The following is a 57,671-nucleotide window of genomic DNA, read 5'->3' as shown; positions in this document are numbered from 1 at the left end:
CATCTTTGTAGAGTTCTTTAATGCGTTTGTCTACAAATGATTTCAACTCATCTTGACCTTGAGCAAGAAGTGGGTAAACGTACGGTTGTTGGTCGCTTGGAAGTTCGATAACTTTCAAGTTGTCCAAACCTTGGTTCTTGATCACTGTTTCAACACCAATTTTATCAAAAATCTTATAGTCAAATTGGCCATCGCTCAAACGTACCATGATTTGTTGGAAGTCTGCCTTAGTATAGTTAAGGATAGTTGGATTGTCCGGGTGTTCAGCGTTGTATGCTTCTAACTGCTTAGCTGATGTAGTGGCTTGAACGACTTCCGTCGATTTTCCACCAATATCAGCGAGAGACTTGATACTAGAGTCATCTTTCTTCACTACAAGGACATTAGGGTTTTGGGCAATTGGTGCGGCATAGAGGTATTTCTCCGCACGTTCTTTAGTGTAGCTAAGATTGTTGACAGCCATATTGTAACGGTCAGCGTCAAGACCAGCAAATACACCTGACCATTCTGTCTTTTCAAACTTGACATCATATTTGTCAGAATCTTTAAAGATAGCGCGAACGACTTCAATCTCGTAACCAGTCAATTCGCCATTTTCTTCATAAATAAATGGTTTTGGCGAGCCATTGGTTGCAACGATGATTTCTTTCTTGCTAGCTGCTTCTCCTTCTTTCTTAGCACCACCTGAGCAAGCCGCAAGCACACCTGCAGCAACAAGCGCAAGGGCCGCAAGAGATGAGTATTTAACGATTTTTTTCATGTCATTTCCTCCAAAATAGAATACCTTATAATCTTAACAGAAAAAGAGCATTTACGCCATTATATGATATCTATATCTGTGATAGGTTTTCTTTATGGCTAATTTATACTCAATGAAAATCAAAGAGCAAACTAGAAAGCTAGCCGCAGGTTGCTCAAAACACTGTTTTGAGGTTGGAGATAAGACTGACGAAGTCAGTTACATATACCTACGGTAAGGCGACGCTGACGTGGTTTGAAGAGATTTTCGGAGAGTATTAAAAGACCAAACGCAAGACTGCAATTAAGACCACTCCGAAGAGAACTGTTCCGACTAGATTGCGGTAACGAAAGGCTACCCAAGCAGTTGGAAAGACTGCTAAGAAGTCCAGCCATTTGATTTGAGGAAGGTTCCCAACCTTACCTGTCACTACACTTGAAAGAATCAAGGCAAAGATAATAGAAACGGGCAAGAATTTCAAAAAACGCTCAACGATTGCAGGCAAACCCTTATACTTGACCAAGATGAAGGGAATTATACGGGGAATCCAGGTCACAAGACCAGAGAAAATAACTGCTAACAAAAGATACTTACTGACCATCTAAAACCACCCCCATTGTACAACCTAGCAAGGTCGCAAACAGAACAGCTAGCGACTGAGACACCACTGTCAAGAGTAAAAAGAAGGATACCGCAACAACTGCTAGGATAATGAGCAGATTGCGGACAGGAATCCGTCTTTGCATAATCTGGAATTGCGAAGCAAAAATCCCAATGAACATCCCAACCAAGGCAAAATCTAAACCAAAGATTTCTGGATTTGGTAGCAGACCACCTAGAGCCGTTCCGACAACTGTCCCCACAAACCAAGCCATATAGCTGTTGAGATTGTTCCCATGCATCCACATAGGATTGACCTTGTCTGTATGAGCCAATTCGCCCATCAAAACACCATAAGTCTCATCCGTCAAGATACTAGACATACCGATATTGTGCCAGAGACTGGTATGACGGAAATAGGTCGACGCATGCAAACTCAACAAAAAGAGACGCAAATTAATCAAAAAGACCGTCATAGCAATAGCTGCCACAGGAGCTTGAACCGCAATCAGTGCCAACATGGCAAACTGGGCACTCCCAGCATAAACAAAGAGGCTCATCAAGGCCATCTCTACAGGTGTCACATAGGGCGCACCAATAATCCCACAGGCCAGGCCGATACTGACATAACCAAGGGCCGTTGGCATGGCTGCCTGCGCCCCCTCCCAAAATCCTTTTTCTTTCATCTTTCTCCTCGTATTGTCTTAATAAGTGGGCTGAAAAGGCTCCAGCCACAGCATGGACTATTATAACACATTCAGGAAAGAGAAAAAAGTCTGTTGATTGTAATCAGACAGACTCCATTTTATTCCATAGTATCAAAAGCAAGACTTGGTTTGGCATTGAGATTCAAGCTTGCAAAATTTTCTTTGTTCCACTCGCTGACGCTAGCATAGGCAATCATACCTGCATTGTCTCCGCAGAGGCGCAGGGGTGGAATGATAACCTTGACATCTGTGATTTCAGTTGCTAAGCGTTCTCTGAGACCTTTATTGGCTGCCACACCACCTGCCACAACCAGGGTTTTAACAGGGTATTTCTCCAAAGCCTTCTTAGTTTTTGCCATGAGAATATCCATAACTGCTGCTTGGAAGGACGCACACAAGTCCTCTGTTGACAAGCTCTCTCCCTTTTGCTCGGCATTGTGGTGAAGGTTGATAAAGGCAGATTTCAAACCTGAAAATGAAAACTCCAGATTATCTTCCTTAATCATGGCACGAGGGAAATCATAAATATCCTGTCCCTGATGAGCTAGCTCGTCAATCTCACGACCAGCAGGATAGGTCAAGCCCATGACACGGCCGACCTTATCATAAGCCTCGCCAACCGCGTCATCTCGCGTTTCCCCAACAATCTTGTAGTCACCAGCCTCCGAAACATAAACCAACTCTGTGTGTCCACCGCTAACCAAGAGGGCTAGCAAGGGAAACTCCAAAGGCTCCACACTCTGAGCGGCCATGAGGTGGCCAGCCATGTGGTTAACGGGAATCAGCGGAAGTCCATGTGCCCAAGCAAAGGCCTTAGCAGCTGACAAGCCAACTAGCAAGGCTCCGACCAAGCCCGGTCCATAGGTAACCGCCACAGCTGTCACGTCCTCTTCCGTAATCCCTGCTTCTGCCAGTGCCTCCTCGATACAGGCTGTAATGACCTCGACATGGTGACGACTGGCTACTTCCGGCACTACGCCGCCAAAACGTTTGTGACTCTCAATTTGACTAGCAATGACATTGGACAAGAGCTCATCATCATTTTTCAAGACGGCAACACTAGTCTCATCACAGGATGTCTCAAATGCTAAAATATATCTATCCTTCATCTATTTCTCTCTTCATGATGATGGCGTCCTCTACTGGGTCATGGTAGTAGGCCTTTCGCTCAGCGATGACAGCCATCTTTTCTTTCTTGTAAAATGCTTGCGCTCGATGATTTGAACTTCTGACTTCGAGGAAAATCTCCTTATCTGTCGGCAATTGAACAAACAAGGCTGATGCAATTCCCTGACCCTGATAGGCTCCTTTAACAGCGATTTGCAAGACTTCTGCCTCAAATATATTTTCCTGCACAGCTAGAAATCCAATCACTTCTGCCCCATCATAAGCCAGAGCATACCAAGTCTGGTCTTGAGCCAGGTCTGCTTGGATTTGCTCAAGTGTCCAAGGACTGACTGGGTAAACAGCTGCCATGACAGCGTAGATGTCTTGAGCCAAGTCAGGCTGCTGTTGGATTCGTTTAATTTCTATCATAGGCGTTTAATGTAAGACTCTCCAGACTCGGTATGGTTCTTGAGCCAGTTTTCCTCAGCCTCGACTCGTTTGAGGTAATTCGGCACAAAATCATGCAAGGAGTCTGCTTCCTTGTCCCAGGCCCATAGAGCTAGATTAGCTGCATTAGGCAAGGTTTCTTTGTAATTAGTCCTTGGCAAGTGTTCTTGAATTTGCTCCACAAAGGGGGCAACTTCTCCGACAAAGGTTACCTGACTAGCCCCCTTGATTAACTCAATCACTCGCTCAAAGGGCAGGTGTGCTTCTGGCATGACAGGTTTAGCATTTTCATAAAATCCTGCGTAAACATTGTTGCGACGCGCATCCATCAAAGGAACGAATAAGCCTTCTTGTTGGTAGGGCACCAGAGCCAAGAGGCTAGACATACCAACTAACTCGATGTTCAGAGTGTGAGCTAAGGTTTTGGCAGTTGCTACCGCAATTCGCAAACCTGTGTAGCTACCTGGCCCTTCCGCCACCACGATTCGATCCAAATCCTTGGGCGTCCAGTCCAAACTCTCCATCAAAAAATCGATGGCTGGCATGAGGGTAATACTGTGATTTTTCTTGATATTAATCGTCGTCTCGGCAAGAATCTGCTTGTCCTCTAAAATAGCGAGAGAAAGAGCCTTGCTGGACGTATCAAAAGCTAATACTTTCATAACACATTCCTATCTTTTTGTCTGCTTACTATTATACTACAAAAGCTGGCACATGGGAATTTTCTTTATCCCCAAACAAAAATGCCCCAGCATGAGCAGGGCATCTAAGCATTTAATCCAAAGTAAAATACAAACCAAACGACATAGGTTACGAGGAGGAGAAAAAGCGAGTAGAGAGTCACAAAGGTAATTTTCCACAAGAACTTGGTTTGTCGTTGTTCCAGTTTGGCAAATAGAAGATTCCCTCCATAAACGCAAGCAACAAAAACGATAAAAGCTACCAAGCGAGCTCCGATAGCAAAAGCAAATAAGTTATACATAGGGCAACCTCCTTGACTTAAAAACTATATGGAATTAGGACAAGCAATAAATTTCACTTCCGTTATCAATATAACACATTTTTGTTTTTTTGCAAGCGTTTACTCGACGAATCGCCCCATGACTTTCTCGTTTCCGTCTTTTACTAATTTTTCATTTTGTGGTATAATTGAAATAATTGTAACGAATCAAGGTCAATCTAGACACAAAATGGAATGAAATCAAGCAAATCTATGCTAAAAGTTTGGAATAAGCTGACCTGTAAATAGAAAGGAACTATATGATTTACAAAGTTTTTTATCAAGAAACAAAAGAACGTAGCCCACGCCGTGAAACAACACGCGCACTATACCTAGACATCGATGCTAACTCAGAACTTGAGGGCCGTATCGCTGCTCGCCAACTTGTCGAAGAAAATCGCCCAGAGTACAATATCGAGTATATCGAGCTCTTGTCTGACAAATTGCTAGATTACGAAAAAGAAACTGGCGCCTTCGAAATTACGGAGTTCTAATATGGCCTACACTCTTAAACCTGAAGAAGTCGGCGTTTTTGCCATCGGTGGTCTGGGAGAAATCGGGAAAAACACATACGGGATTGAATACCAAGACGAGATTATTATCGTCGATGCTGGGATTAAATTCCCAGAAGATGATTTGCTGGGTATCGACTACGTCATTCCTGACTACTCTTACATCGTGGACAATATCGACCGCGTCAAGGCTGTTTTGATTACCCACGGACACGAGGACCACATCGGTGGGATTCCTTTCCTGCTCAAGCAAGCAAATGTCCCTATCTATGCTGGACCACTTGCCTTGGCTTTGATCCGTGGGAAACTCGAAGAACACGGCCTCTTGCGCAACGCCAAACTTTACGAAATCAACCACAACACTGAGTTGACCTTTAAAAATCTCAAGGCAACTTTCTTTAGAACCACTCACTCTATTCCAGAGCCTTTGGGAATTGTCATTCATACTCCTCAAGGGAAAATCGTCTGTACGGGTGACTTCAAGTTCGACTTTACTCCAGTTGGAGAACCTGCGGACTTGCATCGTATGGCTGCCCTTGGCGAAGAAGGCGTGCTCTGTCTCCTGTCTGACTCAACAAATGCAGAAGTGCCAACCTTTACCAACTCTGAAAAAGTCGTTGGCCAGTCCATCATGAAGATTATCCAAGGCATTGAAGGACGTATCATCTTTGCATCCTTTGCCTCAAATATCTTCCGTCTCCAGCAAGCAACAGAAGCTGCTGTTAAGACTGGACGTAAGATCGCTGTCTTTGGTCGTTCGATGGAAAAGGCCATTGTCAACGGAATCGATCTTGGCTACATCAAAGCTCCTAAGGGAACCTTTATCGAGCCAAATGAAATCAAAGACTACCCTGCAGGCGAGGTTCTCATCCTCTGCACAGGTAGTCAGGGTGAGCCGATGGCTGCCCTCTCTCGTATCGCCAACGGAACCCACCGTCAGGTACAACTCCAACCAGGCGATACGGTTATCTTCTCTTCAAGTCCAATCCCTGGAAACACGACTAGCGTCAACAAGCTAATCAACATCATTTCTGAAGCTGGTGTCGAAGTTATCCACGGTAAGGTTAACAATATCCATACCTCTGGACACGGTGGCCAGCAAGAGCAAAAACTTATGCTCCGCTTGATTAAGCCAAAATACTTCATGCCTGTTCACGGTGAATACCGCATGCAAAAAGTCCACGCTGGACTAGCGGTGGATACTGGTGTTGAAAAGGACAATATCTTTATCATGAGTAATGGTGATGTGCTTGCCCTTACTGCTGATTCTGCTCGTATCGCAGGCCATTTCAACGCCCAAGATATCTATGTCGATGGAAATCGTATCGGTGAAATCGGTGCTGCTGTCCTCAAAGATCGTCGTGATCTATCGGAAGACGGTGTCGTTCTGGCAGTTGCAACTGTTGACTTCAAGTCTCAGATGATTCTGTCTGGTCCAGATATCCTCAGCCGAGGCTTTGTCTACATGAGAGAGTCTGGAGACTTGATTCGCCAAAGCCAGCGCATCCTCTTCAATGCCATTCGTATCGCACTGAAAAACAAGGATGCCAGCGTGCAATCTGTCAATGGTGCCATTGTCAACGCTATTCGCCCCTTCCTCTATGAAAATACAGAACGTGAACCGATTATCATCCCTATGATCCTCACACCAGATGAAGAATAAAGCAAGAAAACAGCCCCGAAGACGGAGCTGTTTTTCTCTATGCTTTCTTTTGAGATTGAAACTCAATAAAAATCGAAATCAGACTAGAAGGCTAGGCGAAAGCATAACTTGAGTTAGGTGAGCCGAAGCCGACGACGTATTATTTTGATTTTTGAAGAGTTTTAGAAATACTACGATTTTTACCTTCCAGATACACCATCAAAATAGAAATATCTGCCGGGTTTACTCCCGAAATACGGCTGGCTTGTCCGATGGTTTCTGGATTGATGAGTTTGAACTTCTGACGGGCTTCTGTCGCGATAGAGTCAATGTCATCCCAGTCAATATTAGCTGGAATACGTTTTTCTTCCATACGTTTCATCTTGGCAACCTGGTCCATGGCTTTGGAAATATAGCCTTCGTACTTGATTTCTGTTTCAATCAATTCGATAATCTTATCATCCAAGTCCTCGGCAGCTGGTCCGATGAAGGCCACCACATCTTGATAAGAAACTTCTGGACGGCGAAGGAATTCCTTAGCTGTCACTGCATCGGTCAACGGCTTGAAGCCCATCTCCTCAACCTTGGCATTGGTTTCCTTGACTGGCTTGAGTTTGATGCTGTCTAGGCGCTTCATCTCATTATCAAATTGATTTTTCTTGATTTCAAAACGAGCCCAGCGTTCATCATCCACAAGTCCAATCTCACGCCCCATCTCTGTCAAACGCATATCGGCATTGTCATGTCGGAGAATGAGGCGGTATTCAGCACGACTGGTCAAGAGACGGTAAGGTTCAATGGTTCCCTTGGTCACCAAGTCATCAATCATGACCCCGATATAACCATCACTGCGCTTCAAAATCAACTCAGGTTTATCTTGGATTTTCAGAGCCGCGTTGATACCAGCGATAATCCCTTGGCCTGCTGCCTCTTCGTAACCTGACGTTCCATTTGTCTGACCAGCAGTGAAAAGTCCTGAGATTTTCTTGGTTTCCAAAGTCGCACGCAACTGGTGAGGCAAGACCATGTCATACTCAATGGCATAACCTGTCCGCATCATCTCTGCATTTTCCAAACCTTTGATGGAATGAACCAAGTCACGCTGGACATCCTCAGGCAGACTGGTTGAAAGTCCTTGAACATAGACTTCCTCAGTATTGCGCCCTTCTGGCTCAAGGAAAAGTTGGTGACGTTCCTTGTCCGCAAAGCGCACAATCTTGTCTTCAATAGATGGACAGTAACGAGGCCCCACTCCCTTGACCACACCTGTAAACATAGGCGCACGGTGGAGGTTGTTTTGGATAATCTCATGACTGGTACCATTGGTGTAGGTCAACCAGCATGGCACTTGGTCCTTGACATAATCCTCATCTCGTGAAGTGTATGAGAAATGATTAGGCGCTTCGTCTCCTGGCTGAATCTCTGTCACGTCATAATTGATAGAAGAAGCCTTGACACGTGGAGGGGTTCCCGTCTTGAAACGACCGATTTCGAGGCCCAGTTCCTTGAGATTGTCAGCAAGGTTAATAGAAGCCAAGCTGTGGTTAGGACCTGATGAGTACTTGAGGTCTCCGATGATAATTTCCCCACGGAGGGCTGTTCCTGTCGTCACGATAACAGCCTTAGCAGCATACTCTTGATGGGTCGCTGTACGAACACCGACAACCTTGCCATCTTCCACCAAAATCTCATCAATCATGGTCTGACGAAGGGTCAGATTTTCTTGATTTTCAACTGTCTTGCGCATTTCCTTAGAGTAAAGTTCCTTGTCAGCCTGCGCACGAAGGGCACGGACAGCTGGCCCCTTCCCTGTGTTGAGCATCTTCATCTGGATGTAAGTCTTGTCAATAGTCTTGGCCATCTCGCCACCGAGGGCATCAACTTCACGCACAACGATCCCCTTGGCAGAACCACCGATAGAGGGGTTACAAGGCATGAAAGCCAACATTTCAATGTTGATGGTCGCAAGTAAGACCTTACAACCCATACGACTAGCAGCTAGGGATGCTTCTACCCCAGCGTGTCCCGCACCAATTACAATAATATCGTATTCTTCTGTAAAGTTATAAATCATATTTCTCTCCTATTTCTCAAGATGAATGTGTCTTAGTTGGCCGTCCCAATCTGGCAGGGCTGTTTTTAAAAAGGCTGGAACTAACTGGATATTCTGGAGCTTATCCAAGTCAATCCACTCACAGGGCTGCCTTTTCTCATCTTCCTGCATGGTCAATGGGGCATCTTCAAGCAAATCCACCAGATAATGAAACTCGATATTGTGATAATAAACACCGTCCTGTTCAAAGCGATTTTCAACAACAAAAGCTAGTTGCCCAGCTTGAGCTTTGACACCCAGTTCTTCCCTCACTTCACGAACTACAGCGTCCTCCGTTCTTTCATTGACTTGAATCGCACCACCAATAGTGTAATACTTACCCTTGTCTTTGGTAACTAGAAGCTTGCGATTTTGGAGAATCAAGGCTGTCGCCCGAACACCAAAAACCGTATTGTCTACTTTTGTCCGAAAGTCTTGTTGAGTCATTTTTGTCCTTTCTCTTAAACGACACAAAAACAGTCAAAACTCCAAAGAAGTGCAGGACAAAAAAGCCTGCAACATCCATGAGCTTTGACCATCATTTCTATTGCTGTTATTATTGTAGCAAATTGAGAAAATTTGTCAATCTAAATGTACTGACAAACTTGTCCATCTCGATAAGCATTGTCAATCAAGCCACCACCTAGACACTCTTCGCCATCATAAAAGACAACTGCCTGCCCTGGTGTGATGGCGCGTTGCGGTTCCGCAAAGATGACTTCTGCCTTTTCTCCTTTGACATGCACTGTCACCTTAGAATCAGGCTGACGGTAGCGGAATTTAGCCGTACATTCGAGCGTAAATTCCTCTGGCATGTCACGGGTAAAGTGGACTTGACTGGCCTCTAGGCTGGTTGACATGAGCGAATCATGGTAGAATCCTTGTCCGACATAGAGGATATTCTTGCTTAGGTCTTTTCCAACAACGAACCAAGGAGCATTGTCACCGCCGTGTTGTCCGCCGATACCAAGTCCGCCACGCTGACCAATCGTATAGTACATAAGCCCTGCATGCTCGCCCATATCGCGACCATCTACAGTCATCATGCGACCAGGTTGAGCTGGCAGGTAGTTGCTGAGAAAGTTTTTAAAGTTCTTTTCTCCGATAAAACAAATCCCTGTCGAGTCTTTCTTCTTGGCAGTCGCAAGGCCTGCTTCTTCTGCGAGTCTGCGAACTTCAGGCTTTTCTAAATGTCCCAGTGGGAACATGGTTTTTTGAAGTTGTTCTTGCGAAAGCTGGCTGAGGAAATAGGTTTGGTCCTTGCCATTGTCCACGCCACGAAGCATGTGAACGATGCCATCCTCATCACGCGCCACTCGGGCATAATGCCCAGTCGCAACATAATCTGCACCCAAAGTCATGGCATAGTCCAAAAAGGCCTTGAATTTGATTTCCTTGTTGCACATAACATCTGGATTTGGCGTGCGTCCTGCACGGTATTCCGCTAGGAAATACTCAAAAACGCGGTCCCAGTACTCTTTTTCAAAATTGACAGAGTAGTAGGGAATGCCAATCTGGTCTGCTACCGCAGCCACATCCTTATAATCTTCGGTCGCCGTACAGACGCCGTTTTCATCTGTGTCATCCCAGTTCTTCATGAAGATACCAATCACATCGTAGCCCTGCTCCTTGAGAAGAAGAGCCGTCACCGACGAATCAACACCACCACTCATCCCCACAACAACACGTGTTTTAGAGTTATCACTCATGGTAAGTCTCCCATCTATTCGTTTATTTATACCCCTCAAAATTCTATTTACTATGACTTTCAATAGAATTTATTTGAGTACAGTCATTTCGTTTGCTTTTAGTAGTAAAATGGTCTGGAGACCATTTTAGCCTATCATCTTAAAATGGAAATATGATAGGCAACGAGTCGCAGGCATAACTTGAGTTCGCTCAATTAGTCTGGGAGACTGATTGAGGTTATAAATCAGACAAGCTCAGCTTGCATCTCATTTCGAGTTAACGACGTAATAAAAGATAAACGAAATGACTAGTTCACGATTGAAGGTCGTGTGTGCTTTAACGATTGAAGGTCGCTTGAGCAGTATTCATTATAACATGCTTGGTTGGAGAAGACAAGAAAGAGGCTGTCAATCGACCAACCTCTTATTCTAAACCTATCAATCTAGCACTTTTTAGCTTCATTCGCTTTCTTAGCAACTGCAATCTGGTATTTCACTTGGTCAAACCCTGTACCCCCCAAGGAATTTCGTCTTTGAACAGCAGTTTTAGATTGTAAGTAGACATAAATATCCTCGGCAATGAGGGAATGATAGGTTTGTAATTCCTCCAAAGTCCAATCTTGAATATTTTTAGCAGACTTGATAGAGTCTAACACTAATCTTCCCACAACCTCATGAGCTTCTCTAAATGGCAAGCCTTTCCCTGCCAAATAATCTGCCAACTCAGTCGCATTTGAAAAGTCCTTCTCTGTCGACTCTTGCATTTTTTCCTTGTTTACCTGCAAACTAGATAACATACCTGCCAACACATCAAGGGAATTTAAAATCGTTTCGACCGTATCAAACATCCCTTCCTTATCCTCTTGCAAATCCTTATTATAAGCTAAAGGCAAGGACTTCATGACTGTCAACAGTCCAAACAAATGTCCATAAACTCTACCAGTCTTTCCTCGAATCAACTCAGCCATATCTGGATTTTTCTTTTGGGGCATAATAGAGGAACCTGTTGTAAACGTATCTGACAAGGTAATGAATTGGTACTCAAAACTACACCAATTGATCATTTCTTCGCAAAAACGGCTCATATGCATCATGAGTATGCTGGCATTGGACAAAAATTCTAAGATAAAATCGCGGTCACTAACAGCATCCAAAGAATTTGTATAAGGTTGCTTAAACTCCAGCAAATCGCTAGACAATTGGCGATCAATGGGGAAAGTCGTCCCTGCCAAAGCTGCTGCACCTAGAGGGCATAAGTCTGTATGCTTCTGGTTAAATTCAAAGCGTTCACTGTCTCTTTGAAACATATTGTAGTAAGCCATCAGGTGGTGGGCAAAACTAATAGGCTGGGCATGTTGCAGATGGGTATAGCCCGGCATGATCGTCTCCACATGATTTTCCGCCAAGTCTAATAAAACACCCTTGAGATGAGCTAGTTTATCTAGGACATGATCTAGTTGCTCCTTGAGATACAAGTGCATATCTGTCGCAACTTGGTCATTTCGAGAACGAGCTGTATGTAACTTCCCTGCAAGGGGACCAATTTTTTCTGTCAGCAACACTTCCATATTCATATGAATATCTTCGTTTGCAATATCAAAATCAAGTTGTCCTTCCTCTAGCTCTTCTAAGAGCTCTTTCAAGCCTGCTTGGATCTTTTCTGACTCCTCCAAACTCAAAATGCCCGTCTGACCCAACATCTGAACGTGGGCTAAAGAACCAATCACATCAAATTTAGCTAATTTCTGGTCAAAAGATATACTCGCACCAAAGCGCTCTACCCAGTCTTCGACAGTACCTTCAAAGCGTCCACCCCATAATTTTGTATTCTTAGCCATATCACATCCACCTCTCTAGTCAATCGTCCTATTTGGCGCTTTTTTGAACCTCAGAATGAACCTTGGTTGGAAGTCCCCATAACTTAATAAAGCCAACAGCTGCATCTTGGTCAAAGGTATCTGCACTGGTATACGTCGCCAAATTTTCATCGTAAAGTGAATTTGGTGATTTCCGAGCCACGACCTGAGCGCTTCCCTTATAGAGTTTGACTTTTGCAGTCCCATTGACAACTTTTTGAGTCTCTTTAATATAAGCAATCAAGGCTTGCGTAGCCGGACTAAACCACAAAGCATTATAAATGAGATTTGATAATTCATTTTCTATGATTGGTTTAAAATGAGCCACTTCTCTCACAAGCGTCAAGTCCTCAATTTCCTTATGAGCTGTCAGCAAGGTCACTGCACCTGGACACTCATAGATTTCTCTTGATTTAATCCCAACCAAGCGATTTTCCACGTGGTCAATCCGTCCGACCCCATGTTTTCCAGCTATTTCATTGAGTTTTTGAATCAAATCCGCCAATTTTAACCCTTCTCCATTGAGGGAAACTGGAACACCTTCACTAAACTCAATCTCAATGTATTCTGGCGTATCTGGAGCTTGCTCTGGAGAAGTTGTGATGCCAAAGGCTTCTTCTGGAGCCTGATTCCATGGATTTTCCAAAATACCACACTCATTGGCACGTCCCCAAAGATTTTGGTCGACAGAGTAGGGATTGTCAAGGTCAGCAGGAACAGGTACCCCATTTTCCTTGGCATAATGAATTTCTTCCTCCCGAGACCATTTCCATTCACGAACTGGCGCAATCACTTTTAAATTGGGATCCAAGGCTGCAATGGATACTTCAAAACGTACTTGGTCATTCCCCTTACCGGTACAACCATGAGCAATTGTAGTCGCTCCTGTCTGATGCGCTATTTCAACCAATTTTTTAGAAATCAGAGGGCGACTCAAGGCAGATACCAAGGGATACTTTTGTTCATAATAGGCATGTGACTGAAGAGCCACTAGCACATAATCTGTAGCAAATTCGTCCTTAACATCAATGACATAAGATTCGACTGCCCCAACCTTGAGAGCCTTATCATGGATGAAATCCAAATCTTTCCCCTCACCCACATCCATACAAACTGCAACAACATCATAGTCTTTCTTTAACCAGGTAATAGCAACTGATGTATCTAAACCGCCAGAATAGGCCAAAATTACTTTTTCTTTACTCATGTTCTTTTCCTTCTTTCTATTTTTCAATGGACGCTTTAAAGGCATCCTCAATGAGTTTGTCTAATTCCCCAGACTCCTTCAACTTTTGAATGGTTTTATCGACTGCCTCTTTCAATTCCTTGCTATCTTTTTTCATGGCGACCGCGTAAGAGTCATCTTGCTCTTTTTCAAAATTGAGGTCTGCGATTGCTAAATCAGGATTATTTTCCACAAATCCCTTGGCAACTGGTTCTTCAAAGATAACGGCATCCACTTGTCCTGATTTTAAATCTGTGATTAAATTCCCATTTTTAGGCAGAGATACGAGGGAAGAATTTTGTAGCAAATCTTTCGCCATCGTCTCTTGAATCGAACCTTTCTGCGCTCCGACCTTTTTCTGCGCTAAGTCGTTGACAGACTGATAAGTGGCTAAATCAGATTTTTTGACAATGAGCTTATTTTTTGAAGTATAGTAGGGAGTTGAAAAATCGAACACCTTGCTCCGTTCATCTGTCTTAGAAACACCTGATATGGCAAGGTCAGCTTTTCCTGATTGAACACTAGCCAGTACATTGTCAAAACTCATGGGAGATAGTTCCAATTCGACACCTAGTTCTGTTGCGATAGCCTTGGCTAATTCGATATCTGAACCCACAATCTGATTTTTCCCATCAACCACTTTTTGGTATTCAAATGGAGCAAAATCTGGATTGAGAGCTACAACCAATTTTCCTTTGGACTTGATAGCTTCAATTCCAGCCGATTGATTGTTACTACAAGCAAATAGTAGGGGGAGCATCACTAAACCAAACATCGTCATCAACACCTTCTTCATCTTATTCATAACAAAACCTCCTTTATGTTTATTCCTTTTGATTGTATAAATAATACACCCATCTTCATTCTTTGTCAAGCCTAAATTGGAAAAATTTTCAATTTGAAACAAAAAAACCTAGAAATACTACATAAAAATGTCATTCCTAGGCGTATTTATGCTATTTCTCTCTGGAAAACATGAGTATTCAGTCAGTCAAAAGAAGCCGAACGAACTCATTTCCCCTCGCCCAATTCAATGATACGATGACATTGTTGGGCTACATAAGCATCGTGGGTCACAATAATGACTGTTTTCCCTTCTCGATTCATCTCTAAGAGAAACTTCAAGACCAAATCTCTATTTTCAGGATCCAGCGAACCTGTCGGTTCATCGGCTAAAATCAGCTGGCTGGGTTTTAAGATGGCTCTAGCAACTGCAATTCGTTGTTGCTCCCCACCAGACAACTCGGAAACCTTTTGATGCAACGTAGCTGACAAACCTACTCTCTCTAAAATCTCTTCCACCTTTTTGAGCTTGTCTTTCTTAGACAATTTTACATATTTCAGCGCCAGCATAAGATTGTACTCGACCGTTTCATCATCAATCAGGGCAAAATTTTGAAACAGATAAGAGATATGTTCACGGATTATTGTTTGCGACTTAGCAGAATTGACCGCTAGATTTGTCTGGCCAAAAATCTCATACCGTCCGCTATAATCACCATCTATCAAACCTAATAAATTTAACAAGGTCGACTTACCACTACCACTCTTACCAACAATAGCTACCAAATCCCCCTGATCAATCCTGAGAGACAAGTGATCCAAAATCACTTTTCCCCCAATGGTTTTGGTAATATTTTCCAACTCAATCATAAGATGCCCCCTTTCAATAACTCTACTAGACTTCTTTTCTCCATCCTAGAAGCCAAGCCTAGCACAAATAGTATATCCAAACATGTAAAGCCTGCAAACAGCAGGAGTGGCAAGAGCGCATGGGCAAAGAAAATCAAGACTAGAAGAGGGAGACTATAGCCCAGCAAGAGCAGAACTAAGAGAGGACGGTAGCGATCGACTAGTTTCCACCCCATAAACTTCTTGGTAATGATATCCCTGCGCTTCAATAAGAAAGTTGTTACTAGTAAGAAGTAGGAAATCATCATGCTAAGGAGACCAAACAAAGCAAAGAGTAGGTTAAAATTCCGAACAGCATCTCGATAAGAATCCACTTTCTCTTGTTGAATGGCTTGAATAGATGAAAATTTTAAATAATTTCCATCTGACAATTTCTCAACTAACTCTGTAATCTCTTTTTGATGTTGAACCGTATTTTCAATTTTAATCGGATTATTTAAGCCAGTTGTTGACAGGGAGGCTTTCTCATCCCACATCATATCAGAATCATTGACCAAGCTAATAATTGGATTGGAGAGATTTTCCTTTCGCTTATCACTATATGGGAAAAATGACCAATCTCCTTCATAATAGGCAATCTCGACATCCATCTCCTCTATCGTTCGTTTTTGCTGCTCTTCATACTTCATCGAATGAAAGGCAATTAACTTCCCCAAGAGCTGATTTTTATCTTCTTCACCTTTCGTACTTGCTGGCATCAAAATAACTTTTTTAATACCGGTATCTGGTAGCTTGAATCCCTTGCTCTTTAGAAAATTGCGATTGGCATAGTAAACATCCACCGTATCTGTTAACTGATATTGCTGAATCTGTTCTGATTGGACAAAATTTTTTACAGGAAGACTGCTACTCTGCACATAGCCCGCCTGCGTTTTTTCTACCAAATCCTGATAAAATCGATAGAAATAATCCAATGCCTTCCCTGAGCCTGCCAACTGCTCTTGCCACAAGTTATCATTGAGTTGGAAAGTTTCTAAGGTCAGATAATTTCCTTGGCTGATCCACTGTTTCTGGTAATCCAACTCTTTGTTTTCTTGCTCCAAACTTTTTCCTACCCCAACTAGCAAGACTGTCAGTAAAATGGTAGTTCCAATTTTCATCAAATAATTAAAGAGTAGACCAAATTTGACAGATGAAAAACCTTTCAACATGGAGCTGACTGTCATTTTCTGGATTAAGAGGTAAGTCAACCAACTGATAAAGAGATAAAGCTGCAACAGCAAAAAATGAGACAACCACAGCATAGGAAACAAATCTTTTGGCTTATAATCAAGCAAGAAAAACACGCCTAGATTGATCACAAGAGCCCCACCTAGGAGGAGGTAAAGGTTGCCTTTTACAACATCAGCTAAAACAGCCCTATCTTGAAAACCAAGTAATTTTTGTACCCCAACTCTTTTCATCTCCATCATCGGTTGATACACTGTCACTAACACAAGAAGCAAAATAGCCAAGACAAAAACAATGGCAGATAAAAGCAAATCTCGATTTATGACTTCCACTGCACTTTTGTAGGTCGGCTCTAGCAAGGTAGCCTGGTCTATCTTGAAAAAATCGCTCCATTTCTGTACAATCCTATCCTTGTCCATCTCTTGTGTAGAAGTTATCGTATAGCGACCATTTAAACTACGAGATGTATCCTTGATATAGGTTTGAAAAGTCATAAGCTGAATAGGTTTGGCTTTTAGAAAGGTCGGAATCGTACCAAGTTTATTGGAAATTTCTTTATTACTATAGACTCCTTCACCATCTGTGGTAAAATCAAGAGAAGAAATCCCAAACTCTTGGTAGGGGAAGGTATCTTTATCAAAAACACCAGACTTGACCACCTCATCACCACTGTCTGTTTTGATGATGGAGACTTTATACTCCTTTGATACATCCTCAAAAAATCGAAGAACAGACGCTGCAGGTTCGTTAATATCTTTCAAATACAAATCCAAAGAATCTACAGTCTTGCCCATCTCCTGAATCCGCACTATTTCTCGTGTAACATTTACATTCAGGACAAAAAACGTAGTACACAGTAAGAGCAAGAGCATACAAAGATGACTGATTTTTTTCATAGAGATACCTCCCGTGAAGAGACGAAACTGGGAAAAACTAACTTTCCAATAAAGCCACACAGTGATTCTCTCAGCTTAATTGTGTTCAAGGCTGAAAACACTGTGTGGTTTTTGAATGTTTAGAGGTTAGTTTTTTGAGCAATCGTCTATCAAAATGTCCGTTTATCTGTCAATAATCCGAGAAAATCTTGTCGTTTCAAGTCGGAGAAGTGTTTGGTAGAAAGACTTCCTTTTTGAAGTCCATCATCTCTAACCTGCAAATAATAGCTATGTTGGCTTGTTTTAATTGTCAAAAAATCGCCAAATATAAAAACTCTTTTCCAGTTGCGAATCTCAAATTCTTTCATCTCTGATTTTGGAATGCGGATAAGTCCTTGTCGCAAATCACGATGGTGCTCACTTGTGAAAGTCATCCCATTCCCAAGATTTCTTATCAGTAGTTCATCTGGAGTCACCATCACCAGCGCTATTTTAGTTAAGAAAATTTCAACTGTTGGTGGTAAAATCGCCAAATTAAACCAGGGATGTAGGTAGCGATAGGCTAAGAAATAATGAGGCTCCTCACCCAATCCTAGTTGTTTATATAATGTCTTAACCTCACTGTCTAATCTCGCTTCAAAAGACACATCCGAATGCTCTTCTTCCTTCTTCTGATTAAAATAACGCATCCAGACTATAAAACCTATAAAGACTATAATAAATATTCCTGATAAGAGATATTTTACATTGTAGTTCATCACTTAACCTCCTGATTCACGACTCTACCTAAAGCAGAGGCCTATCTATTTTGAAAATAGTTCCATAACAACTTTAAATAAGATGGGTGTCATTAAAATTAGGATAATTCCTATCACAAATATCATGACTACTCGAAAAAGTTCCTTATTTTTAAACATTTTTCCACCCCTTTTCTAGCTACATCATTATAGTCATTAAGCTCATTCTAAAATTACATCAAGCTTATTTTACTTTTATTTTCTACTTTTTATATTACTATGATACAATATTTTTAATAGGATTTTATTATTTGTTAACTTTTTTCACGAAAAGGAGAAAATCATGCGTTATGATTTCGGAAAAGTATATAAAGAAATACGTGAATCAAAAGGATTGACCCAAGAAGAGGTCTGTGGAAATGTCATCTCAAGAACCAGCTTATCAAAAATTGAAAGTGGTAAAGCAACTCCCAAATATGAAAATATGGAGTTTCTTCTCCGGCAAATCAATATGAGTTTTGAAGAGTTTGACTATATCTGCCACCTCTATCAACCGAGCCAACGAACAGAAATCATGCAAACCTATCTCAATATGAGTTCTATCATTGGCAGCAGTGGTCTAGTTGATTTTTTTGAAACATGCCAAAACTATCTCAAGACCCATCATGACCTCCCTATAGAAGAGATCAGGGATATGCTGGAAATTGTCATTCATATCCGTCGACATGGTACAGAGCAACTATCAGACCAAGTGAAACAGACTATCCAAAAACTGTGGGAAAAAATTGAAAAACAAGATACATGGTATGAAAGTGATCTAAAAATCCTCAATACCATCCTTTTCAGCTTGCCCATTGAACACCTCCATCTCATTACTGGAAAAATCCTGCAACGCTTGGAAGTCTATAAAAACTATCAACATCTACATGACTTGCGAGTGACAATCCTACTCAACCTTTCCACTATTTACTTATACAATCAAGACAAAAACATGTGTAAGCAAATCTGCTATACTTTACTAGAGGATGCCAAGAAAAAGAAGCACTACGATAGACTTGCTATCTGCTATGTCCGTATTGGGATTTGTAAGGATGACGCTAGACTTATCCAAAAAGGTTTCTCCCTTCTGGAGCTGACCGAGGAAACTTCTATGCTGTCTCATCTCAAAAAAGAAGTGGAGACCTATTATCAACCGAAGGAAATATAAAAAAGTCGAGGGATTTCCTCGACCTTTTCATATTATTCTGTTCGTTAGTTCTTAATACCAGCCATTGTTAAGCCAGAAGTTTTTAGCAGCAGTCCATGAACCGTAACGTCCTGCAACATAGGCATCTGCTACACGTTCTTGGTTTTCAGCTGAGTAGTCACCGTTCAAGTATGAATCTGTCAATTGGTAGCGTCCAATGTAACGTCCGTTTGTAGCTGTGTAGCTACCACCTGATTCTTTTTGAGCGATCCATTCTTTGGCTTCTGCTTCAGATCCGCTTACAGTTGAAGCAACTGTTTCTTCTGCTACTGTTTCACTTACTACTGGAGTTTCTTCCTCTACCTCTGTAGTTTCTGCCACTGTGGCTGAAACAGTTTCGTCTTGGGCAGCTGGAGCTTCATAAGTCGTTGAAGCTGTGGCTACTGGCGCTGCTGGACCGTCGATAACCAACTCTTGACCAACATAAATCAAATGAATGTTGTCAATATGATTGTTTTCTGCCAATTTTTCAACTGTTGTGTTGTGAGTTTCAGCGATTTCTGAAAGTGTATCACCTTCTTTAACAGTGTAAGTTGATGATTCTTGAGCAGATACAAATGATGGAGCAAATACTGCAAACAAGGCAGCTACTCCTGCAAGAGTTGTTTTAATCTTTTTAGTTGTTAATTTCATATTTGAAAATTCTCCTTCTTTCTATAGTTCTATCATACCCTTTAAATATTACCGTTTCTTGACACTTTTATGTAGAAATATTACAAAATTATTTTTTATTTCCCTAAATAATGTGTTTTTTGTCATAAAAGATACTATTTTTATGCTATTTGAGGTATTAGAAAGGTTTTCATCTACAATTAAAGCCAAGCCCCTCATTCTTTGATATAATAGAGATAAGAATTTTTATAAGGGGAAACTGATGAAATCACTTCGTTTTCAATCTGTCTTTGATATCATCGGACCAGTTATGATTGGCCCATCTAGTAGCCATACAGCTGGTGCTGTTCGGATTGGGAAGATTGTATCTTCCATTTTTGATGATACTCCGACAGAAGTCGAATTCCAACTTTTTAACTCATTTGCCAAGACCTATCGTGGTCACGGGACAGACCTAGCCCTTGTTGCAGGTATTTTGGGCATGGATACAGATGATCCTGAAATCCCAAACAGCCTGGAGATTGCCCACAAGCGTGGTATCAAAATTGTCTGGACCATTCAGAAAGACAGTAATGCCCCTCACCCAAACACCACTAAAATTACCGTTAAAAATGCGCACAAGACCATCAGCGTGACTGGTATTTCAATCGGTGGCGGGAATATTCAGGTAACCGAACTCAATGGCTTTGCCGTCTCTCTCAATATGAATACACCGACTATCATCATCGTTCATCAAGATATTCCAGGTATGATTGCCCTCGTTACGGAGGCACTTTCCCGCTATGATATCAATATCGCCCAAATGAACGTTACTCGTGAAAAAGCTGGTGAAAAAGCCATTATGATTATCGAAGTTGATAGTCGCAACTGTGATGAGGCCATCGAAGAAATTCGAAAAATCCCTCATCTCCACAATGTCAATTTCTTTAAATAGGAGGAAGCATGTTTTATTCTATCAAAGAATTGGTCGAGCAAGCAGATCTGGACTTTCAAGGAAATGTCGCAGAACTCATGATTACAACTGAATTTGAATTGACCGGTCGCGAACGTGAAGAAGTCCTCCTTCTCATGGAACGCAATCTGGAAGTCATGAAAGCCTCTGTCCAACTTGGCCTCAATGAAAATAAATCTCGTAGTGGCCTGACAGGTGGAGATGCTGCCAAATTGGATCACTACATCAAAAACGGAAAAACTTTATCAGATTACACGATTCTCTCTGCTGCCCGAAATGCCATCGCAGTCAATGAACACAATGCCAAAATGGGCTTGGTTTGTGCCACTCCGACCGCAGGAAGTGCTGGCTGTCTGCCTTCCGTTCTCACTGCTGCTATTGAAAAATTAGACCTCAGCCACGAGCAACAGCTGGATTTCCTCTTTGCTGCCGGTGCCTTTGGACTAGTCATCGCAAACAATGCCTCTATCTCAGGTGCTGAAGGTGGCTGTCAGGCCGAAGTCGGTTCGGCCTCTGCTATGAGTGCTGCCGCCTTAACTCTAGCTGCCGGTGGAACACCTTATCAGGCCAGTCAGGCCATTGCCTTTGTCATTAAAAATATGCTGGGCCTTATCTGTGACCCTGTTGCCGGCTTGGTCGAAGTTCCCTGCGTCAAGCGCAATGCCATGGGAGCCAGCTTTGCCTTCATCGCAGCAGACATGGCCCTGGCAGGTATCGAATCTAAAATTCCTGTGGATGAAGTTATCGATGCCATGTACCAAGTTGGAGCAAGCATGCCAACTGCCTTTCGTGAAACAGCTGAAGGTGGTCTCGCTGCCACCCCTACTGGTCGTCGCCTCCAAAAAGAAATTTTCGGAGAATAAGCTTATCAAATAGGAGAAACTATGACCTCTATCACAGCGATTTTTTTTGATCTGGATGGAACCCTCGTTGACAGTTCTATCGGGATTCACAATGCCTTTACCCATACCTTTAAGGAGCTAGGCGTGCCTAGCCCTGATGCCAAAACGATTCGTGGTTTTATGGGACCACCTCTCGAAAATAGTTTTGCGACCTGCCTTCCCAAAGACCAAATTTCTGAGGCTGTGCAGATATACCGTTCTTACTACAAAGCAAAAGGCATCCATGAAGCTCAACTCTTTCCTCAGATTGTAGACTTGCTTGAGAAGTTATCGAGCAATTACCCTCTTTATATCACCACTACAAAGAATACTCCAACCGCTCAAGACATGACTAAAAACTTGGGAATCTATCATTTCTTTGATGGCATTTATGGTTCCAGCCCTGAAGCACCCCATAAGGCAGATGTCATTCGCCAAGCCTTGCAGACACATCAACTAGCACCGGAACAAGCCATCATCATCGGAGATACCAAGTTTGATATGCTAGGAGCCCAAGAAACAGGCATTCAGAAATTGGCCGTCACTTGGGGATTTGGGGAGCAAGCAGATCTACTAAACTATCAGCCTGATTATATCGCTCACAAACCCTTAGATGTTTTGACGTATTTTCAGAAGAAAATGAAGTAATACTCAATGAAAATCAAATAGCAAACTAGCAAACTAGGAAACTAGCCACAGGCTGCTCAAAGCACTGCTTTGAGGTTGTAGATAGAACTGACGAAGTCAGTAACCATATCTACGGCAAGGCGACGTTGACGTGGTTTGAAGAGATTTTCGAAGAGTATAAATCTCTACATAACAAAACGCATATTACCAAGGTTCTTATGAACAACTTGATAATATGCGCTTTTCTTTTTTATTCAACGTGGGTTGTTTGATTGGCAAAGGCGATAATGGCTTGCTTCAATTCATCTCCACTGAGAGTGCGGAACTCTTCAATTTTTTGATTGATGGATTCTAAAGGCATGACATTAACCTTACCAACGAAAATCTTATCCATAACTTGGTTATCAACAAGTTCGGTTGATACCAAGAGTTCTTCGTAAAGTTTTTCGCCTGGACGGATTCCAACTTCAACAATTGGAATTTCGCTTTCGGTGTGTCCACTTAGAAGCACCATTTTCTTAGCCAAGTCATAAATTTTGACTGGTTTACCCATATCAAGAATAAAGACTTCCCCATCCTTGGCATAAGCACCAGCATGGATAACCAGACGGCTAGCTTCTGGAATGGTCATAAAGTAACGGGTCATGCGGAAGTCTGTCACCGTTACAGGCCCACCTTCAGCAATCTGGCGTTCAAAGACTGGAATGACACTACCACGACTACCAAGAACATTCCCAAAACGAACTGCACAGTAGGTCGATTGGCTACGTTGGTTAAAGCCAGTGACAATCAACTCCGCCACGCGCTTGGTTGCTCCCATAACATTGGGTGGATTGACCGCCTTATCCGTCGAAATCATAACCATCTTAGGTACCTTAGCTTCATCAACGGCTCTAGCAACATTGTAGGTTCCACGGATATTGTTTTTGAAGGCTTCTTTTGGATTGCGCTCCATCATCGGAACGTGCTTGTGGGCAGCAGCATGATAAACAATAGCTGGCTTGTACTGCTCAAATACTTGCAAGAGACGGTCGTAGTCTTGAATATCTGCTATAACTGGCACATAATCAATCCCTTGGAACTTACGAATCAATTCGTGATAAACAAGGTAGATTGAATTTTCACCGTGACCAAGCAAGACGATGCGTTCAGGATTGAAACGACTAACTTGGCGACAGATTTCAGAACCGATTGAACCTCCAGCACCTGTAACCAAGATCGTCTTACCTGTCAGTTCTGCGCCCAGACGCGATTCATCAAGACGAATTTCCTGACGGCCCAAAAGGTCTGTGATATCAATTTTTTGGAAGCCAGTAGCTGCTTGGTGAAGTCCCTGAACAACTGTTTCAACTTTAGGCATCTTGTAACATTTGACACCCAACTTATTACACATCTGCAAGATACGTTCATATTCTGACGGATCCAGCGACGGAATCGCAACGATAACACGCTCGATTTGATGACGTTTAGCTAATTCAGGCAGATCATCATATGAACCCAAAACAGGGATTCCACCAAGTTTTTGACCTTTTTTCTTAGCATCCTTATCCAAAATACCGACAAGTTCTAATTCACTAGTTGGATGTTGGTAACTATCCATAAAGAGAGCCCCACCATCACCAGCACCAATCAAGAAGGTCCGACGGTGTTCTCCATCACCACTGCCTTTTTTGCGTTTAGAGTAGATTAACTGCCAAGTAATCCGTGGCAATAAAATCAAGAAGGTACTCAACAAGATAAAGAGAATGATGAAACGGATTGAAAAAAGTGGCAAGAAGGCATAGCAGATACTATATGACAAGACGCTGCTCGCAGTCACACCAAAAAAGATTTTCATAAAGTCCGTAATCTTGCTGTAACGACTAATACTAGCGTTTAATCCCCAAAATCCAATCATCAATTGATAGAACAGGAAGGCCAGACTCGTATAGATAATGTAGTCAACAGGTGCTGGATTAATCAGCCCATAAAATAAAATATAAGATACAATGATGGAAACCACCATACTGAAAATATCAAATATTCCCCAGAAAACCTGCTTTTGTTGTTTATTTAAAATTTCCACCAGATCAATCACATAATCTGTGAGTTTTTTATTCATAGAAATTTACTCCTCCTTAAAAGAGCTAAATGGTTATATTGTTATTATAACACTTTTTCTCTAGTTTACGATTTGCTACAATCTTTTAATTGCTTTTTCGTAACAGTTTCATAAAAATAAACTGTCTGACAAATCCTGGACAAAGAGCGACCACCATCTGAATGGCAACACTCTTGGCATACTCCATGTAAGAAATTTGCCCTCTCTTCAGCATTCGTTGACGAGCTTGACGATAGAGTTTGAGGTAACGCAGTCCTCCACGACGTTCAAACATCCCTGCTCCAACACGAACCTGACACAAGATTTGATCCAGATTTCCAGTCTTAGCTCCTGCAGCAATCATATTAAGCCAGAGGAGGTCATCCTCCATATAAAGGCCATCCTCATAGTTGCCTGCCTTGAGAACCATGTCCTTCTTGAACATGACAGTCATGTGGTTAAAGGCACTTCTCATCCTTTGATAAGCTACAATCTCTGCATGTTGAGTCGGAACACGACGGTAAGAAACAATCTCATCAGGATTGTCAATAAACTCTGCAATATGGCCACCTAATAGGTCGAGCTTATCCTTCTCCATTAGCTGAACCTGTTTCTCAAAACGATCTGGAACTGCTATATCATCCGTATCCATACGAGCGATGATATTGTACTGACACTGCAAAACACCCTGTCGAAGAGCCAGACCCAAACCTTGATTCTGCTCAAGAGGATAGCGTTTCACTGGAATATCAGACTCAGCTTCAAGCTGGTCTAATACCTGATAGAGTTCAGGTGTCAAAGGCCCATCCTCAACCAGAACCAATTCGCTCGGTTTCAGGGTCTGATTTTGAACACTCTCAATAGCATCCTTTAAAAATGTCGGATTTTCCTTGATATAGACCGACATCAATACGCTGATTTTTTGCTTTTCAGACACAGTTTTTCTCCAATGTATAGATTTCCTTCCACTATTTTATCATAATTTTCAAGACTTTCCTATTTTTATCTTGAAAGCCGAAAACCTTACTTGACATTATAGGGAAAAAGCCTTAAAATAAGCTGTTATTAAAATCAACTAGAAGAGGTATTATATGAAAAAGCAATCACTTTTTTTGTTCCAGGTATTATCCTGATTGGTGTTTCCTTGCGGACTCCTTTTACTGTTTTACCCATTATTTTGGGAGATATTTCGCAAGGTCTGGGGGTAGAAGTTAGTTCACTTGGTGTCTTGACCAGCCTGCCTCTCCTCATGTTCACCCTCTTCTCGCTATTTTCTACCCGACTAGCTCAGAAAATTGGCTTGGAGCATCTCTTTACCTACAGCCTCTTCTTCTTGACCATTGGCTCACTTATTCGACTAATCAATCTGCCCCTGCTCTATCTAGGAACCTTGATGGTTGGGGCAAGCATCGCAGTCATCAATGTGCTGCTTCCTAGTCTTATCCAAGCCAATCAACCAAAGAAGATTGGTTTTCTGACCACCTTATATGTAACGTCTATGGGGGTTGCGACGGCTCTGGCTTCCTATCTAGCTGTGCCCATTACACAAGCCAGTTCTTGGAAAGGGCTTATCATCCTCCTCACCCTGCTCTGTCTAGCAACTTTTTTGGTCTGGTTGCCCAATCACCGCTATAATCACAGACTGGCTCCACAAACCAAACAAAAAAGCCAAACAAAGGTCATGCATAATAAACAGGTCTGGGCAATTATTGTCTTTGCAGGTTTTCAATCCTTGCTCTTTTACACCGCTATGACCTGGCTACCTACCATGGCTATCCACGCAGGCCTATCCAGTCACGAAGCTGGCTTGCTGACTTCTATCTTCTCTCTGATTAGCATTCCTTTTTCAATGACCATCCCAAGCCTGACAACCAGCTTGTCTACTCGCAACCGTCAGCTTATGCTCATTCTGGTTTCACTAGCTGGTGTGGTCGGTATTTCCATGCTCTTTTTCCCAATCGGTAATTTCTTTTACTGGCTTGCCAGCCATCTCCTCATCGGAACCGCAACCAGCGCCCTCTTCCCTTATCTCATGGTCAACTTTTCACTCAAGACAAGCGCTCCTGAAAAGACAGCCCAATTGTCTGGTTTATCTCAAACAGGAGGCTATATCCTAGCAGCCTTTGGGCCGACCCTCTTTGGTTACAGTTTTGACCTCTTCCACTCTTGGGTGCCAGCTGTAGCTGCCCTCTTACTCGTCGATATCCTGATGACTGTGGCCCTCTTTACAGTGGACAGAGCCGATAAAATTCTCTAACCTTCTAGTTTTGCCTAGAATTGATGAGAGATCCCGCGGTTTTCATTTTATTAAAAGTAAGATGCCAAATTTCAAGTTCAAGTTAGCCATGAAGAATAAATTCTCTAGGTGACTTGTAGTTCAAGCATTTTTTAGGATAGTTATTAATCCAATTTTCGATGAATGCGACTTCTTTGGGAGTCGTTTTCTTAGTTCCTTTAGGTAACCATCTACGAATGAGCCTGTTGTGATTCTCATTAGTTCCTCTTTCCCAAGAGGCATAGGGGTGTGCATAATAGATGTACTCCTCAGAAAATACATCAGACAAGCGGTTAAATTCTGTACCATTATCTGCTGTGATGGAAAGAATTTGATGTTGTTTTAAAGCCCGATTGACCGACTCAGCGCTTTTATTTGGAATCAATCGGATAATCGCCTACAGTTAAGACCAGTAAACAATAGTTTTTCGCTCTTGTAAGCAGAACCGTATCAATCTCATAATACCCATTCTCCAAGCGAAGATTGATAGCTTCAGGACGCTGTTCGATGGATTGACCAGCAGGTTTAAAGTTGATGCTAGCCTGTTTCTTAACCGCTTTTCCTTTTCTAGGATAAAGCAGATCCTGTTTTGACAATCCTAATTTTCTATGATGGATCCAGTAGTAGATGGTAGAAATTCCCACGTTAACGCCCTTAGCCTTGACCATCATTTCAGACGAAAACTTTTGGTTATGATAGTGGAGAATCTTTTCCTTCATCTCCTTGTTCAATCTTGATTTCTTGACCGAGCGCTTGCGATTATTTTCATAAGACTGTTGAGCATAGTCGGCAGAATAAACCACTTTGAAGCGCCCTTTTCCAAGACATTGTCGGACTGTCCCACTCTTGATTTCAGTATGGATGGTTTGAGGATCTTTTCCAAGTAGAGAAGCAATTTCTCTATTTGATTTTCCTTCTTTTTTCCATCGTTCGATTAAGGCTATCAAATGAAATCGAGGACTAGCTATCAGCTAGTTGAACCATCTAATTTTTAGGAAAGCTAGGTGGCTAACTTCATTATAGAACTTTCAAAAAAACAAAAAAAGCACTAAGGGAAAACGCCCCAAAGTGCTTAATATCAAGGCTCCAAAGCCTATCTTATTCAATAAAATATTACAACATTTTGTTGTAGAATTCAACGACAAGTGCTTCGTTGATTTCTGGGTTGATTTCGTCGCGCTCTGGCAAGCGAGTCAATGAACCTTCCAATTTTTCAGCGTCGAATGATACGAATGCTGGACGTCCAAGAGTAGCTTCTACTGCTTCAAGGATAGCTGGAACTTTCAATGATTTTTCACGAACTGAGATTACTTGACCTGGAGTTACGCGGTATGATGGGATATCAACGCGTTTTCCGTCAACAAGGATGTGACCGTGGTTTACGAATTGACGAGCTTGACGACGAGTAGTCGCAAGACCAAGACGGTAAACAACGTTATCCAAACGACGTTCCAAAAGAAGCATGAAATTGAAACCTAGGATTCCGCCTTTGATTTTTGTAGCTTGTACGAACAAGTTACGGAATTGTTTTTCACCTACACCGTAAGTGAAACGAAGTTTTTGTTTTTCAGCCAATTGCAAACCGTATTCTGACAATTTAGAACGGTTGTTTGGTCCGTGTTGTCCTGGTACGTAGTTACGACGTGCCAATTCTTTACCTGTACCTGTAAGTGAAAGGCCAAGGCGACGAGCTTGTTTCCAAGATGGTCCTGTATAACGTGACATGTGAATGTCCTCCTGATATAAATAATATTTCGGTGGAAATAGTCACTTAGAAAGCCCTGATTCGTGCAGATGCCCTTCGCCTAAACAGCCAAGGTTACTTATCATAAGACACCTGTTGACGAGCTTCATGCTTTCCTGCTGATATTTCGCACAAAATCCATTCTACCATGAATAGCTAGATTTGTAAAGGGGGTTTAAGCTTTATTTTCATTACCAGAGAGATTGAGAGCAAGGGTAAAGGTGCTTCCGAGGCCGTACTGGCTGGTAACTGTGATTTCCCCACCCAATTGATGGGCCAATTCACGCGCAATCGCAAGTCCTAAGCCATGACCACCTGTTTTCATGTTACGCGAAGTTTCTACACGATAAAGGCGTTTAAAAATATTTTCCAAATCCTCTGGTGCAATGCCCTGCCCCTCATCGGTCACACTGATTGAAAGCTGGTTATTTTCCAGCTTAGCCACCACTTCCAGCTTGGTTCCTGGAGCTGAGTATTTAAAAGCGTTATTGACCAGATTCACCAAGATACGAGACAGTTTGGCATAATCTCCCTCAATCCGGGCAGACTCTGGGATTACCTGCAAATGGACATCTCGCTCCTCCTGCTCAATCAAGAACTGAAATTCACTCATGCACTCAATCAAGAGCTGGTCCAGAAAAATGCTGTCTTTGCTGGTCGTTTCGACCTGATTTCTAGCTGTGTTTAGGGTCAAAAAATTCAACTCCTCAACCAGTTTATTGAGTCTTTCCGTCTGACGCCCAATGGTTGCTAGATAATGGTCCTGTTCTCCTTCCTTGATAACCCCATCCAAAATCCCTTCTACCGTCGCTTGGATCGAAGTGATGGGGGTCTTGATATCATGCGAAAGTTGAGCAATCATCAAGCCCTTTTCTCGTTCGCTTTCTTCCAAGGAATCAAAGGTGGCCTGCAAATCATGGGACATTTCATTGAAAGCTTGGCCTAATTGCTGAAATTCTACAGGGCCTTGAACCTCCAGATTTGAAGGAAAGTCCTTGTCCGCTACACGCTTGGCATGTTCCTTAAGTTTGCCCAATGAAGTAAAGACCGGCGATAGGAGAAAGAGACTGATCCCAGCACCGATAAAACTAGCCACGAGAGTCATACCCACTAGGAAATAAATTTCTCTTTCTTCAATTAGCATTCGCTGGATGGCCCAAAAAACCACGATAATCGTTAGGAGTGTTGAAATGACATACCCCACTAAAATATAACTTTTTAATTTCATTAACTACCTCGTGCTTTCTCAATTTTGTAGCCCAAGCCCCAGACGGTTTTGATGGTGGGTGTTTCTGAACTAGCATGTTTAGCCAACTCCTGTCGAAGAGCATGAATATGAACATTCAAGGTATTGGTGTCATCCACATAGTCTTCTTGCCAGACCTTTTCATAGAGGTCTGTCTTAGAGAAAACCCGCTCTGGATTGCTGGCTAAAAGCCATAGAAGTTCGAAGGATTTGACGGTCAAATCAAGCGCCACATCTCCGACTTGGACCTCATGGCTACCGTGATTCATCCGTAAATCCCCTAGACTGACGACTTCTGTCTCACCTCCACGATGAAGGCGACGCAAGATATTGTGGACACGCAAAACCAGCTCACGAGGGCTAAAGGGCTTGGCAATAAAGTCATCTGCCCCTAAGCTCAGGCCGTAAATCTTATCCTGCTCGCTAGTCTTAGCCGTGATAAAGAGAAAAGGCTGATCTGGAGATTGATACTGAACCTCACTAATCAAATCATAACCATCCATCCGAGGCATCATGATATCTGTAATAATCAAATCAATCGGTTTTCGCTTGAAGATTTCCAAGGCCTCTACTCCATCATGAGCCACCAAAACCTGATAACCTGCCTGAACCAGATAGCGTTGATGAATATCTGTGATTTCTACCTCGTCGTCAACGAGTAAAATTGTCTTTCCCATCTGTCTCTCCTTTGAAAAAAACAGTGCTATACCACAATAGTATAACACTATTTTAATCTCTTTACGAACATTCTAAACGATATCTAGATTTTTCATATCCTAGATAGAAAGTCTGTAGCTAGACTAGTCATTTTCTTCTTTTTTAGCTTTCAAACCGAGGCCACCTAACAGTCCTGCTAAGACTAATCCAAAGAATCCAATAGTAGCCATTGATGTTTGGGCTTCACCAGTATATGGAAGCATGTCTTTTTGGTCTTTCATTTGATTATCCATCATTGGACTTGACACCTTGTTATTAGATGCCATCTTGCCTTCATCAGACATTTTGCTTGAGGTTGCTGGAGCTTGATCTTGTTTCATGCTTGGTGTTGCCATTGACTGGCTAGCATTCATGGTTTTGTCTTGCTCTTTGTTAGGCATCATCTTATCCTGACTAGCAGCTGGCATTTTAAATTTCATCTCATCCTGATTGGCACTTGGCATTTGAGCGTTCATCTTAGACGCATCTTGATGACTATTCATCATTGGAGCCGGCATAGCTGAACCATTAGAAGATGGGACGAAACCTGATTGCATCGGAGTAAGAGACTGATGTCCATTCAAGTTTACTGTCAAATCCTTAGTCGCTACAAGATTGCTCAAGTCTGCCTTGCCATCTTTAGCACCGTACACTTTAATAGTAGCTTTATAACTTTGAGTACCATTTTGTTTTAAGAGGTCAAGCAAATCTTTGTCTGATTTACCTTGAGTTCCTGCCAAGTCTACTTCATAGAAGTAGAGGCCTTTGCCTAATTTCTCTACTGGTGGGAGAGCGGGATTTTTAGCTGAACCATTGTCTGACCATGGAGCCTTGTCGGATGCTTTCAAGATAAGACGAGTCAACATACCGTCACCAGCGAAGAATTCATATGGAATGACTTGGTTGACACCAGCTGTGAATGGACCTGGGAAATTAGCTTTATCCAAGTAAGTTGCTGGAACGTCCACTGTGTCTTTAGTATTGTCAGCCACGCCTTTTTGTACTTCGGCTGGGGTAGTTAAGCCGTTCAAGTTGACATCCAAATCCTTAGTCGCTACGAGATTAGTCAAATCGGCCTTGCCGTCTTTGGCACCGTACACCTTGATAGTAGCTTTATAGCTTTGTGTACCATTTTGTTTCAAGAGGTCAAGAAGCTCTTTATCTGATTTACCTTGAGTACCGGCCAAATCCACTTCGTAGAAGTAGAGGCCTTTGCCCAATTTCTCTACTGGTGGAAGAGCGGGATTTTTAGCTGAACCGTTGTCTGACCATGGAGCCTTGTCTGAGGCCTTCAAGATAAGGCGTGTCAACATGCCATCGCCAGCGAAGAATTCATATGGGATAACTTGGTTAACACCGGCTGTGAATGGACCTGGGAAGTTGGCCTTATCCAAGTAAGTGGCTGGGACGTCTACTGTATCTTTGGTGTTGTCGGCTACGCCTTTTTGCACTTCAGCTGGAGTGGTCAAACCATTCAAGTTTACTGTCAAATCCTTAGTCGCTACAAGATTGTTCAAGTCTGCCTTGCCATCTTTGGCACCGTACACTTTGATAGTTGCTTTATAGCTTTGAGTACCGTTTTGTTTCAAGAGGTCTAGAAGCTCTTTATCAGATTTACCCTGAGTACCTGCCAAGTCTACTTCGTAGAAGTAAAGGCCTTTGCCCAATTTTTCTACTGGTGGAAGAGCGGGATTTTTAGCTGAACCATTGTCTGACCATGGGGCTTTGTCTGATGCTTTCAAGATAAGGCGTGTTAACATACCGTCACCAGCAAAGAATTCGTATGGAATAACTTGGTTGACGCCGGCTGTGAACGGTCCAGGGAAATTAGCTTTGTCTAGGTAAGTGGCTGGAACATCTACTGTGTCTTTGGTATTGTCAGCCACACCTTTTTGGACTTCGGCTGGGGTGGTTGCTGGTTGAGCTTCATTTGCTTCACGGTCTTGTCCAGAAACTGTAGGCGCAGGATTTGTCGCAGGTTTAACCGCATCCTCTGTTTCTTTCTTAGATTCTGGTTTTGCTTGCACTTCTTCTTTTGGCGCTACCACTTGGTCTTTATCAGCTACATTCACTTTTTCTGGAGAGCTTGTAGCATCCAAGCTTGCTTTAGGTGTTGAGTCTGCCTTCTCTGAAGGAAGAGCTGTATCGACTGCTTCTTTGAGAAGTTCTACTGGTAAGTCACTCTTTTCACTCACCGAAGTAGCATCTGGCACAACTTGAGCAGGGGTCGGATTGACCACATCGGCACGTACAGAACTTGGCTGACCAACTAGGACAAAGAAGCCACTGGCTACAACAACTGAGGCAACACCGACACTAAGACGGCGAATAGACCAACGAGTATATCTTTGATTTGGATTGAATTTCATAGGATTCTCCTTAGAGTTTTTCTTTATTTGATGACTCTAGTATAATCTCCTAAAATTAAAAAGGATTAAGAAAAAGTTAAAATTTTTCTTAAATCCCTCTTATAAAATACTTATATTAATTAAATCCATAAACAGACTTGGTGATTTGATAAACGACATTGGAAAGTTTGCGAGCTGGCAAGACTGAATGTTTGGTCAAACGGCTCAACATGGTTTTACGAATGGCCTGAAAGACCTCTGGATTTTTCTGCTGAATATAAGTCCACAGCTCACGTTTTTTTGCAAGATGCTCTGCTGTTCCAGCTCGGTTGAGTAGGGCACTGGAAATCACCGTCGTGATTTCAATGTGATTCAGCAGATATTCTCGCATTTTAGGGTGGCTTACTTTAGATAAATCAAGCTGGTCTACTAAAAGACGATTAACCTTGAGTTGCTGGTCAATGCGCTTAATCATCACTTGCTCATTGACAGACTGGTCCTCACGCCCAATCAAATAACGATAGAAATCGACAGGCAAATAGTACATGGTCTTAACCTGCTGAAGGGGGGTAAAGACAAAGAGATTATCGACATAAAAAGTATGCTCAGGCAATTGGAACTGGCTCGCTCGCAACAAATCTGTCCGGTAAATCAGCGAGTGCATCATGATATACTGGCCTTTGGAGAAATTTCCGACCTGGTCCCAGCCAAAAATCTGCTGGACAGGCAAGACTGACTCGTAACTCATACTCTTCTTGCGAGACTGACCTTCCTTTTCATAGACAAAATTGGTCACAAAGGCATCTATCTCTTGACCCTCGCTCTCTAGTTCCTGCAAGGTTTCAAGAATTTTCAAGTAGGCACGAGGATCCACCCAGTCATCACTATCAACTACTTTAAAATAGCGTCCAGAAGCCTCTGCTAAGCCGCGATTGACAGCACCCCCATGGCCTTTGTTTTCCTGATAAATGGCTCTGACAATGTTAGGATACTTGCTGGCTAAACGCTCAGCGATTTCCTGAGTCTGGTCCTGAGACCCATCATTGATAATCAAAATCTCAACTTGCTCACCACCAATCACTAGCGACTCCACACAGTAATGAAGATAGGCTGCGGCATTATAGCTAGGGATGGCGATAGACAATAACTTCATAATCTACTCCTTTAGGGGACTGATTTTTTCTTACTCTCTTGTCACTTCTTTCTATTCTACCATAAAGTCCAGCTTTTGAAAGACTTTTACTAGAATACAAGGGTTGCTATCTCTATTTGCTATTTTGGACATCAAAAAAGAGGGGATCCCCCTCCTTACGAATTTAATTCTGCCAAGTCATCTAGATACTGGTTGTTAATGACCGCCAAGATATAGGCATCTGCTTTCAAGAGGTCATTAGGACCAAACTGGACATCCAGTGGTGAATTTTCTTGTTCACGAAATCCTAGGACATTGAGGTTATATTTGCCACGTAAATCCAGCTGGCTCAGGCTTTGATCTGCCCAAACACTCGGAATTCTCATCTCCACGATAGACACATTTTTGTCCAGCTGAAAGACATCAACATTGTTATGAAAGAGAATGGTCTGCGCTAGAGACTGCCCCATTTCATACTCAGGTGAAATCACCGAGTCAGCACCGATTTTTTCTAGCACCTTCTTGGCTGTCTGGCTTTTGACCTTGGCAATAACCCTTGGTACACCTAGACTCTTACAATGCATAACTGCAAGTACACTCGACTCCAGATTTTCCCCTGTTGCCACTACAACCGTATCACAGGTATCAATTCCTGCAGTTCTGAGGAGTTCCTCATCTGTGATATCACCAACTACTCCACGCGCCAAAACTGGCTCAAATTGATTGATGTGCTCTGCGTGGTCATCAATGGCAATGATATTCATATCTTGCTTGGCGAGGGCCGTCAGGACACTACTCCCGAAAATCCCCAAGCCTAAAATTCCAATCGTACGATCTGACATCGTTCTTCCTTTCTTATCCAATACTAATATCTGCTTTCATATACTGAATCAAATCTTTCTTATCAGGCTGGTAATCCGCTAGACTAACCAGCAAGGTTAAGGGACCGATACGGCCGATAAACATGAGCACCATGACAATGCTGAGAGCTAGCTTGCCCAATTCTGGCGTCAGATTTGCCGTTACCCCAACTGTCGCAAGAGCTGAAATGGTCTCAAACATGAGGTAAATAAATCGCGGTGTTCCTTCTGCCGTAATTCCCAACAACATCAAGCCCAACAAGAAGGTCATCAAAAAGATAATGAAGACACTAAAGGATTTTTGGACTGTTCGAGTCTCAATAGTTCTCTGCGCAACATTGGCATGAGGTAAACCCAGCAATTCACTACGCGCAAAGACCAATAAGACAAAGAAAGTCGTAATCTTAAGCCCCCCAGCCGTTCCTCCAGGCGCCCCTCCGAGAAACATCTGTAGGATATAGATAAACAAGGTCACAGGCCGAGCTTGGGTATAGTCAATAGAAGCAAAGCCGGCCGTTCTCATGCTGACGGTTTGGAAAAAGCTGACTAGCACTTTCTCTGGAACACTGAGATTACCAATCGTTCCTGGATTGTGCCACTCCGTAAAGAGTGTAGATACTGTCCCAAATAGCAAAATCCCTGCAGTCAAGAAAAGAACTAGTTTGGTGTGGAAACGCAGACGGCGTTTTTTCTTCTTGTCAAACTGGGTTGCCAAGTCAAACCAAACCATAAAGCCGAGACCACCCGTGATAATCAAGCCAGCAATGACCAGATTGATCAAGGGATCCGTCTGAAAAGCCACTAAACTGCTACTGCCGAAATTATCAAAACCAGCATTACAAAAGGCTGAAATGGCTAAAAAGATAGAGGTACAAATGCCTCGTCCCCAGCCAAACTCAGGAATAAAACGAAAACTTAGTAGGAAGGCACCCAAGCCCTCCACCAGAAAAGTTGTCAAAAAGATGGACCGCATAAAGGCCTTCAGCGACCGAGTCTCCCCGTAACTAAAACTCTCCTGAATGGTTTCACGACTGCGAAGACTAAGCTTTTGCTTCCCCTGAATATAAAAGACCCCGATAAAGGTCATGAGCCCCAAGCCACCAATCTGTATCAAGAGCATACAAATCAACTGACCCCAAACATTATAGGTAGTAGCTACTGGTTGCGTAAAAAGGCCGGTTACACAGACCATAGAAACCGTCGTAAAGAGATGGTCAAAGTAAGTAGCCTGCGAACCACTTGCCTGAACAAAAGGCAAACTCAAAAGGAGAGAACCTATAAGAATAACTCCAGCGAAACTTAAAAAGATGCGACGAGCTGGCGAAAGTCCACCCAAGGCTCTTTCAATTTTTTTCACAAATAATTTGAATAACATACATCCATTGTACCATAAAAAGTAGGAGAGTAGCTATATCTGAAAGGCTATCTCAAGGCAGAGTTCCAAGGCCTTCTCGAAAGCTTCTGAACCCCAGTCACGACTATCGTACTGGTCCAAGTCTGCTAAGGAATCAGCTGTGAACAACAATTCTCCCCAGAGAACCCCACGCAGTTGGGCTACTGCCGCAAGCGCAGAACACTCCATCTCCACAACAGCACAGCCTTCTTCCTTACGATAAGCCACCTTTTCAGCCGTTTCTCGGTAAAAACCATCTGTCGTCCAGGTCATGACTTCTTCATAAGGAATCCCTCTGACTTCCAAAACTCGCTCAATGGCAGCAATAGCCTCTGGCTGAATTTCCATATAACGACAAGGTGCCACATAGTGATAACTAGCTCCTTCATCTCGCAGAGCGCGAACAGGGACTAGAAAGGTATTTTCTTCTATATCAGCTAGCACACCACAGGTACCGGTGGAAATAATCTGCTCCACACCATAGCCAATCAACCAATCCATAAACTGGGCTGCTGGAGCGGAGCCAACAGGTGCCTGAGCCAGACAGATCTCCTTGCCCTTGTAGTTCACGACATAGACTGGATAGGTCTTGGTGGCAGAAACGAATTCGCCGACACAGTCCGCTCCTACTTCCCTCGCATAGCGGTCAATCTCCTCACCTAAAAAAGCATAGACACACTTCTTGGGCAAGTGCAAATCCAGCCCCTCATGATCAGGCATGATAACCGCCTGAGGATTATCATCAAACTCTAAAATAGGAATCGCATGTTTCTGAATCATAACCCACCTCCTCTAATTTTGTACTATTGTATCAAAAGCTGACCGAGTGTCAAGGAATTCTCTTTAGCAAGCCAGAAATCTCCTCTTCCATACACTTGAGAAATCGTTGCACCGCTGGAGAAGTCGGTTTCTGTTTTGGCAAAGCGATTGAGGACTTATGAAGAATACAAAATCCAACAACAAAAAAGACATGAATCTGAAAAAAAGACATGAATCTGAAATAAGCAGAACATGTCTTTTTTAGCTTGTTTGAAAGTCAAGTAAATAAATCTTAGCTCTTCTAGAACTCCCTTATTTCCACAAACCACCTAAAATCTGTTTTTCTAATAAGTCTAGGTCCTCTTCCTTTATTTCTCCGTTGTCGCTAACGATATAAAGTTGAGCGAAGTAAGCCAACAATGGACCAACACAAATACGAACCATTTGAGGAATCGTTAACTCTGGATTTACACGTGGATCTGCTAGCAATTCTTTATGAAGCACTCGAAGTTTATCTTGAATAGCATTCCAGATAAAAATCTGTTCATTTTTTAGTTTCTTATTTGAAAAACTCTCCTGCAGAATGATTTTCATCAAAGCACGATTTTTTTTGAGATAGCTCATACGATCGTGGACAAGATAACGAACCCTCTCTTCTGTCGTTTCAAAAGCTAAGAGTTCCTCAACAAAACTACCGAAAATGCCTGGGACTACAGGATGTAAAATAGCCGTCAGTAGATCATCCTTCGTCTTAAAATACTTAAACAAAGTTGCCTGGCTTAGTCCAGCACGCTCAGCTATGTGAAGAGTTGAGGTCCCATGGTAACTCCTAGTTGATATGAGATCCACTGCTGCCTGCATGATTTTTTTCTTTCCGTGAGGGTAATTCGCTTCTTCTAAGTAATCTTCAAACGATTCAAAAACAGTCTTATCCATCTAATCTTCACACCTTTTTAGCATTATTTATGTTGATTTCTAAACTTTACGATAACGACGCAATCCAACAATATTGAGAATTGTTAAAATGATCAAGAAAATCATTAAAACACCAAGATTTGGCAAAATATCACCAAGATTGTGTCCGTAAAGAATAATCTGGCTTATTGCATCACCAGAATAGGTTAATGGCAAAAATTTCCCCACAGTTGGAGCCCATGCTCCCATGGATGACAATGGAATAATCCCTGAGAAAAAGAGTTGAGGCATAATCACGAGAGGAATAAATTGCATCATTTGGAATTCTGATTTTGCTAGAGTAGACAAGAGAATTCCAAAAGCTAGTGCTACAAGAGCCAGTACCACATTAACTATTATAACATTTAAAATATTTCCTACAACTTCTACATCTAGTAGCCAAATTGCTGCTAAGACGACAACTGCCGTTTGAAAAATCGCAATAATACCGTAAGACAACATATAGCCATAGACAATTTCAGAACGTTTCACTGGGGTTGCTAACAAGCGATCCAAGGTTCCACTTGTGCGCTCTTTCAAAAGTGCCATACCAGAAATCAAAAAGACAAAGAAGAAGACCACAAAGCCAATTAAAATTGGAATCATACGTGCAAAGAATCCAGTATTTTTATCTCCATATTGGTAAGATTCTTTGATTTCAGGCGCCTTTGCATCTAATTTCAATTGTGGAAGAGCTTGTTTGATACGAGATAGTAACTGATCGGTGCCTTCACTGGCGATACTTGTTCGTAACACTTGTCGTATCATAGATGTCTTGGAGGCATCTGTATTTGCGTAGTCGACCTGATACTCACCGTCTTTATAAGAAATCACAGCATCGACTTTTTCATTTGCTAGCGCTTCTTTGGCCTGATCTAAGTCTTGATAAGTCTCGATGTCCACATGATCAAGCTCATCCATTTTCGTTATCAAACCAGTTGGTAGATCTTGTGTCGCTAACTTGACATTCACGGTTGTACTAGCTGAAAACATGAGGTTCATCAGCCACATAATAAATACCGGCGCTACAAACATCATAGCCAAGGTTCGTTTGTCACGAAGCAATTCTTTGATAACTTTTTTAGCAATAGCAATGGTTCTCATCTTACTCTCCTTCTGCTTTCAAAAATACTTCTTCAATACTTGAAACTTGATAACTTTCTTTTAAGTGTTGCGGTGTATCAAAAGCAATGATTTTTCCACCTAATAATAAGCCGACCTTATCCGTTAACTCTGCTTCATCCATAACATGGGTAGTAACTAATATCCCAACCCCATTGTCTCTAAGCGCGAATAATTCTTTCCAGATTTTCTTCCGAAGAGAAGGGTCGATTCCAACTGTCGGTTCGTCCAAAATCAAGAGCTGAGGATTCCCCAGAAGCGCGATGGCTAAAGACAAGCGTCGCTTCATTCCTCCAGAATAACCGGATACCGTTTTATTCAAATGCTCTGTCAGATCCACAACTTGAGCCACATGGGCAATTTCAGCTGTCAGATCTCTTTTGGATAGCCCTTTTAGCTGACCAAAAAATTCCAGATTTTCTTGACCTGACAAAGCCTCATATAAGGCATCTGACTGGGCCATATAACCAATATCTCCTAAAATATGACGATTGGGCATAGTATGATCCAATACCAAAGCAACCCCTCCGTCAGCTTTTTCCATCCCTAACATAGTCTTAATCATAGTCGATTTACCAGCACCAGACGGACCTATTAAGCCTATAATTTCTCCCGGCTGCAATTCAAAGCTGACATGATTCAAAACCATTTGACGACAAAAAGACTTATCCAAATCTTGTAAATGTAGCAATTTTTTCATATGCTTCCTCCTAGGTGAGTGTTTACTCACTTACTGAATATAGACCTATTATAGTGAGTGTTTACTCACTTGTCAAGAAAAAAGTTGAAATTCTTTAAAAAATAAAGCACCAGATTCGTATCTGATGTTTATAATGCACATGTCTTATTTCTAAAAATGTTTTTGAACTTCCTCTCTATACTCCGAAATGGTCTTTTCTGTCCACTTTTTAAAGGCCTATTTTCCCTCTACTTTTCTCGGCTAATCCAACCATCGTCATTGCTATCGCAACTCTAATGACCTTGGTAATGGGAATTCATTTTACTCATTTTTATATGAAACAGACTAAGAAATTTTCAAGACCTAATTGAAACCAAATTAGCCCTTGGAAGTCAAAAAATCCTCGAACTCTACGCTGACCGTCTAGCAGAATCATACCAAATGCGGCATGGCATTTCTAAGAATTCGGTTAAGGGACGTAACCTACAAGCTGCTTACGTGGATGGATTTACTTTGAGAGATTTCTTCGCCTTCAACCAAGGACTAAATAAAATGGGTGACCAAGCACTTCCTTTTAAAATTCACCCTGAACATTTTGTATTTGCTGGAGTTCACGGTGGACAGGAAGTGAGGAGTTGATTGGAGAGTACGGTCAACCAACTTATCAAAAAATCTTTATCAGTCTAGATACTGAAAAAACAGGCGTTCCGTATGCCGATACAAAAATTTCTATGGCAGGTGATACTGCTACTCTCATGTCCGATACAAGCCTTGATATCAAGATGTATGGTATGCATCAGTTCAAGATGAAAAAAGGTGGACTCCGCATCAAATTAGGCGTCTTTTCCCCAGAAGCAACCCCAAGCTAGATGGAGCTCGGTCACCAAGAACACCTAGCAGTTGAATTTTTCAATTCCCTCACAATCGCCTACCAAAACAAAACATTTAAGGGAAAACTACTCAATACCTTCTTAAAATTCAAGAAATTTAAGTAAACAAAAACGGATGACTGAACAATTTAGCCTTTGAAAGCTACGATTATAAAATCCCTCGTAACATATCAATTTATCACCCATATAAAAAGATAGCCATTCTAATTGAATGCTATCCTTTTTTGTTTATCCTTGTCCACCAGGGGCTGGACCTCCAGGACCTCCATTCAGACCTCCGCCTCCAGGCATAGAATTGACAATATCTATTTGTTTTTCGCCGTTGATGTAGATATCCCCACCTGTGTAAGTTGCTGTTCCATCAAAGTCAAAGCCTGATTGTCCTATCAATTTAATGGTTCCACCGGTAACCATGATATTCCCGTTTGAGTCAATTGGATCTGTGTCCCCTTGACCGACTTCAACAGTTAGATTGCCACCTGTCATGGTAAAGTAAATATCACTTTGCTGGGCATTTTTATTAGCTGCATTCACACCATCATCTGTCGAGTAGACATTGATATCACCACCATTGATCGTAATGGATTTCCCTTCAATTCCTTCAGTCGCATTCTTGACTGTGTAAGTACCACTATCAATCACTAGATTTCCAGAAGCGTGAATGCTGTCCTCGCCTGCTGTGACTGTTATGGTATTGTTCGCCAAATACATATTTCCGACAGTCATATCGTCATCATTGTCAACTTTGACACCATCTTCCTTAGCATCGATAGTCATGGTCGCACCAGTGACATTAAGTTCATCATTGACATTAAAGGCATCGCCAACTGATGTGACGTTAAAGGTTCCACCTGTGATGTGGAGGGTGTCGTTAGCCTTGATAGCATTGCTTTTCTTGCCATCTACATTGAGAATCCCTGAGCCATTGATGGTCAAATCAACCTTAGAAAAGAGAGAGGCATTTGCCTTTTCATCACTGTTAGAGCTTGAGTCAGAGAGACTGTTGGTGGTTCCCTCTGCTAGAGTGAGGTAGACATGACCTGCGCTTGTAGCCGAAATAGCCGCATCTGTATTGGTCATGGTCACGCCTTTTAGGACAAGTTTCACATCATCAGACTTATCAGCTACGATTTTAATTTGCACTCCGTCAGACTGACCAGAGATGACATAGGTACCTGCTTTTGAGATGGTCACCGTTGAGCCAGAAACTGTCACACCGTCTCCAGAGACCTTCGCAGACGAGCCAGATAACTCAATCTTAGAAGCAGTGCTTTCATCATAAGAAGTGTCGTAGTCCTTTTCTGTAAAGTAAGAAGATTGACTGTTTTTAGCTGAAGTTGTGATAGCAGTGGTATCTGCCGCTGCAGTTGTACTTGACTTGGTCGTTGACTGCCCACAAGCTGTCATCAAGGTCAAAGCTGTTAAACTGGTTAAGATTAGAGTCCATTTTTTTGATTTCATACCTTTTCCTCGCCTTCCTTTAGCTTGACCTTAGTTTACGGGAGGAGTCTGAAAAAATCTGAACTTTTTCTGAAAGTTTTCTTAAGTTCAGTTTCAGTTAAGTTATCTTTAACAAAAGTTTTAGGAAAATTCCATAGACTAATTACTAGCAAGTTCAACTTGCCCAGACACACCCATCTGCTAATAAGATAGAGTGCTGAAACAGTTTGATAAAGGAGACAGGATTTATGAAACCAATTGAAACAAGCTTTAAACGAATTGAAACTAAATATGTCGTTGCCAAGACTGACTTGGCCGATTTAATAGAAGACTTAAAAACATACCTCGTCGAGGATGATTATCCAACTTCTACCATTTCTAATATCTACTTTGATACAGAGCAATTTGATATGATTCAGGATGATAGCCAAGGTACTAAGCGCAAAGAAAAGATTCGGATGCGAACCTATCTCAGTCAAGTCCAGCCCGATAGTCAGGTATTTTTAGAAATCAAATCCAAGGACAGGACTGGTGTCGGGCGAAAATATCGTCTCTTGTCAACTCCCCAGTCTATCACCCAGTTTATGACCAAAGGACAGCTGGATAGCAGCATCAAGGACCAAATGATGATTGAAAAAATCCAGCAACTCCAAGAGGAATATCAACAAGCCATCATCCCTCGTATGTATATCTACTACGACCGCTTTTCTCTCAAGGAAAAGAAAGAGATTAGCGGTTTTCCCTACAATAAAATTCGTGTCACCATTGACCAAAATCTAACCTATCGTGATGAGAATGTCAGTTTATTTTCAGGAAAGGACGGTTTCCCTCTACTAAACGAGGACATTGTCATCATGGAAATTAAAGCTCCAGGTAGAAAACCCCAATGGCTACAAGATATTCTCGACCAATATGGACTGGTAGAGCAGAAATTTTCAAAATACAGCTGCGCCTACCACAAGTCTCAAGGGCTGGACTATAGCCCACGACCAAGCACAGAAAGTGTAGGTACTACTTATGTCTAATCTTTTCAACTCTATTTTCAACGACACAACTGCTACTGCCAATCCTATCCAGCTCTTTCTAGCTCTCTTAGTCAGCCTAATCTTAGGTTTGGCACTGACCTGGGCCTACAAACAACGTACTCTCTATACACGGGAATTTGCTGTTAGTTTGACCCTACTCCCCTGCTTGATGACCTTGGTCATCTTTCTGGTAAATGGCAGCCTAGGAACCTCTATCGCCGTTGCAGGAACCTTTAGCCTCATTCGTTTCCATTCAGCTACCAGTGGCTCACGGGAGCTAATTGCTATCTTTCTTGCCATGATTATCGGGCTGGCGGCAGGGACAGGCTACCTAGCCTTAGCTGTTCTCTTCACCGTCTTTATCTTAGCGGTATGGCTTCTTTTGGAAAAACAACAAAGCAAGAGTAACCACCAACGTCGCAGACTATTAACCATCACAATTGCCAACCAAGAAAAGAAATTCCAAACTATCCAATCTGGACTATCACAATTCTGTACTGAGTTAGACCTCATCTCCATTGATACCAGCAATGACGGAGCACAGGTCACCACTGTCTATGAAGTGGATTTCAAGGCTCAAACCGATGATTTCCAAATCATCCATTACCTCACTAAAGAACAGGATACTTACCAGGTTTCCCTGACCAAGAATGCCAAGAAGAGAAAGAATTTGTAATTTTCAAATCAAATAGCAAACTAAGAGTCTCTTGAGTGCCGCCATTCTTTACCAATCAAAAAACTCCGTAGTCTCTAGCGCCATAGATCAGGCTAGAGATTACAGAGTTATTTTTTAATCTAAACTTCCTACAAGAGTATATTATCTGCTGAAAGGATATGGTATTTGTAGGGAATACTTTAAAGAGTTCTTACAGGAAGTCAGTATTAACTAGTTATATTAGGTTTAGTTTACCCATTCACCATTACCATTTACACGGTAACCATCTGGTGTTGTTGTACTCACAGCCAAAGCTCCAGAACCGTAGGCATAGTACCAATGTGGTCCAACTTTAAACCAACCGGTCTTCATGATACCTGCTTCGTCAAGGTAATACCAAGTGCCATTTTCCTTGTACCAGCCTGTCTTCATAGCTCCTGAGCCGTCAAAGTAGAACCATCTGCTACCATCTGTTCCCCATCCTGTAAACATAGCACCTGAATTGCTCAAGTAATACCAGCTACCAGAAACTTTTACAAATCCAGTCTGCATGATACCTAAGTCATTTAAATAGTACCATTTACCATCTGTTTTCACCCAGCCTGTCTTCACATCACCAGACTCATAAAAATACCATTTGCCATTAGATTCCACCCAACCAGACTGATCAGACGTAGACGCTCTAAAATCTTTCAGTGGTTTTTCTACAACCGTAGCTTTAGTTTTAACTGTTGAAAGGTTTGAGGCAGTCACTTCTGTATACTGAACAGCAGAACCATATCCACCAGCCAATTCCTCTGAAGAAGCATCATCACCTAGAGTTTGAGCAATTGTAATAGCTTTGTATTGATTGTTAGGATTTTTAAAAGCTGCCATCCCCATGTGTGTAAATTTAGGGTTAATTAGCGACTCATAGTGACCAGATTTCCCATTGTCTGAACCACTATTTTTTTTCTGCACATAATCTGCTTTTTCAGAACGCCATTGTTCAATAGCTTTTAGAAAACCGTCATGATTCCATGCCAAATTTTCTCCCATTATACTATTAGAAGTTGGAAAGGCACTCCAAAGATCTTTGCTAGAAAGACGATCGTGCTTCATAGTCACAGATGCTTCTGTAGCTCTGACAAAAGCTGCCTTTTCTAGATCAGTTGACCATTTGATAGGGACATACTTATCTACCAAACCTTCATCCGCTGCTTCTTTACGAATAGCATTAATGGCATCCAAAATAGATTGTTGATGAGGAGCCACAAATTCTCCTTTGATTCCAACCAAAACATTGCCACTAGAAGGTTTTAGCACCTCTGAGGTCAATACATTACCATCAGCAGATTGCGTTGCCACCAATCTGTCATTCGCAAAAACATCATTTGTCAAAACTGCTCCTGCCAAGGTCAAAGCCAAGGCACTAGCAAATACAATTTTCTTCATTGTTTACTCCTTATATCTTTTGAATCGTATCTTGATAAATACTTTTTGACACTTAATTATATCATATTTTCCTACTATTTGTCTCTGCTTATCTATTCCTACTAATCTAATTTAGCAAAAATCGTTCCTACACCTCGAAAGTAGGCGCAATGATTCTTTTACTTCACAACAAGTTCATAACGTGTCTTACTTGTGAAGGTTTGACCGGCTTTGAGAATGACTTGGTCTTTAAGGTCACTGTGAATGGCATCTGGTAAAGCTTGCGCTTCAAGAGCAATCCCATTGTGCTGCACCATTGGCTGACCAGCCACAAGTACACTCTCATCCACAAAGTTTGCTGTGTAAACCACAAAGCAAGGAGCCTCTGTCTTGAAGAGCAGGAAGCGACCTGTTTTTTGATCATAAAGGAAACCAGCATTGTCATGGCCTGCAGGAAGGGCAAATGGATGATCCAAACCAGATACCAGCTGGATTTGCTCATCATCCTCTGCAAAGATGTCTTTCAACAAGGCACCATTGTAGATGTGTTTAACCACATCACGATTAGTATCTGGAATTTTGGCAGGAACACCGTCGGGAGCGATTGGATAAATTCCCTCTGTGTTTAGCTGGAAGACATGACGGTCAATCGTCTGCGTGAAATCACCAGACAAGTTGAAATAGCTGTGGTTGGTTGGATTGACCAGCGTATCCTGATCTGTTGTTACCTTGTAGCTGATTTCATAGGCACCAGTTTCTTCCAAGTGATAACTGATCCAAATCTTGAGATTTCCAGGAAATCCCCCCGTCCCATCTGTACGCTCTGTGTAGAGTGTCAAGCCATGATTGCTTACTTCTTCAACTTCAAACAAGCTGGAATCCCAACCAGTTGAACCACTGTGGTTACAGTTGCTAGCATTGTTGACTTCAAGTTCATAGGTCTTGCCATTTAATTCAAAACTCGCACCTGCAATACGTCCTGCTACAGGACCTACGCTCGCTCCATGCTTAGGACTATTGCCTACATAGCTATCAAAGTCATCAAATCCCAAAATAACGTTGGCAAAATTTCCAGCCTTGTCAGGCGTGACATAACGCAAGATGGTCGCACCATAAGTCATAACTTCAAGTTGGTAGCCACCGTCTGTCTCAAAGCGATAGGCCAAGACATCCTTGCCCTCAACATTTCCAAATACACGCTCTGTGTATACTTTCATTTTGTTCTCCTTTTACTATTTCTCTCAAGCAAACAAACCATAGAAAGCCTACTGACAATCTATGGTTTATCTGATGATTTACAAATACTCTTGTCAAGAATTCACAAACATTTCCTTACTTTTGATATTCGTGGATGATAACACCTTGTACCACACGGTTTACGGTACCTGTAGGAGAAGGTGTATCTGGTTTATTTTCTACCTTGAGTGAAGTCAATAGGGCAAAGAGTTGGGCATAAACGATGTAAGGGAAGACACGGTAAATATCATTCAAGACACCGCCACAACCAAGTGCCACTTCTTTGACATTTTCAAGACCAAAGGCTTGATCACTCAAAAGCACAACACGACGAGCAATCTGGTCACTAGCAACTTCACGAACCAAGTCCAAGTCGTACTTACGAGTGTAGTCTGTCGTTGTACCAAAGATCAAGACAACTGTATCTTCGTTGATCAGTGATTTTGGACCGTGACGGAAGCCGACTGGGCTTTCATACATGGTCGCCACTTGACCAGCAGTCAGTTCCAAAATCTTGAGCTGAGCTTCATGAGCAAGACCGAAGAAAGGACCAGCGCCTAGATAGATGACACGGTTAAAATCTAGGTCAACAAGCTCTTTGACATCTTCTGCATCGTCTAGAATTTTACGGGCAAGACTAGATACAACTTCAAAACGTTCAGCTTTAACAGCAAATTCTGTAGGATCAAAGAGCAAGAGAGCTGTCAACATCATAGACGTAAAGCTAGAAGTCATAGCAAAGCCAGCATCATTAGAAGCAGATGGTTGCAAGAGCAAGAGATTACGGTCATCGCCGTGGGCTTGAAGAGCCAATTTCCCATCCGCTGCGCAAGTAATCGTCACTTGGTAAAGCTCATCCACCAAGGCCTTGGCCAAATCAACAGTCGCCACACTTTCAGGCGAGTTCCCACTACGAGCAAAAGATACAAGGACAGTTGCCACATCTTTTTTCAAGTAAGTTTCTGGATTGGCAACGATATCTGTTGTCGCAATGGCATTGAAATTCCATTTGCGTTCGTCGTAGACTTCCTTAAAGTAAGGTACCAAGGTATCTCCCACATAAGCAGAAGTCCCAGCACCTGTCAAGATAACCTTGATATAGTCATGTTTATCAGCAATCCCTTGTAGGAAAGCTGCAATTTCTTCACGTTGTTCTTGATAAGATTCAAAAGCTTCTTTCCATACATCAGGCTGTTGGTAAATTTCACGTGTAGTGATTTCTGCGCCCAATTCAATCAAGTCTTCTTTTGTATAATGTAGCATTGAGTTCCTCTTTTTCTATTAAATATGGGAATGGGAGTAAGCCCCATTCCCATGTATATTCTATATAAGTTGTTCTGACGATGTTCACGTTGTCACATGAATTGAATCGAGTTCCAACTAAAATCTTTGGGAAAAAGACCGATTATCGTCGGAGCATCGCTCCATCCTCCTATCGCCTATTTTCCCTATGATTTTCACGTTATCACATCGTATACTCAATGAAAACCAAAGAGCAAACTAGGAAACTAGCCGCAGGCTACTCAAAGCACTGCTTTGAGGTTGCCGGATAAGACTGACGAAGTCAGCTCAAAACACCGTTTTGAAGTTGCAGATAGAACTGACGAAGTCAGTAACATATACCTACGGCAAGGCGACGCTAGTATGGTTTAAAGAGATTTTCGAAGAGTATTATTCATCTTCGTCATCATCGAAGCCAGCTAACAGGTCATTGACTTTCACAATGCTTTCTGCAGCACGGTTCTTATAGTCCGCATCTGCGCCTGTAAGGCTCGCATTGATAAATTCAATCACCATTGGAAGATTCATCCCTGCATAAAGTTCGATGTCACGACCCTCCATGATCAAACGACTGACCACGTTACAAGGTGTCCCACCGAGAAGATCCGCAAAGACTAGGAAATCATCCACTCCTTCAATAGCAGCTTCGAATTTTGCAGTAAAGTCTTCTGGCCCATCTTCTGGAAGAAGAGCTACTGTGTAAATATTGCCTTGTGGGCCCATAATCATTTCTGTGCTACCTTTAAGTTCTTCACAGAAACGACCATGGCTCACCAAAATTAATGATTGCGTCATAAATTATGCGCCCATTCCAAGTACAAATTTACCAAAGGCAGAAAGAGCCAAAGCAAGTACGATAATAATACCGATAGCTTTAGTAGAGTTCATACCTTTCTTACCAAGCAACCAGAAGATAAAGGCAGTAAAGATTGCTGGAAGCAAGCGTGGGAAGATTTGGTTCAAGATGTCTTGGAAGTCAATCATCTTCTCACCGATTGCCCATTTGTAAGAAATTTCAAAGTTGATCATTGTTGCTACAAGAGCACCCATCATGAAGACACCAAGTACAGATGCAGCGTCAATCAAAGCTGTCAAGGTACTTTGCATGTTGTTGATAAGGTTAACCCCTTCTTTGTAGGCAAATTCCAACTGTTTCCAACGGAAGATATCATACGCTACTGCAACTGCAATCCAAAGGAAGATACCCCAAGGTTGACCACCGATAGCCATAGTTGCTGCGATAGATCCCATGATAGCAGGTACAAGTGAACCAAAGATTGTATCTCCAAGAGGAGCGAATGGTCCCATCAAACCTGTCTTGATACCATTAACGGCATCTTTTGAACCTACACCATCTTTTTCTTCCATGGCAAGGTCAAAACCAGCGATAATGGTATGGAAGAATGGTGAAGTATTGAAGAATTGAGTATGAACTTTCATCATTTCTTTCAATTCAGGAGTTCCATCCCCATACATTTTACGCAATTGAGGCAAGATCATGTAAAGGTAACCAGAAGCTTGCATACGTTCGTAGTTCCAACCTAATTGGAAAGTAAACAAGCTACGTTTGTTGATTTGATTAAAATCTTCTTTTGTAAGTTTGTAATTAGAATTCGTCATCTTCGATTTCCCCACTTTCTGATGGTGTAGAAGGTGCTGCCACAGCTACTTTTTGGCTATTTTTGAAGTGAAGCACTGCAAGGAAGATACCTACGATAGAGATACCAATCATAGACAAACCTTTGAAGTTGTTCACGAAACCAATTTTTTCAGCAACTTCAGCAGGAAGAGTACCTACGATACCAGCAACAGCGCCACCAAGACCTGTTACATATGAGTAAAGAACAGTCAACATAGCTGTCAAACCAAATCCCATAGCAAGGTAGTGAAGGTTACGTTTAACTGGAAGGTAACGAAGCAAGATTGCAAATCCAAGACCTGGAAGCATACGTCCTGCGAGTGTCAAACCATCTGCAACCCATTGGTATTTTGTAACGAAATCTACTACGTGTTGTACAAATTCACCACCAAAAGCAAGGGCAAAGAAGACTGGAAGGGCACGAGATAGAGCCCAAGGAATCGCACCAAGTAGGTAGTTGCGTTCAATACCTTTATAGTCAAAGCGTTCGATTGCAGCATCCACACGGTGAGCAAAGAAAGTAGTTGTCATACGTCCAAGAACGTCGAAGTATGTCAAGAGAGTTGCTACTGGCACAGCGATTGTTGTAATCGCAAGTGCTGTATCAATCCCTTGTGAAACAGAGAAGGCTGTCGCAAGAACCGCACCAGAAGTTGCGTCGATACGAGAAGCACCACCGAAGGTACCAACCCCAAGAACGAATAGCTGCAAGTTACCACCGATAAGCAAACCAGTAGTCACATCTCCCATGATTAAACCAGTAATGAAACCAGCAAATACAGGGGAACCTGCAGATGAAACGATCGTCAACTCATCACAGATTTGATAAGCTGAGTACAAAGTGAGAAGTAAAATTTGCCACCATTGTATCATAACAATGACCTCCTAAAAAATTTTTTCCTATTTTAATAAGCTCAAAAAGTCTGAAATTGGATCATTTGGAACCATTTGAGCAGTAAGTTTAACACCTTTTTCTGCCAGTTTGTGGAAATCTTCCACATCCTTGTCTACTACGTTGATAGAACGTGTGATGGAACGAGTTTCTGGTGTTTGAGACATATTCCCAACATTAAGGGTTTCAAGTGGTACACCTGCTTCAACCAAACCAAGGAAGCGGTCTGGTTTACGAGCCACGATAAAGAGACGTTGGCTATCGTATTTTCCAGCAAGAATATTGGCTGCCGCTTTTTCAATTGGCAAAATACTCAATTTTACACCTGGTGGTGTCGCAAGTTTCAAACCACTCTTTTCAACGTCGTTGTTGACAACTTCGTCATCTACAACCATAATACGTGAAACATTTAGTTTTCCAGCCCAAAGATTGGCTACTTGTCCGTGGATCAAACGTCCATCGATACGGCATCCTACAATTGTCATAAGTTTTCCCCCTTTATGTGTTTTAGTGTAGGTTTACGAGTTAAATGAATCTCTTCTTTATATTGGCCCTCTGTTTCAAAGATGATGATGCGGTTGGCACCTTCCTTGAGATAGCTATGAGGGATATAAAGCGAGAGGGTTGGGCCGACGTTCCAAAAACGTCCTAGATTCTGCCCATTGACAAAGGCAACTCCCTTACCAAACTCAGACAAGTCTAGGTAAGTATCTTTTGGCTCTTGGACTGTAAAGTCATAAGCGTAAAAGGCTGGTTGTCCTTCTGTCCATCCTTTTGAAAAATCAATTTTCTCAGGATTGTCTAGTGGGAGTGGATAGTGTTTCCAGTTTAGTAAGAAGTGCAAATCCTTACAAACCCCTGTCCGAATTCCCTTACGTTGCGTATCCGCTAAGAACTTATGCCCATAGTTGACACGCCCCATATTTTCTATCAATATGTCAATCCTAGATAACGCTTTCTTTTCGCCTTGATAGAAAATATCTTCCCCAATCTCTGTCTGATATTGGGTTTTAACCCACTGACCATCGACATAAAGCTGAGCCCTATCTCGACCGTCAATGATACGAAGTCTTTCTTCTTCTGCATCCCAGTTTGTTTCGGTTCGATAGAGTAGATAGCCATAGCTTTGTCCCAACTCCTCCATCTTTTTAGGATAGAGGCTTTCTACTGGACTTGACAAGCTATCCAGAGTTTCAAACAAGGAAACTTTTTCAACTAGTGGAATAGCATCCAACTCCATACTCTCTTTGTAGAGTGGTTCCAGCTGCGGATACTCTGGAAAATGTGTTGCCATCATCTTCTTGACTGCCAGATATTTGGCAGTTGGATTTCCTTCTTCATCCAGAAGGGCATCGTAATCATAAGATGTAACTTGTGGCAAATCCAAGGTTCCTCGAGCCGAGCAACCATTCATGAAGCCAAAGTTTGTACCACCGTGGAACATGTAAAGATTGATGGAGCCTTGTTCCAAAACCTCTCGAACTGCATCTGCCAATTCCTTAGGATCCCGTGTGATAATCGGTTCTTTCCAACGATTGAACCAGCCATCCCAGAACTCCATACACATGAGCGGCCATTTCTTGCCATGTTCATCAAAGAATTCCTGCATCTGTGAAAAGTTGTACGGAGCTTTAGAACCAAAGTTGCCTGTTACAAAGAGGTCATCTTCGATTAAGGTTCCAGCTTTCAGAGTAGCTCTCCATGGACCATCTGATGTAAAGAGAGGACAGGTTACGCCACGCTCTTCCATCAACTGTCGAATTGCTCTCAGATAAGCCTTATCTTCTCCATAAGAACCATACTCATTTTCAACCTGCATCATGAGGATATTGCCACCATTGTCCAACAGATGTGGAACCAATCGTGGAAAGAGCTGATCATAGTAGCGACCGACAGCCTCAATATAGGCTGGATCTGATGAACGAATCCTCATATCCTTGGTTAAGAGCCAGGCTGGTAAACCACCGAATTCCCACTCCGCACAGATAAAGGGAGAGGGCCGTACAATAGCGTAGAGACCCAAGTCTTGCGCTGTCTGTAGAAATCGCTCCAAATCCAGAGCTCCTTCAAAATGAAACTCACCCTCACGAGGCTCGTGTAAATTCCAAGCCACATAAGTCTCTACCGTATTAAAACCAAGAGCCTTCAAGTTATAGAGCGAATGATACCAATCCTCTGGAGGAACCCTAAAATAATGAATGGCGCCAGATAAAATCTTAAATGATTTTCCATCGAGATAAAAATCATCTCGTATCTCAAATCGTGTCATAAAACTACCTTCTGACTGCGAAAGTTTACGCTTTCATTTGTTGTTATAGTAATTATAAACCAATCTGTTTGAATTGTCAATAGAAATTGTCGGAATATTTACTGTAATTTTACTATTATACACACGTTCAATTAGTTTCAAACATTTTTAGACCCATTTCAAACGCTCTTTAAATTCGGAATAGAGAACCTAAAATAATTTTGTATAAAATACATTTATAAAATACGAGCAATGCTTATGTAGCTTAATTTTTCAAACTATTATTCTAATTTTTTATTCAAAAGACTACTATTTTTTTCGCTTTTATGGTAAAATTTTCTATGGAGAAGGAAAATAGAGGTAAAAATATGGCAATTCCCAAATATCAATACATAAAAGACGAATTAAAAAATAAAATCATCTCTGGGCAATTTAGCAGCGGAGATAAATTTTACACTGAAGCAGAGCTCATTTCAATGTACGACGTCAGTTCTATCACAGTTGTCCGCGCCTTAAACGACCTTGCCAAAGATGGCTATATTGTCCGCCAACAAGGAAAGGGTACATTCGTTTCACGCGCACGCAAACACAAACTCGTAGAGTTTTCAGATGTAGAAGTTTTTGAAACTAAAGATGATAAAGTGACCGTCCTTTCTATTGAACGCGGAAATAAATTAAACTACTTAGAAAAACTTGGACTACGCGGTGACCAGTTCTACTACAAGATTGAACGTATACGCGCAACGAATGGTGTCGTATACATCTACCACACATCTTACATTCCAGAACAATACATCAACGCAAATTATCCAAATCTTGAATATTATAGCTCTATCTATAACCGTTTCAAATTGGATTACCACATTCATATGAATGATGAACATTTTGAAGAAATCAATGAAATAACATTTCCAACTCCAGAACACGCGGCTTCGGTCCTCGGAGTCGATGAGCAATTCCCAACCGTTTTACAAACCAAGACTACTAAGTTAGAGTCCACTGGCCAAGTTCTCGCATACAGCGAAACTTATAAACGAGCGGATTACTACAAGATTAAATTCATCTCATGTGACCGTGATCACTAAGAAGAAAGCCTGAGTCTAATCGCTTGGGCTTTTTCTATGCTTATCATATAACATAGTAGATTGAAATAGAATATAGACAAATCGATTAGGAAATTTAAATCAATTTCTAGTAATATTTTAGAAGTCACAGTATACTATTCTATATTCAACATATTATAAATATTGGTTATTTTTTTCAAAAGCACTTTAATAAAAAAGAAAAATCGAAGTTCTGCTACTCCAGTAAATAGAGTAATAGAACTTCGATTTTATTTTAATTATCCTAAACCAAGACGTTCAAAGATATCATCCACTCGTTTGGTGTAGTAAAGAGGGTTGAAGATTTCGTCGATTTCTTCTTGTGTGAGACGTGATGTTACTTCTGGATCTGCTTCCAACAGTGGTTTAAAGTCCACTTGGTTGTCCCAAGAGTAGGCTGTTTTTGGTTGCACCAAGTCATAGGCTTGCTCACGGGTCATCCCTTTTTCAATCAAGGTCAACATAGCGCGTTGGCTGAAAATCAAGCCAAATGTCGAGTTCATGTTGCGAATCATGTTTTCTGGGAAGACTGTCAAGTTCTTGACAATATTTCCAAAACGGTTGAGCATGTAGTCAATCAAAATGGTCGTATCTGGTGTGATGATACGCTCAGCTGATGAGTGAGAGATGTCACGTTCGTGCCAGAGAGCCACATTTTCATAAGCCGTAATCATGTGCCCACGGATAACACGCGCCAGACCTGTCATATTTTCAGAACCGATAGGGTTGCGTTTGTGAGGCATAGCAGATGAACCTTTTTGACCTTTGGCAAAGAATTCTTCTACTTCGCGTTGTTCAGATTTTTGCAAACCACGAATCTCCGTTGCCATACGCTCGATAGAAGTCGCGATGCTGGCAAGAACCGCAAAGTACTCAGCGTGAAGGTCACGAGGAAGGACTTGTGTTGAGATTTCTTGGGCACGGATACCAAGTTTATCGCAGACGTATTGCTCAACGAATGGTGGGATGTTGGCAAAGTTTCCAACCGCACCAGAAATCTTACCAGCTTCCACACCAGCAGCCGCATGCTCGAAACGCTCGATGTTGCGCTTCATTTCGCTGTACCAAGTCGCCAATTTCAGACCAAAGGTTGTAGGCTCAGCATGCACCCCGTGGGTACGACCCATCATGATGGTGAACTTGTGCTCCTTAGCCTTATCAGCGATGATGTTGGTGAAATTTTCAAGGTCACGACGGATGATGTCGTTGGCCTGCTTGTAAAGGTAACCGTAGGCAGTATCCACCACGTCAGTAGAAGTCAAGCCGTAGTGGACCCACTTGCGCTCTTCGCCAAGAGTCTCAGAAACTGCACGTGTAAAGGCAACCACATCGTGACGCGTTTCCTGCTCGATTTCAAGAATACGGTCGATGTCAAAGTCCGCCTTCTTACGGATCAAAGCCACATCTTCCTTAGGGATTTCCCCTAACTCAGCCCATGCCTCATCAGCCAAGATTTCCACCTCAAGCCAAGCACGGTATTTATTTTCTTCACTCCAAATGTTCGCCATCTCAGGGCGAGAGTAACGGTTGATCATGTTGTTAATTTTTCCTTTCTTCTTAAGCTGTTGGGAATAAGCTATCTAGGTAAACCAGGATTTCTACTCAAACTCCTCTTTTCCAATAAACACAGACGGGTAATGATCTAGTGTATTCAAATCCGTATCCAGCGGTACATCATAGATAGCTAAATAATTTTCGGGGTATTGTGTAGCTAGTTCTGCATATTTCGCTTGGACCTTATTCTGGTCAGCACTAGCAAACAAGACTTCAACAACTGCTCCAGTCTTCTCTTTTTCGATAAATGCGTTGACAATGAGTTGAATCATAGTAATGGCAAAGTCCGTAGCCTGTATTCAGTTTAGAGGATACGAGGCCTTTGTTCCTTTCTTTTTGTTTATTTTATTCTATCAAAGATTGGACGTTTGGGTTCAAACTAGTAGAACTTGGTGTCCTTGCTAGTTTCTATCTTCATTTCTAATTATTTCAATCGCTTTATACACAGTATAGGCAGAACATCTAACCTTTTTAGCTATCTCTATATTCATTCCCGAATACGTTTGTTCGATAGAATTATACTCTTTCTTAATTTTTTTGAATATTTTATTTGGAATATCATTCAACAAAAAGACATCTTTCTTTTGAGTAAATGCTCCAACTCCATTTACATCATATTTAGTTGCAAAATAAATCAAAAATTTATCAACAGTCGATCTACTTCTCAAATTCCAAATATTGTAACTATTTTCTCTCAAAAACTCTTCTAAAGTCTCAGATATACATTCAAAATCTAATTTAGATAAATTATCTAAGTCAAAATTTGATATTTCCCCATGCCCAAATCCAAATTTACCTAAATATAGCGCAAATGCCAATACAGAAAATATTGGAGTTAAAATCTCAATATTTTTTCTTGAATAGCGAATTAGACTCTTATCGTTCAAATAATCTTGTGCATCTTGATAAATTTTTATTATTCTTGGCCATAAATTTATGCTTATACCATTATTATAAAACCTGAAGTAATTATCAGCTAAAGTTGATTCATCTAATTTATATGCTCTATGCGGAAGCTTTAAAACAAGACAACAATATGCTTTTGCTAATATTAGAGGAGTAACTGTTTTTTCATCATCATATTCATCGACAAGTTGATTTGACTTTCTATTATATTTAATTTGATAGATAGATAAAATCTCCTCAATATCTTTTTGTACAGTATCATTTGAATGAATTAATGAATATAAAGATATTGCCGTTTGGTTATTTGTAGACTTCGTTATTTTCTCTTTAACATTCTCATTATTAGTTTTTATGATTTTAACTATAACACTTCTACGCTCACTTTTTATATTATCTAAACCATTTTCAGTTACATATCTATGTATATTGTAAGAAGTCTGAAGACCATTGACAATCTGTACATCCTTTAAAATCAGTAATTTATTTGTCTTATTTCGAACATCCGAAACAATAATTGTTATTCCATTATTCAATAACCAGAAGTCAATACCTTGACTATTATCGTTTAATGATTCTAGAATATCTTGGTTTGTTTTATTATTTCCTAAAAAATTCCTAACATTTCTGTCAAAAAAATACTGTTTTAGTTTTCCTTCTGAATCTGTTATAAAATCATAAAAATCTTTTATATTTACCGTCGTAACAAAGTGTTCATCTTCTTGAAAGGATGAACTTATTGTAAGATCTGAAGCGTCATTAACTTTCGTTGTACATATACGGAGTAATTCATCTGCACCCAAAAATTTAAATTCACATTTTTCAATTACACTTAATAATTTTTCTGTTTGAGATTTTATCTTTTGAGATTTTTTTAATATATTGTGGTTCTCAGATAATACTTCATTAGTATCGCCTCTACTAAAATAATAATAATACACGTCCAGTTTACAATCCATGATTAAACTTCTAAAAACACGATGGAATATTTCTCTTTGTTTTATTAATTTATTATTAAATTTACTTGTTAAGTTATTTGGTTCAATAGATAAATCAAATAATTCAGAAATGCTAGAATCAATACTCTCAAGAGGATGCAGTATAAATGTATCACTGTATTTTGAGGTAAAGATATGAACCTCTATCTTAGCATAGTTTTTTACTAAATTTTGAAGATCTTCTTGAATTAAAATTCCATTTACAAAAGTGTAGAAAGCATCTATTCCACCATCATCACTACCATCTACGATACCTGACTTAATTTCACTTTCCGATAATCCGTAATGCTTCAGGATTTCTGATAACATTAAAAATTCAAATTGATCAGCATCAGAACCATTTTTAACATTTTGTTTAGACAAATACTCATCTAAAAGTATCAAACTATTACTCATTTACTTTTCCTCCTAAAAATCAATCCCTTTCCCAAACTCAACCACATTGTCTGGTTCATCACTAAACAAAGTCACATGCCCCATCTTGCGGTTGTGCTTCGCTTCTATTTTACCATACATGTGGAGGTAGGCGCTTGGATTTTCTGTGACATATTTTTCAGCAGCCTCGACGTGTTGCCCGAGAACATTGAGCATAACAGCAGGCGCATGTAGTTTGATGGCTGGTAAGGGTGCTCCGAGAACGCCTAAGATATGGGTATCAAACTGAGAAAAGTCACAAGCTTCGATTGAGTAGTGGCCTGA

54 protein-coding genes and 2 pseudogenes (2 of these 56 cut by a window edge) are annotated in these 57,671 nt (G+C 41.6%); 12 read left to right on the top strand and 44 right to left on the bottom strand.

Translation table 11 applies throughout. From position 1 onward, the window contains the following. The 7 genes from HMPREF9957_RS03890 to HMPREF9957_RS03855 all read right to left on the bottom strand — a co-directional run. On the bottom strand, positions 1-760 hold the 5' portion of the coding sequence (locus HMPREF9957_RS03890) for an amino acid ABC transporter substrate-binding protein (RefSeq protein ID WP_000724930.1). Its footprint begins 71 nt before the window's first position; 760 of the gene's 831 nt are visible here — the first part of the coding sequence; the start codon lies at positions 758-760; its stop codon lies beyond the left edge, outside the window. 256 nt (positions 761-1,016) lie between these two features. Next, complete coding sequence (locus HMPREF9957_RS03880) at positions 1,017-1,340, bottom strand: AzlD domain-containing protein (protein ID WP_000253921.1); 324 nt, start codon at positions 1,338-1,340, stop codon at positions 1,017-1,019. Beyond that, positions 1,330-2,025 carry an AzlC family ABC transporter permease gene (locus HMPREF9957_RS03875; RefSeq protein WP_000659731.1) on the bottom strand — a complete coding sequence of 232 codons (696 nt, stop codon included), beginning with the start codon at positions 2,023-2,025 and terminating at the stop codon, positions 1,330-1,332. Before HMPREF9957_RS03875 ends, HMPREF9957_RS03880 begins: the two co-directional genes overlap by 11 nt. Before the next feature lie 119 nt (positions 2,026-2,144). Beyond that, on the bottom strand, positions 2,145-3,155 hold the full coding sequence (gene tsaD / locus HMPREF9957_RS03870) for a tRNA (adenosine(37)-N6)-threonylcarbamoyltransferase complex transferase subunit TsaD (RefSeq protein WP_000655050.1): 1,011 nt from the start codon (positions 3,153-3,155) through the stop codon (positions 2,145-2,147). After that, positions 3,145-3,582: a ribosomal protein S18-alanine N-acetyltransferase gene (gene rimI, locus HMPREF9957_RS03865; RefSeq protein ID WP_000569839.1), complete on the bottom strand. Its 438-nt coding sequence runs from the start codon at positions 3,580-3,582 to the stop codon at positions 3,145-3,147. Before rimI ends, tsaD begins: the two co-directional genes overlap by 11 nt. Beyond that, complete coding sequence (gene tsaB / locus HMPREF9957_RS03860; protein ID WP_000865674.1) at positions 3,579-4,262, bottom strand: tRNA (adenosine(37)-N6)-threonylcarbamoyltransferase complex dimerization subunit type 1 TsaB; 684 nt, start codon at positions 4,260-4,262, stop codon at positions 3,579-3,581. The genes rimI and tsaB overlap by 4 nt, the downstream gene beginning before the upstream one ends. Before the next feature lie 104 nt (positions 4,263-4,366). Beyond that, positions 4,367-4,582: a hypothetical protein gene (locus HMPREF9957_RS03855; RefSeq protein WP_000282481.1), complete on the bottom strand. Its 216-nt coding sequence runs from the start codon at positions 4,580-4,582 to the stop codon at positions 4,367-4,369. Between the two features lie 278 nt (positions 4,583-4,860). On the opposite strand from HMPREF9957_RS03855, the gene HMPREF9957_RS03850 reads away from it, so the two are divergent. After that, positions 4,861-5,094: a DNA-dependent RNA polymerase subunit epsilon gene (locus HMPREF9957_RS03850; protein WP_000639571.1), complete on the top strand. Its 234-nt coding sequence runs from the start codon at positions 4,861-4,863 to the stop codon at positions 5,092-5,094. Position 5,095: 1 nt separating this feature from the next. After that, positions 5,096-6,775 carry a ribonuclease J1 gene (gene rnjA, locus HMPREF9957_RS03845; RefSeq protein ID WP_000331983.1) on the top strand — a complete coding sequence of 560 codons (1,680 nt, stop codon included), beginning with the start codon at positions 5,096-5,098 and terminating at the stop codon, positions 6,773-6,775. Positions 6,776-6,914: 139 nt separating this feature from the next. Here rnjA and mnmG read toward each other — a convergent pair whose 3' ends face one another. The 9 genes from mnmG to HMPREF9957_RS03800 all read right to left on the bottom strand — a co-directional run bounded on the left by mnmG (position 6,915) and on the right by HMPREF9957_RS03800 (position 18,110). Beyond that, a complete protein-coding gene (gene mnmG / locus HMPREF9957_RS03840) occupies positions 6,915-8,828 on the bottom strand; it encodes a tRNA uridine-5-carboxymethylaminomethyl(34) synthesis enzyme MnmG (protein ID WP_000639928.1) in 1,914 nt (637 codons plus the stop codon). A gap of 9 nt (positions 8,829-8,837) precedes the next feature. After that, positions 8,838-9,293 (bottom strand): NUDIX hydrolase, encoded by a 456-nt coding sequence (locus HMPREF9957_RS03835; RefSeq protein ID WP_000193616.1) that lies wholly within the window; start codon positions 9,291-9,293, stop codon positions 8,838-8,840. Positions 9,294-9,433: 140 nt separating this feature from the next. After that, positions 9,434-10,555, bottom strand: a complete 1,122-nt coding sequence (gene mnmA, locus HMPREF9957_RS03830) for a tRNA 2-thiouridine(34) synthase MnmA (protein WP_001282945.1) — start codon at positions 10,553-10,555, stop codon at positions 9,434-9,436. A 422-nt stretch (positions 10,556-10,977) separates the two neighbouring features. Further along, entirely contained in the window at positions 10,978-12,372 is a 1,395-nt protein-coding gene (argH, locus tag HMPREF9957_RS03825; protein WP_001107611.1) for an argininosuccinate lyase, read from the bottom strand. Between the two features lie 28 nt (positions 12,373-12,400). Next, positions 12,401-13,597: an argininosuccinate synthase gene (locus HMPREF9957_RS03820; protein ID WP_004242043.1), complete on the bottom strand. Its 1,197-nt coding sequence runs from the start codon at positions 13,595-13,597 to the stop codon at positions 12,401-12,403. Between the two features lie 16 nt (positions 13,598-13,613). Then, positions 13,614-14,420, bottom strand: a complete 807-nt coding sequence (locus HMPREF9957_RS03815; RefSeq protein WP_001038480.1) for an ABC transporter substrate-binding protein — start codon at positions 14,418-14,420, stop codon at positions 13,614-13,616. A 206-nt stretch (positions 14,421-14,626) separates the two neighbouring features. After that, the gene (locus HMPREF9957_RS03810) at positions 14,627-15,268 is read right to left on the bottom strand and encodes an ABC transporter ATP-binding protein (protein ID WP_000571036.1); all 642 of its coding nucleotides are present in this window, start codon (positions 15,266-15,268) and stop codon (positions 14,627-14,629) included. After that, positions 15,265-17,373, bottom strand: coding sequence for a bacteriocin-associated integral membrane family protein (locus HMPREF9957_RS03805; RefSeq protein WP_033685703.1), 2,109 nt, complete (start codon positions 17,371-17,373; stop codon positions 15,265-15,267). The genes HMPREF9957_RS03810 and HMPREF9957_RS03805 overlap by 4 nt, the downstream gene beginning before the upstream one ends. Positions 17,374-17,522: 149 nt before the next feature. After that, positions 17,523-18,110 (bottom strand): hypothetical protein, encoded by a 588-nt coding sequence (locus HMPREF9957_RS03800; RefSeq protein WP_001108831.1) that lies wholly within the window; start codon positions 18,108-18,110, stop codon positions 17,523-17,525. 322 nt (positions 18,111-18,432) lie between these two features. Between HMPREF9957_RS03800 and HMPREF9957_RS03795 the strand changes: the two genes are divergently transcribed. Next, positions 18,433-19,296 carry a helix-turn-helix domain-containing protein gene (locus HMPREF9957_RS03795; RefSeq protein WP_001268177.1) on the top strand — a complete coding sequence of 288 codons (864 nt, stop codon included), beginning with the start codon at positions 18,433-18,435 and terminating at the stop codon, positions 19,294-19,296. A gap of 51 nt (positions 19,297-19,347) precedes the next feature. On the opposite strand, the gene apf is transcribed toward HMPREF9957_RS03795, so the two are convergent. Continuing rightward, positions 19,348-19,968 (bottom strand): aggregation-promoting factor, encoded by a 621-nt coding sequence (gene apf / locus HMPREF9957_RS03790; RefSeq protein ID WP_000779456.1) that lies wholly within the window; start codon positions 19,966-19,968, stop codon positions 19,348-19,350. A 241-nt stretch (positions 19,969-20,209) separates the two neighbouring features. On the opposite strand from apf, the gene sdaAB reads away from it, so the two are divergent. From sdaAB to HMPREF9957_RS03775, 3 genes are read left to right on the top strand one after another with little or no spacing between them, the layout of a single operon-like run. Further along, a complete protein-coding gene (sdaAB, locus tag HMPREF9957_RS03785) occupies positions 20,210-20,881 on the top strand; it encodes an L-serine ammonia-lyase, iron-sulfur-dependent subunit beta (RefSeq protein ID WP_000838909.1) in 672 nt (223 codons plus the stop codon). A gap of 8 nt (positions 20,882-20,889) precedes the next feature. Further along, positions 20,890-21,762, top strand: a complete 873-nt coding sequence (sdaAA, locus tag HMPREF9957_RS03780) for an L-serine ammonia-lyase, iron-sulfur-dependent, subunit alpha (RefSeq protein WP_000500043.1) — start codon at positions 20,890-20,892, stop codon at positions 21,760-21,762. 21 nt (positions 21,763-21,783) lie between these two features. Beyond that, complete coding sequence (locus tag HMPREF9957_RS03775; protein WP_000200875.1) at positions 21,784-22,428, top strand: HAD family hydrolase; 645 nt, start codon at positions 21,784-21,786, stop codon at positions 22,426-22,428. 229 nt (positions 22,429-22,657) lie between these two features. On the opposite strand, the gene HMPREF9957_RS03765 is transcribed toward HMPREF9957_RS03775, so the two are convergent. Then, positions 22,658-24,508, bottom strand: a complete 1,851-nt coding sequence (locus HMPREF9957_RS03765; protein ID WP_001035692.1) for a polysaccharide biosynthesis protein — start codon at positions 24,506-24,508, stop codon at positions 22,658-22,660. An 85-nt stretch (positions 24,509-24,593) separates the two neighbouring features. Beyond that, positions 24,594-25,424 (bottom strand): glycosyltransferase, encoded by an 831-nt coding sequence (locus tag HMPREF9957_RS03760; RefSeq protein ID WP_001291460.1) that lies wholly within the window; start codon positions 25,422-25,424, stop codon positions 24,594-24,596. A 154-nt stretch (positions 25,425-25,578) separates the two neighbouring features. On the opposite strand from HMPREF9957_RS03760, the pseudogene HMPREF9957_RS03755 reads away from it, so the two are divergent. Next, positions 25,579-26,744 (top strand): annotated as a pseudogene (locus HMPREF9957_RS03755) (CynX/NimT family MFS transporter). 82 nt (positions 26,745-26,826) lie between these two features. Here HMPREF9957_RS03755 and HMPREF9957_RS12235 read toward each other — a convergent pair. The 12 genes and pseudogenes from HMPREF9957_RS12235 to HMPREF9957_RS03695 form a co-directional block, all read right to left on the bottom strand. Continuing rightward, positions 26,827-27,733 (bottom strand): annotated as a pseudogene (locus tag HMPREF9957_RS12235) (IS30 family transposase). Positions 27,734-27,875: 142 nt separating this feature from the next. Beyond that, on the bottom strand, positions 27,876-28,487 hold the full coding sequence (rpsD, locus tag HMPREF9957_RS03745; protein ID WP_000092756.1) for a 30S ribosomal protein S4: 612 nt from the start codon (positions 28,485-28,487) through the stop codon (positions 27,876-27,878). 194 nt (positions 28,488-28,681) lie between these two features. Further along, a complete protein-coding gene (locus HMPREF9957_RS03740) occupies positions 28,682-29,734 on the bottom strand; it encodes a sensor histidine kinase (RefSeq protein WP_000769781.1) in 1,053 nt (350 codons plus the stop codon). Further along, complete coding sequence (locus HMPREF9957_RS03735) at positions 29,734-30,429, bottom strand: response regulator transcription factor (protein WP_000520651.1); 696 nt, start codon at positions 30,427-30,429, stop codon at positions 29,734-29,736. The genes HMPREF9957_RS03740 and HMPREF9957_RS03735 overlap by 1 nt, the downstream gene beginning before the upstream one ends. Before the next feature lie 123 nt (positions 30,430-30,552). Next, positions 30,553-32,817 (bottom strand): SSURE domain-containing protein, encoded by a 2,265-nt coding sequence (locus tag HMPREF9957_RS03730; RefSeq protein ID WP_000671400.1) that lies wholly within the window; start codon positions 32,815-32,817, stop codon positions 30,553-30,555. Positions 32,818-32,932: 115 nt separating this feature from the next. Then, entirely contained in the window at positions 32,933-33,949 is a 1,017-nt protein-coding gene (locus tag HMPREF9957_RS03725) for a glycosyltransferase family 2 protein (protein ID WP_000771882.1), read from the bottom strand. Between the two features lie 155 nt (positions 33,950-34,104). After that, the gene (locus HMPREF9957_RS03720) at positions 34,105-34,770 is read right to left on the bottom strand and encodes a potassium channel family protein (protein WP_001283907.1); all 666 of its coding nucleotides are present in this window, start codon (positions 34,768-34,770) and stop codon (positions 34,105-34,107) included. A 13-nt stretch (positions 34,771-34,783) separates the two neighbouring features. Beyond that, a complete protein-coding gene (locus HMPREF9957_RS03715; protein ID WP_000897712.1) occupies positions 34,784-36,163 on the bottom strand; it encodes a TrkH family potassium uptake protein in 1,380 nt (459 codons plus the stop codon). A gap of 33 nt (positions 36,164-36,196) precedes the next feature. Then, complete coding sequence (locus HMPREF9957_RS03710; protein ID WP_000614980.1) at positions 36,197-36,961, bottom strand: nucleoside phosphorylase; 765 nt, start codon at positions 36,959-36,961, stop codon at positions 36,197-36,199. A gap of 291 nt (positions 36,962-37,252) precedes the next feature. Next, the gene (locus tag HMPREF9957_RS03705; protein WP_000361921.1) at positions 37,253-37,876 is read right to left on the bottom strand and encodes a TetR/AcrR family transcriptional regulator; all 624 of its coding nucleotides are present in this window, start codon (positions 37,874-37,876) and stop codon (positions 37,253-37,255) included. A 39-nt stretch (positions 37,877-37,915) separates the two neighbouring features. Beyond that, the gene (locus HMPREF9957_RS03700) at positions 37,916-38,998 is read right to left on the bottom strand and encodes an ABC transporter permease (protein ID WP_001259054.1); all 1,083 of its coding nucleotides are present in this window, start codon (positions 38,996-38,998) and stop codon (positions 37,916-37,918) included. Position 38,999: 1 nt separating this feature from the next. Further along, positions 39,000-39,716 carry an ABC transporter ATP-binding protein gene (locus tag HMPREF9957_RS03695; RefSeq protein WP_000734674.1) on the bottom strand — a complete coding sequence of 239 codons (717 nt, stop codon included), beginning with the start codon at positions 39,714-39,716 and terminating at the stop codon, positions 39,000-39,002. A gap of 420 nt (positions 39,717-40,136) precedes the next feature. Between HMPREF9957_RS03695 and HMPREF9957_RS03690 the strand changes: the two genes are divergently transcribed. After that, entirely contained in the window at positions 40,137-40,334 is a 198-nt protein-coding gene (locus HMPREF9957_RS03690; protein ID WP_001215751.1) for a hypothetical protein, read from the top strand. Then, positions 40,331-40,564 (top strand): hypothetical protein, encoded by a 234-nt coding sequence (locus HMPREF9957_RS03685; RefSeq protein ID WP_000578912.1) that lies wholly within the window; start codon positions 40,331-40,333, stop codon positions 40,562-40,564. Before HMPREF9957_RS03690 ends, HMPREF9957_RS03685 begins: the two co-directional genes overlap by 4 nt. A gap of 249 nt (positions 40,565-40,813) precedes the next feature. On the opposite strand, the gene HMPREF9957_RS03680 is transcribed toward HMPREF9957_RS03685, so the two are convergent. Continuing rightward, on the bottom strand, positions 40,814-42,046 hold the full coding sequence (locus tag HMPREF9957_RS03680; protein ID WP_000837414.1) for a carbohydrate-binding domain-containing protein: 1,233 nt from the start codon (positions 42,044-42,046) through the stop codon (positions 40,814-40,816). A 227-nt stretch (positions 42,047-42,273) separates the two neighbouring features. Here HMPREF9957_RS03680 and HMPREF9957_RS03675 point away from each other — a divergent pair, with 227 nt between their 5' ends. Both HMPREF9957_RS03675 and HMPREF9957_RS03670 read left to right on the top strand, forming a co-directional pair. Next, positions 42,274-43,050: a polyphosphate polymerase domain-containing protein gene (locus HMPREF9957_RS03675; RefSeq protein ID WP_000802442.1), complete on the top strand. Its 777-nt coding sequence runs from the start codon at positions 42,274-42,276 to the stop codon at positions 43,048-43,050. Further along, positions 43,043-43,726 (top strand): DUF4956 domain-containing protein, encoded by a 684-nt coding sequence (locus HMPREF9957_RS03670; RefSeq protein WP_000067207.1) that lies wholly within the window; start codon positions 43,043-43,045, stop codon positions 43,724-43,726. The genes HMPREF9957_RS03675 and HMPREF9957_RS03670 overlap by 8 nt, the downstream gene beginning before the upstream one ends. Before the next feature lie 225 nt (positions 43,727-43,951). Here the strand turns inward: HMPREF9957_RS03670 and HMPREF9957_RS03665 are convergent, their stop codons facing one another. The 8 genes from HMPREF9957_RS03665 to HMPREF9957_RS03630 form a co-directional block, all read right to left on the bottom strand. Next, positions 43,952-45,139, bottom strand: a complete 1,188-nt coding sequence (locus tag HMPREF9957_RS03665) for a CAP domain-containing protein (RefSeq protein ID WP_000724611.1) — start codon at positions 45,137-45,139, stop codon at positions 43,952-43,954. 158 nt (positions 45,140-45,297) lie between these two features. Then, the gene (locus HMPREF9957_RS03660; protein ID WP_000870463.1) at positions 45,298-46,335 is read right to left on the bottom strand and encodes an aldose epimerase family protein; all 1,038 of its coding nucleotides are present in this window, start codon (positions 46,333-46,335) and stop codon (positions 45,298-45,300) included. A 115-nt stretch (positions 46,336-46,450) separates the two neighbouring features. Continuing rightward, positions 46,451-47,617 carry an SIS domain-containing protein gene (locus HMPREF9957_RS03655; protein WP_000903532.1) on the bottom strand — a complete coding sequence of 389 codons (1,167 nt, stop codon included), beginning with the start codon at positions 47,615-47,617 and terminating at the stop codon, positions 46,451-46,453. 408 nt (positions 47,618-48,025) lie between these two features. After that, positions 48,026-48,430, bottom strand: a complete 405-nt coding sequence (locus HMPREF9957_RS03650) for a PTS sugar transporter subunit IIA (RefSeq protein WP_000194482.1) — start codon at positions 48,428-48,430, stop codon at positions 48,026-48,028. A 3-nt stretch (positions 48,431-48,433) separates the two neighbouring features. Next, positions 48,434-49,255 carry a PTS system mannose/fructose/sorbose family transporter subunit IID gene (locus HMPREF9957_RS03645; RefSeq protein ID WP_000185294.1) on the bottom strand — a complete coding sequence of 274 codons (822 nt, stop codon included), beginning with the start codon at positions 49,253-49,255 and terminating at the stop codon, positions 48,434-48,436. Continuing rightward, complete coding sequence (locus HMPREF9957_RS03640; RefSeq protein ID WP_000617018.1) at positions 49,242-50,147, bottom strand: PTS mannose/fructose/sorbose/N-acetylgalactosamine transporter subunit IIC; 906 nt, start codon at positions 50,145-50,147, stop codon at positions 49,242-49,244. Before HMPREF9957_RS03640 ends, HMPREF9957_RS03645 begins: the two co-directional genes overlap by 14 nt. Positions 50,148-50,174: 27 nt before the next feature. Next, on the bottom strand, positions 50,175-50,651 hold the full coding sequence (locus tag HMPREF9957_RS03635; RefSeq protein WP_000156973.1) for a PTS sugar transporter subunit IIB: 477 nt from the start codon (positions 50,649-50,651) through the stop codon (positions 50,175-50,177). After that, complete coding sequence (locus HMPREF9957_RS03630; RefSeq protein WP_000196564.1) at positions 50,648-52,435, bottom strand: glycoside hydrolase family 35 protein; 1,788 nt, start codon at positions 52,433-52,435, stop codon at positions 50,648-50,650. The genes HMPREF9957_RS03635 and HMPREF9957_RS03630 overlap by 4 nt, the downstream gene beginning before the upstream one ends. A gap of 347 nt (positions 52,436-52,782) precedes the next feature. Between HMPREF9957_RS03630 and HMPREF9957_RS03625 the strand changes: the two genes are divergently transcribed. Then, positions 52,783-53,499 (top strand): GntR family transcriptional regulator, encoded by a 717-nt coding sequence (locus HMPREF9957_RS03625; protein WP_001007208.1) that lies wholly within the window; start codon positions 52,783-52,785, stop codon positions 53,497-53,499. A gap of 257 nt (positions 53,500-53,756) precedes the next feature. On the opposite strand, the gene purB is transcribed toward HMPREF9957_RS03625, so the two are convergent. The 4 genes from purB to purK form a co-directional block, all read right to left on the bottom strand. Continuing rightward, positions 53,757-55,052, bottom strand: coding sequence for an adenylosuccinate lyase (purB, locus tag HMPREF9957_RS03620; protein WP_000610736.1), 1,296 nt, complete (start codon positions 55,050-55,052; stop codon positions 53,757-53,759). Positions 55,053-55,115: 63 nt separating this feature from the next. After that, on the bottom strand, positions 55,116-55,343 hold the full coding sequence (locus HMPREF9957_RS03615; protein WP_000615428.1) for a hypothetical protein: 228 nt from the start codon (positions 55,341-55,343) through the stop codon (positions 55,116-55,118). A gap of 129 nt (positions 55,344-55,472) precedes the next feature. Beyond that, positions 55,473-57,368, bottom strand: coding sequence for an AIPR family protein (locus tag HMPREF9957_RS03610; protein ID WP_000071658.1), 1,896 nt, complete (start codon positions 57,366-57,368; stop codon positions 55,473-55,475). Positions 57,369-57,380: 12 nt separating this feature from the next. After that, positions 57,381-57,671: the 3' end of a 5-(carboxyamino)imidazole ribonucleotide synthase gene (purK, locus tag HMPREF9957_RS03605; RefSeq protein ID WP_000097975.1), read on the bottom strand. The gene runs 801 nt beyond the window's last position; 291 of the gene's 1,092 nt are visible here — the last part of the coding sequence; the start codon falls outside the window, past its right edge; its stop codon occupies positions 57,381-57,383.

Source organism: Streptococcus mitis SK1080, from assembly GCF_000220085.1.
GTDB classification, from domain to species: Bacteria; Bacillota; Bacilli; order Lactobacillales; family Streptococcaceae; genus Streptococcus; species Streptococcus mitis_K.
This window is presented reverse-complemented; position numbering and strand designations above follow the sequence as displayed.

What these genes read in the sequence shown, in the direction of transcription:
- tsaB (WP_000865674.1), bottom strand. Translation starts at nt 4,262, where the DNA reads ATGAAAGTATTAGCTTTTGATACGTCCAGCAAGGCTCTTTCTCTCGCT.
- HMPREF9957_RS03635 (WP_000156973.1), bottom strand. Translation starts at nt 50,651, where the DNA reads ATGACAATTGTAGGATGCCGTATCGATGGACGTTTGATCCACGGACAA.
- HMPREF9957_RS03705 (WP_000361921.1), bottom strand. Translation starts at nt 37,876, where the DNA reads ATGGATAAGACTGTTTTTGAATCGTTTGAAGATTACTTAGAAGAAGCG.
- HMPREF9957_RS03700 (WP_001259054.1), bottom strand. Translation starts at nt 38,998, where the DNA reads ATGAGAACCATTGCTATTGCTAAAAAAGTTATCAAAGAATTGCTTCGT.
- HMPREF9957_RS03645 (WP_000185294.1), bottom strand. Translation starts at nt 49,255, where the DNA reads ATGACGAATTCTAATTACAAACTTACAAAAGAAGATTTTAATCAAATC.
- HMPREF9957_RS03810 (WP_000571036.1), bottom strand. Translation starts at nt 15,268, where the DNA reads ATGATTGAGTTGGAAAATATTACCAAAACCATTGGGGGAAAAGTGATT.
- HMPREF9957_RS03640 (WP_000617018.1), bottom strand. Translation starts at nt 50,147, where the DNA reads ATGATACAATGGTGGCAAATTTTACTTCTCACTTTGTACTCAGCTTAT.
- HMPREF9957_RS03725 (WP_000771882.1), bottom strand. Translation starts at nt 33,949, where the DNA reads ATGAAGTTATTGTCTATCGCCATCCCTAGCTATAATGCCGCAGCCTAT.
- HMPREF9957_RS03855 (WP_000282481.1), bottom strand. Translation starts at nt 4,582, where the DNA reads ATGTATAACTTATTTGCTTTTGCTATCGGAGCTCGCTTGGTAGCTTTT.
- mnmA (WP_001282945.1), bottom strand. Translation starts at nt 10,555, where the DNA reads ATGAGTGATAACTCTAAAACACGTGTTGTTGTGGGGATGAGTGGTGGT.
- rnjA (WP_000331983.1), top strand. Translation starts at nt 5,096, where the DNA reads ATGGCCTACACTCTTAAACCTGAAGAAGTCGGCGTTTTTGCCATCGGT.
- HMPREF9957_RS03670 (WP_000067207.1), top strand. Translation starts at nt 43,043, where the DNA reads ATGTCTAATCTTTTCAACTCTATTTTCAACGACACAACTGCTACTGCC.
- HMPREF9957_RS03795 (WP_001268177.1), top strand. Translation starts at nt 18,433, where the DNA reads ATGCGTTATGATTTCGGAAAAGTATATAAAGAAATACGTGAATCAAAA.
- HMPREF9957_RS03665 (WP_000724611.1), bottom strand. Translation starts at nt 45,139, where the DNA reads ATGAAGAAAATTGTATTTGCTAGTGCCTTGGCTTTGACCTTGGCAGGA.
- sdaAB (WP_000838909.1), top strand. Translation starts at nt 20,210, where the DNA reads ATGAAATCACTTCGTTTTCAATCTGTCTTTGATATCATCGGACCAGTT.
- HMPREF9957_RS03715 (WP_000897712.1), bottom strand. Translation starts at nt 36,163, where the DNA reads ATGTTATTCAAATTATTTGTGAAAAAAATTGAAAGAGCCTTGGGTGGA.
- HMPREF9957_RS03615 (WP_000615428.1), bottom strand. Translation starts at nt 55,343, where the DNA reads ATGATTCAACTCATTGTCAACGCATTTATCGAAAAAGAGAAGACTGGA.
- rimI (WP_000569839.1), bottom strand. Translation starts at nt 3,582, where the DNA reads ATGATAGAAATTAAACGAATCCAACAGCAGCCTGACTTGGCTCAAGAC.
- HMPREF9957_RS03650 (WP_000194482.1), bottom strand. Translation starts at nt 48,430, where the DNA reads ATGACGCAATCATTAATTTTGGTGAGCCATGGTCGTTTCTGTGAAGAA.
- purB (WP_000610736.1), bottom strand. Translation starts at nt 55,052, where the DNA reads ATGATCAACCGTTACTCTCGCCCTGAGATGGCGAACATTTGGAGTGAA.
- HMPREF9957_RS03710 (WP_000614980.1), bottom strand. Translation starts at nt 36,961, where the DNA reads ATGATTCAGAAACATGCGATTCCTATTTTAGAGTTTGATGATAATCCT.
- HMPREF9957_RS03850 (WP_000639571.1), top strand. Translation starts at nt 4,861, where the DNA reads ATGATTTACAAAGTTTTTTATCAAGAAACAAAAGAACGTAGCCCACGC.
- HMPREF9957_RS03880 (WP_000253921.1), bottom strand. Translation starts at nt 1,340, where the DNA reads ATGGTCAGTAAGTATCTTTTGTTAGCAGTTATTTTCTCTGGTCTTGTG.
- HMPREF9957_RS03655 (WP_000903532.1), bottom strand. Translation starts at nt 47,617, where the DNA reads ATGCTACATTATACAAAAGAAGACTTGATTGAATTGGGCGCAGAAATC.
- HMPREF9957_RS03690 (WP_001215751.1), top strand. Translation starts at nt 40,137, where the DNA reads ATGCGGCATGGCATTTCTAAGAATTCGGTTAAGGGACGTAACCTACAA.
- HMPREF9957_RS03815 (WP_001038480.1), bottom strand. Translation starts at nt 14,420, where the DNA reads ATGAATAAGATGAAGAAGGTGTTGATGACGATGTTTGGTTTAGTGATG.
- HMPREF9957_RS03630 (WP_000196564.1), bottom strand. Translation starts at nt 52,435, where the DNA reads ATGACACGATTTGAGATACGAGATGATTTTTATCTCGATGGAAAATCA.
- HMPREF9957_RS03775 (WP_000200875.1), top strand. Translation starts at nt 21,784, where the DNA reads ATGACCTCTATCACAGCGATTTTTTTTGATCTGGATGGAACCCTCGTT.
- HMPREF9957_RS03730 (WP_000671400.1), bottom strand. Translation starts at nt 32,817, where the DNA reads ATGAAATTCAATCCAAATCAAAGATATACTCGTTGGTCTATTCGCCGT.
- apf (WP_000779456.1), bottom strand. Translation starts at nt 19,968, where the DNA reads ATGAAATTAACAACTAAAAAGATTAAAACAACTCTTGCAGGAGTAGCT.
- HMPREF9957_RS03835 (WP_000193616.1), bottom strand. Translation starts at nt 9,293, where the DNA reads ATGACTCAACAAGACTTTCGGACAAAAGTAGACAATACGGTTTTTGGT.
- tsaD (WP_000655050.1), bottom strand. Translation starts at nt 3,155, where the DNA reads ATGAAGGATAGATATATTTTAGCATTTGAGACATCCTGTGATGAGACT.
- HMPREF9957_RS03675 (WP_000802442.1), top strand. Translation starts at nt 42,274, where the DNA reads ATGAAACCAATTGAAACAAGCTTTAAACGAATTGAAACTAAATATGTC.
- HMPREF9957_RS03610 (WP_000071658.1), bottom strand. Translation starts at nt 57,368, where the DNA reads ATGAGTAATAGTTTGATACTTTTAGATGAGTATTTGTCTAAACAAAAT.
- sdaAA (WP_000500043.1), top strand. Translation starts at nt 20,890, where the DNA reads ATGTTTTATTCTATCAAAGAATTGGTCGAGCAAGCAGATCTGGACTTT.
- HMPREF9957_RS03740 (WP_000769781.1), bottom strand. Translation starts at nt 29,734, where the DNA reads ATGAAATTAAAAAGTTATATTTTAGTGGGGTATGTCATTTCAACACTC.
- HMPREF9957_RS03735 (WP_000520651.1), bottom strand. Translation starts at nt 30,429, where the DNA reads ATGGGAAAGACAATTTTACTCGTTGACGACGAGGTAGAAATCACAGAT.
- HMPREF9957_RS03720 (WP_001283907.1), bottom strand. Translation starts at nt 34,770, where the DNA reads ATGTCAGATCGTACGATTGGAATTTTAGGCTTGGGGATTTTCGGGAGT.
- HMPREF9957_RS03680 (WP_000837414.1), bottom strand. Translation starts at nt 42,046, where the DNA reads ATGAAATCAAAAAAATGGACTCTAATCTTAACCAGTTTAACAGCTTTG.
- HMPREF9957_RS03875 (WP_000659731.1), bottom strand. Translation starts at nt 2,025, where the DNA reads ATGAAAGAAAAAGGATTTTGGGAGGGGGCGCAGGCAGCCATGCCAACG.
- HMPREF9957_RS03765 (WP_001035692.1), bottom strand. Translation starts at nt 24,508, where the DNA reads ATGAATAAAAAACTCACAGATTATGTGATTGATCTGGTGGAAATTTTA.
- HMPREF9957_RS03800 (WP_001108831.1), bottom strand. Translation starts at nt 18,110, where the DNA reads ATGAACTACAATGTAAAATATCTCTTATCAGGAATATTTATTATAGTC.
- HMPREF9957_RS03625 (WP_001007208.1), top strand. Translation starts at nt 52,783, where the DNA reads ATGGCAATTCCCAAATATCAATACATAAAAGACGAATTAAAAAATAAA.
- rpsD (WP_000092756.1), bottom strand. Translation starts at nt 28,487, where the DNA reads ATGTCACGTTATACAGGACCATCTTGGAAACAAGCTCGTCGCCTTGGC.
- HMPREF9957_RS03805 (WP_033685703.1), bottom strand. Translation starts at nt 17,373, where the DNA reads ATGAAAAAAATCAGTCATCTTTGTATGCTCTTGCTCTTACTGTGTACT.
- argH (WP_001107611.1), bottom strand. Translation starts at nt 12,372, where the DNA reads ATGGCTAAGAATACAAAATTATGGGGTGGACGCTTTGAAGGTACTGTC.
- mnmG (WP_000639928.1), bottom strand. Translation starts at nt 8,828, where the DNA reads ATGATTTATAACTTTACAGAAGAATACGATATTATTGTAATTGGTGCG.
- HMPREF9957_RS03820 (WP_004242043.1), bottom strand. Translation starts at nt 13,597, where the DNA reads ATGAGTAAAGAAAAAGTAATTTTGGCCTATTCTGGCGGTTTAGATACA.
- HMPREF9957_RS03660 (WP_000870463.1), bottom strand. Translation starts at nt 46,335, where the DNA reads ATGAAAGTATACACAGAGCGTGTATTTGGAAATGTTGAGGGCAAGGAT.
- HMPREF9957_RS03695 (WP_000734674.1), bottom strand. Translation starts at nt 39,716, where the DNA reads ATGAAAAAATTGCTACATTTACAAGATTTGGATAAGTCTTTTTGTCGT.